Raw genomic sequence first — 42,501 nt, 5'->3', positions numbered from 1 at the left:
GGGCCCTGGCCTACGAATACGACGCCCAAAACCGCCTCACCGCCGAACACCAGGGCTGGGGCACCCTGCGCTACGGCTACGACGCCTGCGGCCATCTTCAAAACCTACGCCTGCCGGACAACAACCGCCTCACCTTCAATCACGACAAAGGCGGTCACCTCGCCACCGTCGAACTGAACGGCGCAGTACTCACCTCACACCTCTTCAACGCCGGCCGCGAACAGCAACGCCAACAAGGCCAACTGCTCAGCACTTACCAACACGACCACCAGGGACGCCTGTTCAACCAGAGCATCAACGACGCCGAAGGCCCGGTGTACCGCCGCCACTACGACTACGACAAATCCGGCAACCTCACCCGCCTGCTCGACACCCGCAAAGGCGACCACCGCTACCACTACGACCCACTCAACCGCCTCACCCGCGCCGACCACACCCAAGGCGAGCAGGAACGCTTCGGCCACGACCCCGCCGGCAACCTGCTCATGCAAGACCGTCCCGGCCCCGACATCGTCGCCGGCAACCGCCTGATGATCCAAGGCGACCACCATTACGACTACGACGCCTACGGCAACCTGATCCGCGAACGCCGCGGCAAAGGCCATCAACTCGTCACCGAATACCGCTACGACTGCCAGCACCGCCTGATCGGCATTAAAACGCCCAACGGCCAGACCGCCAGCTACCGCTATGACCCGTTTGGGCGGCGTATCAGCAAAACCGTTGATGGCATTACGACCGAGTTCTTCTGGCAAGGCGACACACTCATCGCCGAACACCACGAGAACCGCCACCGCAGCTACCTCTACGAACCCGACAGCTTCCGCCCGCTGGCCTTGCTGGAAGGCTTCGGCCCAAAGGAAACCAAGGCCTACCACTACCAACTCGACCACCTGGGCACGCCGCAGGAACTCACCGCTCTGGATGGCGAAATTGTCTGGTCCGCGCATTACCGCGCCTACGGCGAAATCAGCCGCCTCGACATCGGAAAAGTCGACAATCCGCTGCGCTTCCAGGGTCAGTATTTCGATCAGGAAAGCGGGCTACATTACAACCGCCATCGCTACTACAATCCGGATATTGGTCGCTACCTGACGCCGGATCCGGTGAAGCTGGCGGGTGGGATCAATGCGTACCAGTACGTGCCTAATCCTACGGGATGGGTTGATCCGTTAGGGTTAAGCTCATGTCCTGGCGAAGATGGTTGCAAGCCAAGCGCTACTGCTAAAAACTCTGCGCCAAGTGTTAATGATGGAGAGCCAGCTTTACCGCAACTGACGCGTGCTGAGCGTCAGGCAAGAATTGATGAACTTGCTGAAGCTAACGTCTATAGGCGTCTAGACGAGCTTGAGAAAGCAACTCCAGGAGCTCATTTCCTAGAGAAGCACGGCGCACAAACGACACTCGAATCTCAGCTCGAACGGTTGAATACCGCAAGGAATCCGACGACAGGAATTATTGAGCGTTACACATCAGGTCCAAACACAGGTGAACCTAAATATCCTCCCGCTGCAACTCATTATCTCAGCCACAGGGATCAGTTAAACTCGATATACCGAGCTCAGCTCATTTTTAGAAGAAACGGACTCGCAGCATCATTACGAACAATGGATATGGGCAAGATTATTGGCGAAGGATATTCAAATGATGGAATGGAGTACAGCCAACAACGTAAAGCAAGAGTAATACTAAACAATCAAGGCAAGCCAAAAACCGCATACACGGAGAAATGACCAACAATGAAAAACAAACCTGACATGTCAATAATCCGCGGACTCCTGTTCACTTATGACATTGAAAATACGGATGACTTAGAGCGAGAGAGACTTATCGCGTCAAAAAATATAAATAACGAAGAAGAACTTATAGAGCTTTTTGACGAATTAACTAAACCAGACTTTCTAGATTACACAAGGAATGAGCAGGAGTGGTTCATCACCTCGATCACACACTTCTTAGCCGCGAACGACAGTTTTGATGCAGTCTTTAAAAGCATGGCAACTTACTTCAGCGCACCTGTCATTGATCAGAAAAAATTCATGCGCGTTTTATTGACTTGTTTAATGCGTTACCACAACACACCAATGTCAAAAAGTTAAAACCAGCTTTTTATAAACAAGCACCTCCCAGCGCAGCCAGACCTATGCAAACCCATACATTAGAAACCCTGATTTTGGAATATCTGGGCCAAGTAAACAAAACAACGGAATTACTTGAGCAACCCTTCGGAACCAAAAAAATTCTGGGCTTATGGAATTCCAAGAAAATTCCGCAGCGAAGCGCTGTCACCGACATGACTTACGAATTGCACAGCATTGGTTGCCACGTTTATCTATCTGACCGATGCATCGATTTTGATTGCGACCCTGATGATAGGGTCGACGGATTTAACCTTTGGCGATTATATATTTACGCGTGTGAGCTAGCGCGCAAACACAAAAAATATACCGACAAAGAGTACCTGACGCATGAATTCAACGACTACCTAAAACTGGGAAAAGCCAAGAAAATCCCCGGCGCCATGTCCAACTTGTACTTCATTCAACGTTTAACAATGGCGGCCCATCCCGAAGAGCAATCAGCCCCTCACCCCCACGCCACCACCAACAACCCCACCCCCAACACCAAACACAACGGCGAATAGAAATACGTATCCAACCTCGCAAACCTCGACCCACCCACCTTCTTGAAAAACCCCACCAACTCCGAATCCCCAATCGCCCTGGCAAACATCAGCACGGCTATCGCACTGATGCCCCACTGCAACGCCCCGTGGGACACTGCCGAGAAGTACAGCCCGGCCCGCAGGCACACCAGCAGCGCAATGGCCACCAACCCCATCGCCACCAGGAAGGTCCCGAGCGCCGAGGGTTTGAACGCGGGCTTTGGGCCGCTGGCGAATTCGCCGGGCAGTTGGGGGATGGCGGCGAGGCTGCCGAGTTTGCCACCGGCGGCCCAATACAAGTGGACCATGCTGATGCAGGTAAAAACCCCGACAATCCATCGTGCGACAACGAAGCTCATGGCTGGCTCTCCCTGAAAGGTGCGAAACAGGATAGTCGCCCTGAGATTTTTTGCAGGCATTTCGTCGGCGGCTGATGGTAAAGTGCCGCCCCATGAAACTTGCCCGTGCCGACCGCTCGCTCATTGCCTGGATGCTCTACAGCTGCGTCCTGTTCAATGTGTTCGCCTGCAGTATTGGTCATGGGCAGATGGTCGGGATGCAGCTCAATGGCATCGGCGGTCAATTTTGTACAGTGGACCCGCGCACCCAGGCGCCCAAGCCGTCCAACTCCACTGAAGAGAACCTGCCCACGCTGTCAAAGGCGTTCGGTTGCCCGCTGTGTTCAACCGGTGGCATGGGCCCGGCGCTGAGTTCCAGCCTGAATGTGGCGATGTTGCCGCAGCCCCACGCCCCACCGCCAGCCATTGTTCTGGCTGCCGACATCCCTGCCCGCTTCACCTGGCCCACCGCGCACCCACGCGCGCCGCCTGCCTGCGCCTGATCCCTTCGCTTTCTGATCTGCACTGAGTACCGTTTCCGTAAGGAAGTACGGGCGGCGGTGCGTTGTTTTCAAGCCAAGTTTTTCAGGATTCATCCATGAAACATCTACCCCTGTTGGCGGGCCTGTTCGGCTGCCTGCCTGTCTGCGCCTGGGCCCTTGAGTTGGCCCCGACAACCATTGATGGCGAACAAGCTGCCGAGCCCGGCCTGGCCCTGGACCAATCCAGCGGCGTGGCATCGAGGTTGGGATTGAGCGTGCGGGAAACCCCGGCGTCGGTGGCCATCGCCAATCGCAATGACATCGAGCGCCATGGCGCCAAGACCTTCCGCGATGCGGCCAATACCCTGCCCGGCGTCAACGCCAGCGCCCCACCGGGGTTTGGCGGGTTTGTTTCCTACCGTGGCTTTACCAGCAGCCAGATCACCCAGATGTTCAACGGCATCAACGTCGCCACCGGCCTGGCCCGGCCCGTGGATGCGTGGATCTATGATCGGGTGGAACTGGTGGGCGGCCCTTCCTCGCTGATCAACGGCGCAGGCTCCGTGGGCGGTTCGCTCAACTACGTGACCAAGCTGGCTAGCCGCGAGGAACAGGCCGCCGAAGGCCAACTCACCTATGGCAGCTATGACACCGCCGGCATGGCATTTGGTGTCAATCATGCCCTGACCGAACCCGGCGCCGATGTGCAGCACTACGCACGCCTGGATGTGAGCCGCAACACCAACCACAGCTACATCGACCGCGACCAGCGCGAGGCGTGGAGCCTGGCGTTTTCCCTGCTCAGCGACCTCACCCCCAACCTGTCCCACACCTTGGCGCTGGAATACCAGGATGAGCATGAAGACAGCCCCTACTGGGGCACGCCGGTGCTCAACCCCAAGGTGGGCGAACTGAAGATCGACAAGCACAACCGCTTCAACAACTACAACGTCGCCGACGGTCGCTACGAGCAACGCACGATCTGGGCGCGTTCGATCATCGACTACCGCATCAACGACAGCACCACGCTGAAAAACACCCTCTATCACCTGGACAGCCAGCGCGATTACCGCAACCTGGAAACCTACCAGTACAACGCTGACAACAGCGCGGTGAACCGCTCGACGGCCTACCAGGTGCGTCATCAGGGCGAGCAGAACGGCAACCAGTTCGAGTTGCGCCACGACGACAGCATGTTTGGCCTGTCGACCACCTGGTCCGGCGGTTTCGAGTACAAGGTCAACAGCACCACCAACACCCCGTGGAACGTGTCGGGTAACAGCACGGTGGATCCGAACAACTTCGACCCCGGGCACTTCTACGACATCCCGCGCACCCGGGAAAGCTTCGGCAAGGACAAGACCAACGAAGTCACCACCAAGGCGCTGTTCGTGGAGAATCGCCTGGGCCTCACCGACAAACTGTCGCTGCTGACCGGCTTGCGTTATGACGCCATCGACCTGGACGTGACCAACCACCGCGAGGTCACGGCCACCAATCCACGGCACTTCAAGCGCAGTTGGGAACCGGTGACTGGCCGCGTGGGCCTGACCTATCAATTCATCCCGTCGGCCAATGTGTATGTGCAATACAGCACCGCCGCCGAGCAGCCGAGTACCACCACGCAAGTGTTTGACGTCTCGACAGGCAAACAGTGGGAAGTCGGCAGCAAGTTCGATTACCTGGACGGCCGTGGCTCGGCCACCGTTGCCGCGTACAAGATCGAGCGCAAGGACTTTGCCGTCACTGACCCGCAAGACCCGACCAACAGTATTCCGGTCGGTGCGCAGTCATCCAAGGGCATCGAGTTGGCCAGCTCGCTGCGCATCACACCCAGGCTGCTGGCGGAAGGCAACTTCGCCTGGGTCGATGCCGAGTACGATGACTTCAACGAGAAAATCGCCAGTGGCGCGGTGGTCTCGCGCAAGGGCAACACGCCGACCAACGTGCCCAAGCGCGTGGGCAACCTGTGGCTGACCTATGACTTTGCCGAGAACTGGCAAGGTGGCGTGGATGCGCGGTATGTGGCCCAGGTGTATGCGGATAACGCCAACACCCAGACGGTGCCGGCCTACACGCTGTTCGGGACGTTCCTGCGCTACAAGGTGGACTCGCACACCTCGGTGACGGGCCGGGTGCGCAACTTGACGAATGAGGTGTATGCCGAGTTTGCGCATGTGTCGCCGGCTTACTACGTGGGTGCGCCAAGGACATTCGAGCTGGCAGTACAAACCAAGTTCTGAACACCTGAACGCAGGAGCCCGGCTTGCCGGCGATGGCAGCCGAAAGAACGCCTTCGCCGGCAAGCCGGGCTCCTACCGTGCATGCGCACGTTTATTTCAGGCTGGCTTCGACCTTCTGCGCCACATCCTCGGTCAACCAGGCCTTCCACACTTCCGGATGCTCCTTCAGGAACGCCTGGGCCACATCCCTTGGCGCCGTGTGATTTTCACTCATGGTCGCCAGGGCTTTATTCAGCGGTTCGATCGGAAACTCGACCTTCTCGAAGAACTGGGCAATCTGCGGGTGTTCCTTCTGGAACGGTGTAGAGACGCCGATACTCAGCTTGGATGCCAACGACCGCGTGGGTTTTGGATCCGGATTATCCGCATCCGTCAGGGTTTTCCACGCTTCGGCATCGAACGGCGGTTCTTCCAGTTGGATCAGCTTGTAACGCCCCATCAGCGGCGTCGGCGACCAGTAGTAGAACAACACCGGCTTGCCCCGGCGGATCGACGAGGCGATTTCGGCATCCAGTGCCGCGCCCGAGCCGCTGCGGAAGTTCACATAGCTGTCATCCAGGCCGTAGGCCTTGAGCTTCTGCTTGTTGACCACTTCCGAGGTCCAGCCGATCGGGCTGTTGAGAAAGCGCCCCTTGCCTGGGGACTCGGGGTCCTTGAACACATCTTTGTAGCGCGCCAGGTCCTTTACGTTCTTGAGGTCCGGGGCCAGAGGCTTGATGCCTTTGGCGGGGTCCCCCTTGACCACGTATTCCGGCACCCACCAGCCTTCGGTTGCGCCCTTGACCGTATCGCCCAGCCCCACCACCTTGCCTTCGGCCTCGGCCTTGACCCACACCGGGCTGCGACCGGCCCATTCTTCACCGATGACCTGGATGTCGTTCTTCGCCAGGGCGGTTTCCAGGGTGATGGTGGTGCCCGGCAACGTATCGGTGGGCAGGTCGTAGCCCTTCTCGACAATTACCCGCAGCACTTCGGTGATCAGGCTGCCGCTTTCCCAGTTCAGGTCGGCAAAATGGACCGGCGCCTGCGCGGCGTCAACCGGCAGCGTCGCCACTGAAAGCCCCAGGGTCGTCAGGGACGCAGCCAACAGCGTTCTCAATCCTTTCATGCCTTCGCACCTCGCGATATCGCAGCCAATGGCGGACGGCTTTGCTGCCTATGCGCGAAGCCTCTGAATAGTTAAGTCAACTCAACTGTAGTAGAGGTTCCGGGAGATAACGGGTGTTCGAGGTTTTTTGCTGATTACTCGCTGGCCTTGAACGTCACCAGCTCACCCTTGCGCCATTTGGCGGCCTTGCCGGTCACGGCCTTGAGGGTTTTGGTCAGGCCTTCCTGCAGTTGTTCATTGGCGGCAAACACCAGCATCACGCTGTGGCCTTCCTTGAACACGATGCCCTGGCCTTCGGCAGAAGACACAAAGGCGTAGTCGCCCAGGCCATAGACGGTCAACTTGATGTCGCGGAATTTCAGTTCGAACTTGCCGCCTTCACGGCTGGGCAACACCGCCGCGCGGAAATGATCGCCGACCTTGAGTTCCAGGCGAGGTTTGTCATCCACCACCAGGGCTGCTTCGGTGTCGACTTCTGCGATGTAGATGCCTTCCGGCGTCTGCTCAGTGATGTAAACGAAACGGGATTGAAACTGTTTGACCAACTTTGCGCGCAAATCACCCAGCACGAACAACGCGTGCATATCCAGATTACTGACTGCCAAGGAAACGCCCCCACATCGAAAAGAGCGCCGTCCGCCAGAGCGGGCAGCACAAAAAAACGGCCATCACGGCACGATCGCACAACTCATTCTTTGAAAAAAACTGAAGCAGATCCGCTGTCTCGCCAACAGACTAGTACAGACGTACGCGATGGACCTTGTGCAAGGTCATCAGGTACCACAGGAGATCACAGGTTCAACGGCCCGAGAATACGGGCCGACCAACTTCAGACAATAACCTAATTAAAAATGCAGTTTTCCGACACGCAAACACAAATAGACACGCTGTCATGGAACCGGGCGCTGGCCGGCGACGACAATACTAAAACAGCAGCGCGGATCAAAACCACCCAAACGCTGCCACCACGTCATCCGGATCGATCGAAAGGAGCAGGCCATGCAACGACTACCCTACAGCGCGATGTCTTCGCACACCCGTTCATCCTGTCAGGGCGACGCTCAATACTACCGCTTGAACGGCTTTGATGGGTACTCGGATTCGGTTCTTTACCAAGTCGTACCTGCCGGCAGAAACTTCTTTCACATTCGCGAAGTGCTCAGCGGCCGAATCAAAGGCTTTCGCAGCGATCATGTCAAGGCCTGTGAACTGGCCAGGCAACTTGAAACCCTGTTGCACGCCCCCCACGGAGCAATCGTTTCGTCAGGCCGCTAACTTAACTGCGCAGCCAACCCGCAACAACTGCCATACTGGCCCGTCCACTGAAGTTTGTGCCCTGCGGGCCAGGTTTCTCCAGTGCAGTTATCTCCAAGGGAAGGCTCTACGTGACGGAATTTGATATCGGCGAATTTTTCATCCATGGCGACGCAAGGGAAGTAGACGGTGAATTCCAAGCAGTGATCATCATGCGGGCCAAGCCACCGCTGACCACTGTCACCACGCACCAAGTGGAAAAAGACCGCTGGTTCAAGACCGTCGACGCCGCCGCCACCGCCGCAAAGGACGCCGCCAGGGCGTTGAAGTCCGCCGTGGATGGCGGCGCCCTGAATTCCTGAGAATCCGATAGAACTCTGCTGCACCACAGCCCTCCCATGCATAACGACCACCCCGCATGGAGAACGAAATGGACGCGCCAATCCCTACCCTCGAAACCCTGTTTGAACAATTGGGCCTGGATTCAACCCCGGACGCCATCGATGACTTTATCGTCGCCCATCCCTTGCCTGACGACGTGAAGCTGGTCGACGCGCCTTTCTGGTCAGCGCAACAAGCGAGTTTTCTCAAGGAAGAACTGCGCGACGACGCCGAATGGGCGATTGCGGTGGATGAGCTGAATCAGCGCCTGCATCAAGCGAACTGAGCCAGCCTCAATGCGGGCTGTCGGACTGTTCCAGGCGCAACAGCGCCTCCCAGGCAGCCCTGCACTCCTGCGCCTCATCACGACTGGCGAACGCCGTGCCACGCTGCTCACCGTTGAGCAACACCACCCAGCAAGCCTTCTGACCCAGCGCACGCAGGGTTGGAGGTACGCCACTGCCAATCATCACGGCGACATCGACTTTGTTTTGCATGGAGCTTCTCCGCAGCATTAGTTAGCTGGCTAACAATGTTGGCCATGCTACGGTTTTCCTCCAGTTGGAAAAAGCTATCCCCGGAATAGCTCCATTGCATAAACGGCAATAATCCCTAACGCTCACCTTTAGCCGCCTCGGGTTTATAGCCCAGGCGCAGCCCGCCCCAGTGCCGGCCCTTGACCATGATCGGCACCGACAGGTCGTGCATCAGTTCCCCGGTGTCGCGGGTATAGGTTTGCAGCAGAACCGTCTGTTGGTGGCTGCCACAGCGGATCCCGGTACGGTCTTCGAACTTGCGTTTGGTGCGGTTCTGCACGGCATCCACCTGCGCATCGCCGGTCAATGCCTGGGAAAACGCCTTGTTATGCGTCGGCACGTAGCCCTGGGGCGTGCAGGCGATGGCGAACACCAACCCTTCATGCCGTGGCAACAGGGCCTCCTGGATGGCCGGCAACACCTGGTCGGTGTAGCCGTCAAACCGGGTGTGGTATTTGCTCGGGCTGGTGTTGGCAATCGGCGTGTAGCTGCGATCGAACAGGTCATCCTGGCTGATGCGGTTCTGCTGCACATCGGCTTCGAATTGCGCGGCAATGCGACTCGCGCCCTCACGGGCCAGGTCATAGATGCGCTGGTGATAGTCATCCAGACCGACTTCTGCCAGGCGCTCGCTGATGGTTTCGGCCTAGCCTTCCATCTGCACGGCGGCGTCGGCGAGCTGGCGGGTTTGCTGGTCGCTGACGGACAAGTCACTGCGCATCTGCTCCACGGCATGGAACAGGCTGTCGAGCTGGGTGCGATTGGTATCGGTGCCCTGGGCGATTTCATTGACCTGGCCTTCCACGTCCGCGGCCAGGGTGGCGATACTGTGCAGTTGCTCGCCAGCATGCTCCACCTGCTCGACGCCGGTGTGCAGGTCGGCCGAGAGCTGGCGAATCTGCTCCACGACCTGGGCGGTACGTTGCTGAATGTCCGCCACCATGACCCCGACTTCATCGGTGGCCGTGGCGGTACGGCCCGCCAACCCACGCACTTCATCCGCGACCACGGCAAATCCGCGCCCATGTTCACCGGCCCGCGCCGCTTCAATGGCCGCGTTGAGCGCCAACAGGTTGGTCTGGCTGGCGATGGACTGGATCACCAGGGTCACTCGCTGGATTTCCTCACTGCGCTGGCTCAAGGCTTCGATCAGTTCACGGCTGGCATTGGCGCGCTGGCTGAGCTGGTGCATGCGGGTGATGGATTGGGCCAGCACTTCGCGGCCTTCGATGCTGCGCCGATGGGCCTGGCTGGCGGCTTGCAGCGCCTCACGACTGAGTTGGGAGGTGATCTTTTCGGTGCCGATCATCACTTCGGCACTGCTGACAATCTGCTTGGCGGCGCTCAGCTGCGACTGCAGCCGAGCGGCCAGTTGCTTGACCGAATAGGCCACGCCGGCTGCGGACAAGGCGTTATGGCTGGTGGTATACGACAGGTCGCGAGTCAACTCGCCGATGGCATCGACGGCGTCGGAAGATGCAAGGACAGGTGTGCGACTTTTCAGCAACGGCAGCCAGATCACCAGCAAGGCCAGTGGCAGGCAGAGGTAGAGTGGCAGGCTGGCAAACGCCAGGCCCAGCAAGACCAACACCAGGGCGGCGCTCTGCAGAAGCTGCGTCAACCAGCCGGGCAACCCGCGCACCACCGATTGCGGTGGCACTGCTGTGCCCCTCAGAGATCCGTCTCCAGCCATCTTCGTTACCCCACTGCTTGTCGTTATTGTCACTGCATTAAACGCCACTATCGGGCCATTATCCATGGGCCTTTAGTGGGGTAGCTTGCAGCAGATCAATAGACGGGGTGTAACGGGGCTTTCCCTGGGGAACCGCATGGCAGTCCCCCAGCTTCATCGCATCAGGCTTGGCGCTGGTGCTTGTCGATCTGCTCGTGGCGCTCTTGCGCTTCGATGCAGTACTTGGTGGTGGGGCTGATCAGCAGGCGCTTGAGGCCGATAGGCTCGCCGCTGTCATCGCACCAGCCAAAGGAATCTTCCTTGATGCGCTCCAGGGCGCGCTCAAGCTGCGGCAGCATGCGCTGGTCGCGGTCGATGGCATTCACCAGCCAGGTGCGCTCTTCTTCCACCGAAGCGGCGTCAGCCGGGTCGGCCGGGGTGTCCAGGCTTTCAATGGCGATGCGGTTCTGTTCAATGCGCTCGTGGTGTTCCACTTTCATGTCTTGCAGCAACTGCTCGAAAAAAGCGTGCTGTTCGGCATTCATGTAGTCATCCGCCGGCATGGCCAGCAACTTTTCCTTTGTCATTGATTTCTCTATAAAAAATACGTGCATTAAGGCGAATAAGGGAGCGTTCCGGAAGGCCTGTGCAGGTCTCGGAAAGGCGCCGTCCATTTCAAGCGCCACCCGGCACTCAATTTACGAGGGGCGGCAGTCTAAGGCCGACTTGAGGGCTCAGCAACTGAAATGACAGGCATTTTTCCCAGATAACCCCCAAAAGCACCAGGACGGGCTCGGCGAATGGTCATCGGAGTGCGTTTATAGCAAGAAATTCAGTGTTGTGGAGCTATATAGGAGACAAACGGTTAAATATGCCCGCGCGGCTCGCGCACGCGCGCTGAGCTGAACAGTTTGCGCGGCGGGCGGGCAGCAACGGGATACCCCCTTGGGCAAGACCGGTACCGATATAGATAGAGGCTCTGATATTCGGCTTATGAAAAGGACGCCTCATGCCCCTCAATCCGTTCAACCCCCACGCGTTGCCCACGCAAGCGCTACATGCTCAGTTCGCCTCACGCCCGCGCCTGGATACCGTGGCCCGCCAATTGCTCACCGACCTGATCAAGAAACGTTACCCCACACTGGAAATCGACCTGTCCCGTACCCAACTGGCCACACCCGCCCCCACGCCAGGCTGGACACTGTCCCCCTTCATGCCGCGTGTGCTCGACTTCCTCGCCACAGGTACAGAGATCGACCTGAGCGACCAACACTCCCTGCCCTGCTTCCTCACGGACCAACCGCCCACCCGCCTCCGCCCGCCGGGCAACACTGCACCTGCCCTCGATATGAGCGTCATCGAGGAGGTCATCCACACGCTGGCATTGACCTTGCCGACGGCATTGCAAAATGCCCTGGCCACTTACTGGGGCGAAACGGGCGACGGCGGCGTCACACGCTGGCGCTGGTTCAGCAACTGGTTGGCGGACAACCTCCGCGTCACGGGCATCAGCCAACCCGACTTGGAGGCGCCCGAGCGCGACATGCTCGAACAGCTCATCCAGTGTCCCGACCGGGATGAGCGCATCCGTCGATACGCTGCCGACGCCGTGCATGGGTATTGCCCGCAGGCGACGCTCAAGACGCACCAACAGACACTGAACCTCTTGAGCCCAGTGCTGCTGTTGGCGCAAAAAAATCGTGTCCTGCTGTGCCAGCCTGGCGGCAACTGTGAACGTTTTTCTTCAGTCGACGCCTGCCTCCAGGCCTGGGGCCGGCGCATTGCGCAGCCCTACGTGGTGGAGCAGGTGACCCTGCGGCGATGGCAGCCGGACGGCAACCTGTTCGACGCCCAGGCCGCGCTGTTGCTCAATCAGCAAGTACAAGACCTGGGCGCGATCATCCTGCCCGCCCGCCAGACACTCGATTCGCTACGCGCCCTGTGCCTGGCGATCGGCGAACCGTTGCCCATCGCCCCTGAAGCTCCGGCGCCACAGGTGCTCGCCAACCTGCGCCGCCAAATACCTGCGTGGCTGCAGCGAGCCCCGGCGAGAGACCAGATGCGCTACGCCAGCTACAGCCTGGCGCTTGCCAGCGCGAAAAAAAGCAGCCATGGCAAAACCTTCCTCAGCGATATCCCCGACATACGTACCTTCGCCATCCAGGCCCTGCTGCAACAGCTCAAGCGTGACGAGATCACCTTCGACAAGATCCCCCCCGACCAGTCGAAAGCCGCGCACTTTCACCCCGACGACCTGCAACTGACCTTCAGCGTGGCCGTTGGATACCCCGGCGGCGCCGGCTTTGTGGAGCCCGTTCATATGAGCCTCACAGACCTTGCAATCAACAACTTGCTGGGGCAGCCGCGCGGGCAACTCAGCGTGCAACATCGCCGCTCGTTACCCCTGCCAACCTGGTTGACGCCGGACTACATCAAGGGTCGCAACGGCTTGATCGAACAGGTCGATATCGGCAAGCACTACCCCGAACTGCTCGACACCCAATTGCTCGGTGACAGCGACCAGGCACGCCAACGCATCGTGCGCTTTGCCCAGCAAACCGCCGTGCAACTGCCCTTGCAAGCCCTGGAGCTGAGCCTGAAAAACCAGAACGGAATGACCGCCCTCGGCGCCCGCTACGTGACCGCTCTGATGGGTGAACGGGCCGAGGACCGTGTAGTAGAAGGGCAAACCATCGTGATTCGCCATTTGTCCCTGCTGCGTAAACCCCAAGCGGCACCGGATGCCGTTACCAATATGTACATCATCGAATCAGAGGGTGTGCTGACCGGGCCACACATCCTGTACCGACCGTTGTATGCCGAGGCCCTTCACGCGTTCGCCAGCCGCGAGGACTTGCTGCAGGCGATTGCCACACCCGGCGAGCTACACGACAGCGTATTGACCTGGTTGTCTGACGGCGCAAGGCCGATCTATGACAACGGTGGATTCATGCAACCGCATTACCCGCGATTTGGCATGGGCGACGAGTTCAGCGTGCCTGAAGTGCCCAAGCCCGCCACCCTGGCGACGGATGGCAGTAATGAAGAGTTACGCCAATGCGTGTCCAACGGCCAATTGATGCAGTTTCTGTATGGCAGCAACGCCCGCGCGCTGGTCAACCAGGCGGATCGCGCCTCGGTTTCCAATCATGAAAGTCGCTGGGGCCAACTGCTGGAAGGCGCCGGCCTGCTGTTCAATACGTTGCTGCTGCCCCTGGCCAAAGGGCCGCTGATGCTCACGGGCTGGCTATTTAGCCTGATGGCTAGCGCAAGCCACGACATCCCGGCCCTCAACAGCGATGATCCGGTCACCCGGGAATTGGCCTTGGTCGACCTGCTGCTGAACGTCGGCATGCTGATACACCAACTGCCGGCCATGAAGACCACGCCCACGGTGCCGCTCGCCGATGAGGTGCGACAACACACCGTGCGCTCGTCGATGCCCGCACGCGTACCTGAACAATGGCCACAGCCACCCGAACCGGCGATGCATTCAGGGCCGGTATTGTTGCAGACCGACGCTCAATACAGTCAGGTCGACTTCCGCTTCTCCAGCGCTCGCCAGCAGCTGACCGCCGAGCAGCGCACCCAACTGGCGACGTTCAGGACGCACAAGCCAGACCCGATGCCCAGGCCCGAGATGGATGGGCCATGCAAAGGTCTGTATTCGCACTTGCGAGACTGGTACGCCCTGGTGGACGACCACTGGTACTCCGTGAACGTGACCCCCGACGCGAGCGTGGTGATTGTCGACCCTCTGAACCGCACCCGGCTGGGGCCATTGCTGAAAACCGATGGCTTGGGCAACTGGTCGCTGGATTTGCGTCTGCGCCTGCGTGGCGGCATGCCGAACAAGCGCATTGCCGCCAAAGAAAAACATGACGCCGATCGCAAAAAGCAGCTTGCCGATGAGTACGACCAATTTTTAAAAGCACAACAAGCCCACCAGAAAAAGGCCGACGATGCAGAAATGCTGATGCACCTTGCCGCCACTCATCCGAAGTACTCCGACGCAGCCAAGGCCAGCACCCGCCGGGCATTCGACAGCGCCCTGAACAGTCAGAGCGCAACCTATCGGAAAATCCTCGACAGTCGCCAGGAGCGTAGCCAACTGCGCATTCCATTGTCGGTCGAGATACAGGCCGCGCTACTGGAAAACACAGTCAACAACGCACGCAAGTCGGTGGTCATCGCCGATATGGATCGCCAGGCGCTGCATGCCCTGAACCGAAAGTTCATCGCCAACGCCTACGAGCGAATGCCCGTCATTCGGGCCGACTTGTCTGGATACATGCAGTTTCTCAAAGACTTGAGCGAGGTCAACCAGCGACAGATCAACGCCCTGGAGCTCAAGGACCAGGCCCTGCAGGAGCTGTTCGATCTTGGCCAGGCCGGCCTTGAACGTTATAACCGCCTGACCCAGAACCGCCCGGCCGAACTGGGTTCAATCGCGGTCAAATACTCGCAACTCAATAACCTCAAATACCTGAGCATCAAGACCTGGGGTCACAGCAGCACCGGGGAATTGGCCTCCCTGCTTGACCCGCTCTCCTCTCAGATACGTACCCACGGCGAACTGCACACCCTTGCGCTCGCCCCCGAGGACCGCCTGAATGTGCTGGACAGTCTCTTCCAGCATTACGGCCAGGCGGTGGATGCCCTGCAAGGCATGGCAATGGTGCACGCCGACAACCTGGACATGGTGTACTTTGCGCGGGTCCAACAACTGGTGGAGGAGCTTTACCGCGATGTCGTGCAACAGTTGGCCATTGAGGTCAAACCTGAAACCGCACCGGCCAGGCGTCCTCCCAAGCGGCCTCTGCAGGCCGAGGGCAAACCCCAGAAAAAAGTCATCAAGACCCGCAAGCATGGCGTGTTGATCGGTGACCTGAAGCCAGCCGGCACCACCTTGCCCATCGACGTGGTAGAGGTACGTGCCGAGCAGGATGATCAGTTGCTCGGCAGTTACTCGCTGCGCGACAACCAATGGGACGAAATCCGCGAAGTACGCCCCGCTGCGCCCGCGTTGCCACCTGGGACACGCGCACTGAACCTGGTCAAGGGCGATGCGCGCAAGTCTGTACGGGAACTTGCCTCGATCATCACGCGCGAGGAAGGCTACGCGCAGATGTCCAGGTTCCCCATCGAAATCCAGGAAAGCCTGCACAAGGCGGCCGATCGCTTTACGGAACTGGCCGACGAACTGGCTCGCGCCCTCCAGGCCCTGCCCGAGGGCTCAAGAGTGCCGGCAGACCAGACGCTGCTGCACGATATGCAAGCGGCAGCCACAACATTGAGGACCAAGGGACGGGAACTGCGCATTCAACGAACACTTGAGCTGCCACCGACCGACAGCCATCTTGTGTATTTGCTGGAACAGCAACGCGTGCAACTGGCCAGACTCGGCTCACGGGTGCCGATGCGTGGCGAACGGCGTGATTTCATCCAGGAATATGCAATCAACGACACGCGGGGGTTTCCACTGTGGTATGCCCACTTTCACTACCCCGCCGCCAATACGCCGAAGCACCATTTCAGCGTGGCACACCTGAAAACCAGGGCACAACGCACAGACAGCTACTACTCGCTGCTGGCTAAAACCCAGAGCCCGCAAAGCGTTGTGGATGTGCATCGCGGGGCAATCAGCCGGGAGTTGGCCGAGCGCCACTTCCTGCCACTGGCGCCCTGAATGCCAGAGGGGGACATGACGTCCCCCTCATCGAGTCGTTATCGCGCTTCAGCGTTTGAGTTTGCGCTTGTTGCGATACTGGTCGATGACGACCGCCACCACGATGATCAAGCCCTTGATGATGTCCTGGATGTACGCATCCACCCCGACAAAGGTAAACCCGCTGGCCATCACCCCGAGGATCAGCGCGCCGATCACCGTGCCGGTAATGCGCCCTACCCCGCCTGCCAGGCTGGTACCGCCGATCACCGCGGCGGCAATCGCATCCAGCTCATAGGACATGCCCATGCCGGCCTGGCCGGTGGCCGCGCGTGCCGAGGCGACCACGCCCGCCAGGCCCGCGAGCAAGCCGGCGATGCTGTAGACGATGATCAGGTGGCGCTTGACGTTGATGCCCGAGGTGCGCGCCGCCTGCATGTTGCCGCCGATGGCGTAGGTGTACTTGCCGTACTTGGTGTAGCGCAGGGCGATGTGGAAGATCACCGCCACCACCAGGAAGATGATCACCGGCATCGCGCCGTGGCCGATAGCCGTGTAGGAGTCCGAGAGCATGCTCACCGGCTGGCCTTCGGTGTAGTAACGCGCCAGGCCGCGGGCCGAGACCATCATGCCCAGCGTCGCAATGAACGGCGGGATGCCAGTGACGGCGATGATGCTGCCATTGATCGCGCCCGCCAACAGCCCCACGCCAAGCCCCATCGCCACCGGAATCCACACCGGCAAGTCGGTCAGGCTCGGGAACACTGCCCGGGAAAAGTCGGAGGTTTGCGCCAAACTGGCGGCGATCATCGCCGAAAGCGCCAGCACCGAGCCGGAAGAAAGGTCGATACCGGTGGTAATGATCACCTGGGTCACACCGATGGCCAGCAAACCAATGATCGACACCTGCAAGATCATCAGCACCAGGCGCTGGGAGTTCATCAGGAAGCTCTGGTCACGCACGATCCAGCCAAACAATTCAAACACCAGGCCGATACCGATCAGCACCAGGAAGATGCTCAGCTCGGTGGGCATGCGTCGACGACTCTTGGTTGGCACCGTCGCAGGTTTGTTATCCGTTATTGCGTTCATAGCCCATCACCTTTTTATTCTGTACGTCAGTGGACTGCGGTCATCCCGGAGGCCAACTGCATGACTTTTTCCTGGGTCGCATCGCTGCGGTCCAAGGTGCCCATCAATTCGCCTTCGTGCATCACCATGACCCGGTCGCTCATGCCCAGTACTTCGGGCAACTCGGAAGAAATCATGATCACCGCCATGCCTTCGCTGGCCAGGAACGAGATCAAGCGATAGATCTCGGCCTTGGCGCCCACGTCGATGCCCCGCGTGGGTTCATCGAGGATCAGCAGGCGCGGGTTGGTCATCAGCCAGCGTGCGAGCAAGGCCTTCTGCTGGTTGCCGCCGGACAAGGTGTCGATGCATTGCTCAAGGGACGGGGTTTTCACCCGCAGCTTCTTGCACATGTCTTCGCACAGCACACGCAGGGCCTTCTGCTGGATAAAGCCGTTGCCCGAGTAATGCGGCAGCACCGCCATTTCCATGTTTTCCAGGACCGACAGGCACGGGAACAGACCACTGAGCTTGCGGTCCTCGGTGAGCAGGGCAAACCCTTTCTCGATGGCCATGTGCGGGTCGCTGATGCGCACCGCTTTACCGTCCAGTTCAATCTGCCCGCCGTCGCTTGGGGTGATGCCGAAAAGGGTTTCCGCCACGTTGGTGCGGCCCGAGCCCATCAGCCCGGCGATGCCGAGGATCTCGCCGGCATGCAGGTCGAAAGAGACATCCTTGAACACACCGTCCAGGCGCAGGTCGCGGACCGACAGCAGCAGGTCACCGATGGGCGTCTCGCGCACCGGGAACAACTGGCTCAGTTCTCGGCCGACCATCATCGAGATCAGGCTGTCGCTGTTCATGCTGTCGGCGCGTTGCAGGCCGATATAGTGACCGTCGCGGAACACCGCCACTTCATCGGCGATGGCGAACACTTCGTTCATTTTATGCGTGATGTAGACGATGCCTTTGCCCTGGGACTTGAGGTCGGCAATGATCGAAAACAGGTGGGCCACTTCCTTCTCGGTAATGGCCGACGTCGGTTCATCCATGATCAGGATGTCGGAGTCATAGGACACGGCCTTGGCAATCTCGACCATCTGCCGCTCGGCGATGCTCAGGTTGCCCACGTGCTCCTCGGGGTCCAGGTTGATGCGCAGGCGCGCCAGCAATTCTGCCGTGCAGCGGTGCATTTCGCGGTGGTTGACCATGTGCAGGCTGTTGAGCTGCTCACGACCGATCCAGATGTTCTCGGCGATGCTCATATGGGGCATCAGGTTGAGTTCCTGGTGGATCATCGCGATCCCGGCCTTCTGGGCCGCCAGGGGCGTTTCAAACACGATCGGCTTGCCGCGCAGGCGAATTTCCCCGGCGTCAGGCTGGTAGATGCCGGCGATGATTTTCATCAGCGTCGATTTGCCCGCACCGTTCTCGCCCATCAGCGCCAGCACCGTGCCGGGGCGCACCCGCAGTTGCACGTCGGCCAGGGCCACGACGCCAGGAAAGCCTTTGCTGATGTTGACGATTTCCAGCAGGTACGGTTCGTCCAGCGGCAGCGGCTGGGTACCGGTGGGCTGCGAGACAGCGGCGTGAGCGAGCATAGGGAGGTACTCCATCGGCAGAGCGGGCACGACCGCCCTGCCGGCTTATTGTTGTTATGTAAGGGCTACTTGAAGTCTTTGACGTTGTCCGGGGTGATCAGTTGGAACGGGATCACCACGTTCTGCTCGATGGGCTCGTTCTTGGCCATCTTGCGCGCCGTTTCCACCGACTTGTCCGCCTGGCCCTTGGCATCCTGGAAGGCCGACACGGTCATGTCGCCCTTGGTGATCGCGTTCAGGCCGTCCGGCGTGCCGTCGACACCGGCGATCAATACGCCCTTCTTACCCGCCGACTTCAAGGCCATGGCGGCACCGATCGCCATCTCATCGTTATTCGACAGCACCGCCTGGAAGTCGCGGCCCTGGGTCAGCCAGTCGTTGACCAGGGTCATGCCCTTGTCACGCAGCCAGATCCCGGTCTGTTCCTGTTCGACCTTGATGCCCGGGTATTTGGCCAGGACTTCCTTCACGCCCTTGGTACGGTTGGTGGTGGAGTTGTTCGCCAGGTCACCCAGCAGGATCACAATGTTGCCCTTGCCGCCGAGCTTTTCGGCGATGTACTGCATCTGCAGCTTGCCGGCCTCGACATCGTCGGAGGTCACCGCCGCTACGCCTGAGGCCAATGTCGGGCTATCAGGGCGGCGGTTGACGAACACCAGCGGGATTTTCGCCGCCGTGGCGGCCTTGATGATGTTGCCGGTCGAAGCCGTGTCCACCGGGTTGACGATGATGGCGTCGACTTTCTGGCTGATAAAGTTCTCGACCTGGCTCAACTGCTTCACCACATCGGCGCGGGCGTCTTCGAACTGCAGCTGCACGCCATCGCCCTTGGGATAGGACTTGGCTTGCTTGTCCATGTCTTCGCGCAGGTAGGTGAGGAAGGTGTCATCGAAGGCGGACATGCTCACGCCTATCTTGAGATCGGCAGCCGCGGCAACACCGCTGGCGAGCAGCATGGACAAGGCCAGCGCGGTAAAACGGATCGGGGTCTTCATGAACGGTCTGTCTCCACTTTCTTGTTGGTTTTTTGGACGTTGCGTTTATCAGCGCTCAGCAGGCAGCCGGACCACCGGTGCGCCTGGAATGCAGCAGACCAGCGCGCCTTTGTTTTCGACGCACAGCACATTGAGGAAAGAGAAGTAGAACGGCCGGGCGCGGGGCAGACCGCGTGGCGTGTGGGCAGGGCGTAAAACTCGCAGTACAGCGTTGAAGATTTTCATCTGACGGTACCTGGTTGTTTTTGATCTTGTTTTTGTTGAGTCGTGCGGATCGGGTCCGAACGTACTTTATGCAACCTGGAAAAGACTTTATTGGAAAATAATTTCCATATCAACCTGTTTTAGAATTTTATTCTATTTTTGTTGAAACCACCTGCTGGCGCTCGGCGCTCAGGCGTGCGGCGTCCAATATACGGGTGGTTTCCAGCGCGTCATAGGCGTCCACCGGCAACGGCCCCTGCCCTTGCACCGCCGACTGCAACTGTCGATAGAACTGCGTCCAACAGCCCTTCTCCGACGGCACGCGCTCGCGCTCCGAGCCCTGTTCGAACCAGCCCCAGCGTCGGTGTTCCTCGGCGCCCCAATGCTCGCCTTCGGTCTTGGGCGACTTGCCAGCCATCAAGGCTTCTTCCTGGCCGTCCAGGCCTTCGACTGTGTAGCAGCCCGACGTACCACTGACGCGAAAACGCGGCGCCTGGCTGTTCTGCAAGGCATTGCCCCACAGATGAGAGATCACCCCGCTGGCATGGCTCAGGGAGACAAAGAAGCCGTGGTCCACCGTGGGGTGTTCGGCGGTGTAGTGCAGTTGGGCGAATACACGATCTACCGGGCCGAACAGTTGCAGGGCCTGATCGACCAAATGGCTGCCCAGGTCACGCAGCCAGCCGCCACCGCTGGCGTTGCCGACGGCTTGCGGGCTGTAGCGTTCCACGCGCGATTCGAAACGGGTGATGCGACCGAGGGCGCCAGCGTCGATGAGCTTGCGCAGGGTCAGGTAGTCCGAGTCCCAGCGCCGGTTCTGGTAGACGCTGAGCAGTGAGCCCTGGCGTTCAGCCGCGGTGATCAGCGCCTGGGCCTGTTCGGCGTTGGCGGCGAAGGGTTTGTCACTGACCACCGTGACGCCGTGTTCGATGGCTTCCAGCACCAGCGCCGGGCGGCCTTTGAGGGTGGTGGAGATGACCAGCGCGTCGACACCGGCTTCGACGATCTGGCCGATGGAGTCGAAGGCCTTGAGGCCGGGATGATCAGTCGCCAATTGCTGGCGGCGTTCCGGTGAGCGGGTGACCACGCCGACAAAGGTGGCGCCTGGCAGGGTTGCAATCAGCGGCGCATGAAAGAAGCGCCCTCCGTGGCCGTAGCCAACCAATCCGATTCGCATGAGTAGATACCTTCTTGAACTGGAAACCGGATCAACTGTGGGAGCTGGCTTGCCTGCGAAGGCGGTGTGTCAGGCGCTACATTTTTAACCGAAAGACCGCTATCGCAGGCAAGCCAGCTCCCACCTATTTGACCGAGTTTCCTCATTGGTTTAGCCGTAGAAGTGCGGGCGATCCGGCAGGCACACCTTCACAATCTGCTCACTGGTCTGCGCCTCGATACACGCATCCGCCGCCACCGCCGCGGCAAATCCATCCCACGCCGACGGCCCACCGACCTGGCCCGCAAGCACGCTGTCGATAAACGCCTGCAACTCCACGTCATAGGCACCGATAAACCGATCCTTCCAGTCCATAAGAATCGCATTGGACAGCTTCGCCCCGCTGCGCAGTTGTACCTGGGACGGCTCCGGCAGCTTGGCGATACCGGTCTCCCCCACCACTTCGCACTGGATGTCGTAGCCGTATTGGCAGTTCACAAACACTTCCACATCGATGCGCGTGCCCTTGGCGGTTTCCAGCAGCACGATCTGCGGGTCGCGCAGGTGAGCCAGGGCCTTGCTGGATTTGCGCGGGAACACCACTTGTACCGACACGTAGTCATCGTTGAGCAGCCAACGCAACACATCCAGCTCGTGGATCAAGGTGTCGGTGATCGCCATGTCGGTCTTGTAGTGCTCGCCCACCGTGGGGTTGCGGTGCGCGCAGTGCAGCATCAACGGCTCGCCGATCTGGCCGCTGTCGATCACGGCCTTGAGGGCGCGATAACCTTCGTCGTACGGGCGCATGAAGCCGACCTGCACCAGGCGCTTGCCGTAGGCCACTTCGGCGTCGACGATCTTGCGGCAACCCTCGGCCGTGACCGCCAGGGGCTTTTCGCAGAACACCGGTTTGCCGGCGGCGATGGCGGCGAGCACGAACGCTTCGTGACTCGGGCCCCAAGAGGTCACCAGGATCGCTTCCACCTGCGGTGAGTTGATCAACGCATGGCCGTCCGCATACACCTCGGCGTCCAGCTTCAAATCTGCGACAACCTTGGCAGCTTGTTCAAGGTTGATGTCGGTCACCGCCACCACCTGGCTGTTGAGCAACGTCTGGCTGCAACGACGGATATGGTCCCGGCCGATAGCGCCTGTACCGATCACACCTAGCTTCAAAGACATACAAAACTCCTCTTGTTATTAGTACTGCCGGGCCTTGGCCAGGTGTTCATTGAGTTTTTTCGCAGCGGCATTGGTGCGCTCGCTGGTGGACACCTGCGCCACGCCTACCCGCCACCACGACAGGTAGCCGTGGATCATGGTCTTGGGCAGCACCTTGATATCAATCAGCGTCGAAACCGTTTGGGTACGCGCATCCGCCAGCGCCGCCTCGAGTTGCTCCACGGTGCCGACCTTGTAGGTCTTGCAGCCATAGGCGGCCGCGCTCATGGCGAAATCCACCGGCACCAACCCGCCATCGAGCTTGCCGCTCTCGGGGTTGCGGAAGCGGAACTCGGTGCCGAAGCTGTCCATGCCATTGCCGATCTGCAGGTTGTTGATGCAGCCGAAGGCCATGTTGTCGAGCAGCACCACGTTGATCTTGCGCCGCTCCTGGATCGAGGTGGCCAGCTCCGAGTGCAGCATCATGTAGGAGCCGTCACCGACCAGGGCGTAGACCTCCTTGGTCGGTTCAGCGAGTTTCACGCCCAGGGCGGCGTTGATCTCGTAGCCCATGCAGGAATAGCCGTATTCGACGTGGTAGGTGTTGACGCCCTTGCTGCGCCAGGCACGCTGCAGGTCGCCGGGCAGGCTGCCGGCGGCGGCGACGATGATGGCATCGTCGGCCAGGGTCTGATTCAGCACGCCCAGCACCCGGCTCTGGGTCAGGCACGAGCCGGTCAACTCGATGAATTCACGCAGTACCGCACGGTCCAGGCGGTCGTCGACCTCGGGCACAAACCCGTCGCCGGCATATTCCACGTGGTGCACGCGGTCCACTTCGGCGTCCAACTGCGCCTTGGCCTCGGCGACCTGCCCGCCCCAGCCGGAGCGGTAATCGCCGAGGGCATCCGCCAATGCTTCGAGAGCGACCTGCGCATCGGCCAGCACTTGCACGCCGTCGAGCTTCAAGGCATCGCATGGGCTGATATTGAGGTTGAGGAACTTCACCTCAGGGTGCTTGAACAGCGACTTGGACGAGGTGGTGAAGTCGGTGTAGCGCGTGCCGACGCCAATGATCAGGTCGGCCTCGGGCGCCAGCAGGTTCGCTGCCAGGCAACCGGTTTCACCAATCCCACCGACGTTCAGCGGGTGGCTGGAGACCACGGCGCTCTTGCCCGCCTGGGTCTCGGCGAGGGGAATATCAAAGCGTTCGGCAAAGGCTTGCAGCGCGGCATTGGCGCCGGAGTACTTCACGCCGCCACCGCAGATGATCAGCGGCTTGCGCTTGCCCCGGAAGGCGGCCAACGCATCACCGATCATCGCGGTGGTCGCCGGGCGACGCTCGATACGGTGCACGCGCTTGTGCAGGAAATAATCCGGATAGTCCCAGGCCTCGGCCTGCACGTCCTGGGGCAATGCCAGGGTCACGGCGCCGGTCTCGGCCGGGTCGGTCAGCACGCGCATGGCGTGGATGGCGGCGGTCATCAACTGCTCGGGGCGGTTGATGCGGTCCCAGTACTTGCTGACCGAGCGGAAGGCATCGTTGGTGCTGATGCTCAAGTCATGGAACTGCTCGATCTGTTGCAGCACCGGGTCGGGTTGGCGACTGGCGTAGACATCGCCGGGCAACAGCAGCAACGGGATACGGTTGGCCGTGGCCGTCGCCGCAGCAGTCAGCATGTTGGCGGCGCCAGGGCCCACGGAGGCAGTGCACGCGTAGATCTTGCGGCGCAGGTGCTGCTTGGCGAAACCGATCGCCGCGTGGGCCATGCCCTGCTCGTTGCGACCCTGGTGCACCACCAGGTCACCGCTGTCCTGCTCAAGGGCCTGGCCCAGGCCCAGCACATTGCCGTGACCGAAAATCGTGAACACCCCGGCGACAAACTTGCTCTGCACGCCATCGACTTCGATGTATTGGTTATCCAGGAACTTCACCAGGGCCTGGGCCATGGTCAATCGTGTTGTGGTCATGTTCGCACCTTGAATGAATGCAAATCTGTCGATCAATAGCGATCACCTGTGGGAGCGGGCTTGCTCGCGAAGACGGTGTGTCAGTCACTTGATTCATTTACTGATCCACCGCCTTCGCGAGCAAGCCCGCTCCCACAGTTTGTCCGGTGTCAGGTCCGGGATTTCTGCAGGTGGGCAATGCTTGCGCCCAACGCCTGCTGGATGTCGGCCAGGCCGTGCACGCTCTCGGCAAACGGTTCGAACGACAGGTAGCCGCCGTAGCCGGTGCTAAGCAAGGTGTCGATCTGCGCCGCGTTGCCGAGGATGTCACCCTCGCCCACCAGCACGCGGTGGCCGTCGCGAATCGCGTTCAGCGGCGCCTCGGCATCTTCCACGCCGGAGATATGCACCAGGCCAGTCAGTTCCGGGAAGAACTCATGCTCGCTGGCCAGGTGATGGTGGAACGTGTCGTGCACCAGGCGGAACACATCCAGGCCGCCGATGGACTTGATCGCGTCCACCGCCACGCGCTTGCGGCGCAGGGCACATTCTTCAAAACCCAAGGGTTCGATGAAACCGAGAATCCCGTACTCGCGCAGGATCGGCGCCAATTCGCTCAAGGCCGTGCGCAACGCGGCCGCGCGCTGAGCTTCGCTGCGCGTGTCGCCCGGCTCATTGAACGGACACATCACCAGGCCCTGTGCACCGCATTCGCGGGCATAGGTCGCCAGTTTGATCGCCTGGGCCCGGCGCTCGTCGTTCCACATATCAAAGGGGTACAGCGCGTTGATCGACAACACGGTGATGCCCTGCACCGCGCACAGTTCGCGCACGCGGCTGGCCGGGGTACCGAATTCGATCTGCTTGTCGGCCAGGTCGTTGCGAATCTCGATCGCATCGCACTTGAGCGTTGCGGCCAACTGGATGAAATCCGGCAGGGAAAGATTGGGGGCAACCATGCGGTTAAGGGCGAAACGTAGAGGCGACTTCATTGTTGTTGTTCTCCGTCCAAACCGCTGATTAAAGGTCCAGCAGCCAGCTGTGCTGCGGGTCGTTGTGAAAATGCCAGGCGCGCTTGGGGCCGGCCATCACGTTGAGGTAGTAGGACTCGTAGCCATACGGCACGCTGACCGGGTGATACCCCTTGGGCACCACCACCAGGTCGCTGTTTTCCACGGCCATGGCCTGGTCGATGCTGCGGTCGTCGGTGTACACCCGCTGGAACACGAAGCCCTGGGGCGGGTTGATCTGGTGGTAGTAGGTCTCTTCAAGGAAGCTCTGGTGCGGCAGGTCGTCAGTGTCGTGCTTGTGCGGCGGGTAGCTCGACGAATGCCCGGACGGCGTGCGCACCTCCACCACCAGCAGCGAATGGGCGGGCTCGCTGTCGGGCAGGATGTCGCACACGTAGCGGGTGTTGGCGCCTTTGCCACGCACGCTGCGCTTGCAGTTTTCCGGGCGGATCAGGCGTGGCTCGTAGCCTTCTGCCCCAGGTGCAGCGCACACGGCGATCTGCACATCGCTCAAGGCGGTGACCTGGGCATCGGTGCCCGGTGGCAGGTAGGCGGCGAAGGGGGATTTTTCTTCAAACACCGATTGGCGATCCCCAAGGTTCTGCCAGTTGAAGCCTTCGCCCTCGATGTTCACCCGACCGCTGAGCAGCACCAGGCACAGCTCCTGATCACCGGCACTGACCGGCAGGGTCTCGCCCAGGCTCAGGCGATAGGCGGCAAAGCCCACGTACTCCAGGCGCCCGGCTTCCAGGGCAACCATGGTTTTTCCGCGTTTGCTGCTTTTGACCAACAAGCTCATTGTCCGGTCCTCTCATTCAGAAGCGCACGTAAGGTGTCGTAGCCTTTTTTCGCATAGATATAGCTGGGGGCCACGGCCGGGTCCTGCTCGGCCTCCACCACCAGCCAGCCTTTGTACTGGGCAGCCAACAGCACATCGAGCAATTCGGCGAAGTCGATATCACCGTCGCCGGGCACGGTGAAAGTGCCGTTGACGATGCAGTCGGGGAAGCTCCACATCTGGTTACGCGCCAGTTGCACCACCGGTTTGCGCACGTCCTTGAAATGCACGTGGCAGATACGCCCGATATGCTTGCGCAACACGTCGATCGGCTCGCCGCCGCCCATGTAGCAATGGCCGGAGTCGAACAGCAGGCCGACTTCAGGCCCAGTGCGTTGCATCAGTTGGTCGATGTCTTCCGGTGACTCGACGTAGGCGCCCATGTGGTGGTGATACGCCAGGCGCACGCCCTGGGACAGGGTGAAGCGCGCCAGTTCAGTAAGCTTGTCGGCGTAGTCCTGCCAGGCGTGTTCGCTGTGGAAACGCGGACGTTCGATCAGGCGAATGCGCGAGCCCTGGATCGAATCGGCCACTTCGCCGTAGACCAGCACCGTCGCGCCGTTCTGTTTGAGCAACGCGACATGGCCGGCGATGGCCTCGACTTCTTCGGCCACCGAGCGCCGGGCCAGGCGGCTGGAGTACCAGCCGGAGACCAGCGCCAGGTCGTAGGGGCGCAACACATCACCGACGCCCTTGGCGTCCTTGGGGAATTTGCCGTTGAGTTCGAAGCCTTCGTAGCCGATCTCCTTGCCTTCGCTCAGGGCGGTGCTCAGGGGCGTTTCACCGCCCAGGGCCGGCAGGTCGTCGTTGCTCCAGGAGATCGGGTTGATGCCAATTCGGATTGCGGGCATGGCTGCACCTTTTTGTTGTTGTCTGGTTTCATCTTCTGGCTGACACCACCCCCTGTAGGAGCCCGGCTTGCCGGCGATAGCGGTCTTGAAGGCCCCATCGCCGGCAAGCCGGGCTCCTACAGGGGGTGGTGTCAGTCTCTGGCGTGGCGCCAGGCGTTAATGAGCTGTTCGAAGGTGGCCTGGACTTGCTGGATCAGGGTCTCGTCATCGATCTCCCCCGCCATCCACGCGCGGCTTGGTTCCTGGAAGATCGTGCGGCCCACGGCAAAGCCCCGGCAGGTGGTGCTCAGGCGGGCTTGCTGGAAACCGTCGGCGAGAAATTCCGCCGAGGCATTCAGGCCCAACAACACCACGCCACGGCAGTACGGGTCGCGCTCCTGGATCAGTTCGTCGAGCTTCTTCCAGTCCTCGGCCGACTGCGCCTCGATCTTCCACCACGCCGGATAGATGCCCAGGTTGTAAAGGCGCTTGAGACTGCGATACAGCACGTCGGGATAAGTGGACGGGTGATCCTTGGGCGGGATGACTTCCAGCAGCAGTTCATGGCCGCTCACGATGGACGCCTCGTACACCGCCTTGAGCTGCGCCTCCTGCTCCAGGCGCAACAGCGGCTCGTCGTCAGGATGGAATTGCACCAGGCACTTGATGATTTGCTCCTGGGGCCAGGCAATCAGGTTGCTGCCCACCGAACGACCGTGTTCGAACGCCAGCGGTCGCGAGTTCTGCACCTCGACCGGGCGCGCGATCCACCAGCCGCGACCACTGGCGGCGTTGAGCGCGTCCTGGCCAAAACGCTGGTCGGCCAGCAGGCCGACATCGGCTTCTACGCCTTGCTCGGCGAGCTTTTTCTCGACGCGTTCGATGGCCTGGATAAACAGTTGCTTGGCATCGCTGATACGCGCCGGGTCCTGGCCGCCCTTCTGCGCCAGGTCCACCAGTTGCCAGCGGTGGTCGAAGGCAAATACGAACAGCTGCTTCCAGGCTTTGCGCGGCACCGTCACGCGGTGCAGGCGTTGCAGGGTCACGTCCTGGTCCGGGCGGGTAATCGGCACCGGGCTGTTGAACAGGTATTCCAGCTCCGCGGGCGTCGGCATGGCCGGTGCGCAGGCGTGGCGCGAAACGACCAGGCCGCCGCAGGCATTGGCCAACTGGCTGCAGCGTTCATCGCTGGCGTCATTGATCCAACCGCTGAGGAACCCCGACATGAATGCATCGCCGGCGCCCAGCACATTGAGCACTTCCACGCGCACACCAGGGTAGATCGCGCCGTCTTCCAGGTGTGCGGGGATGGCGCCGTGGATCACCGTGCAGCCCTGCGGGCCGAGCTTGACCACCAGGGTCGCCGGGGTCAGCTCACGCACGTTACGCAGCGCGGTGAGCAAATCTTCACTGCCACCGGCGATCAGGAATTCCTCTTCGGTACCGACGATCAGGTCGAAACGCGGCAGGATTTTCTGCACGTGCTGGCTGACATTCTGGTCGGCGACAAACCGGGTTTCGCCATCTGCCTTGCCTGCCAGGCCCCACAGCACCGGGCGGTAGTCGATATCCAGCACGCGCTTGACGTTGTGCTTGGCCGCGTAATCCAGCGCCTGGAGGCTGGCCTTGTACACGCCATCGGTGGAGAAATGCGTGCCGGTGATCAGCAGGGCCTTGCTGGAGGCGATAAAGGCCTCGTTGATGTCTTCGGCGCGCAGGGCCATGTCGGCGCAGTTTTCGCGGTAGAACACCAGCGGGAAGGTTTCGCGGTCCTTGAGACCGAGCAACACCAGGGCGGTGAGGCGTTCCGGGTCGACCTTGATGCCGCTGACGTCGCAGCCTTCACGGGCCAGGGATTCCATTAGGAAACGCCCCATGTGGTCGTCGCCCACCCGGCTCAACATCGCCGACCTGAGCCCGAGCCTCGCGGTGCCGAAGGCGATGTTGGCGGAGGATCCGCCCAGGTACTTGGCAAAGCTGGAAACGTCCTCAAGCCGTGCACCCACTTGCTGTGCATAGAGGTCGACGCCCAGGCGCCCGAGGCAAATCAGATCCAATTGACGCCCATTGGCAAAACGAGTCTGGCCCATGCTGGCTCCTGTTATTTTTATCAGCCTGCGTTGTGCCGCCGTGACGACGGCAAACGCTCTTGGTGGGAGCAGACTAGAACGTCCAGCGACACCAATCAATATTTATTCCAGATATTTTTTCATTGGAATATTTTTTCCATTAAGCTCGTACAGGGGCGCTCCCACCACAGTGCATCGTTTCAGCAGGCCACGCCGGCCGTGATGCCGAGGTATTTTTTTGCGCCTACCCTGTAGACTTGCGCCACCCATCAGCGCAACAGACAAAAAACGCCAGAAGGATTGCCCATGTCCCGCACCGATCCCGAGACCACCCTGGAAGACTCTATCGCCAGCCCTCCGATCAATGCCGAGCGCCTGTTGCAGCTGATCACCGACGAATACGAGAGCCTGCCGCGCCAGCTCAAGCGCATCGCCAGCTACATGAGCCAGCAGAGCGACCGGATCATGGTCGACCGCATCAGTGACATCGCCCGCGAGTGCGAAGTGCACCCGTCGGCCATCGTGCGCTTCTCCCAGCGCTTCGGTTTCAGTGGCTTCAGTGAAATGCAGGCGCTGTTTCGCGAGGCCTACACCCACAAGACCACACCGGTGCAGAACTACCAGCAGCGCATCCGCAGCATGATCGCCAACAAGTCGCAGAAGGCCAGTGGCGGTGACCTAGCGCGCGAGTGCGTGAATGCCACGCTGTCGGGTATCGAGCGCCTGGGGCTGGAGCTGGATGACACGGCCTTCGAAAAAGCCGTGGACCTGGTGGTCAACGCCGACAATATCTACGTAGTCGGCGTACGCCGCTCCTTTGCGGTGGCCGATTACCTGGTCTACAACCTGCAGCACACCAACAAGCGCATCCACTTGGTCTCGGGCCTGGGCGGCAGCTACCGCGAGCAGATGCGCAGCGTGCGCGCCAATGACCTGGTGATTGCGATCAGCTTTACGCCCTACGGCAAAGAGACCCAGCACTGCCTGCGCATTGCCCAGCATCATCAGGCCAAGACCCTGATCATCACCGACAGCAACCTGTCGCCCCTGGCCAAGCGGGCGAACGCGGTGCTGCTGGTAAATGAGGGGTCGTCGTTTGCCTTTCGTTCGTTGAGCGCCACGTTGTGTTTGTGCCAGGCGTTGTTTATTGCGGTGGCGTATCGGTTGGAGTTGAAGGTGGATGAGATTCACGAGCAGGTTGGGTTCGACGACTGAACCTGCTGTGGCACGCACCCTGTAGCTGGCTTACTGTAGTGAGCAGGCTTGCTGTGGTGAGCAAGCTTGCTGTGGTGAGCAGGCTTGCTGTGGTGAGCAGGCTTGCCCTGCGCTGGGCTGCGAAGCAGCCCCTTGGGTCAGCGGCGACCCCGTCGGAGGACAAACCCCACTCACCCCAGCAAGCCCGCTCACACATTTGTTCGTCAGCGTTTGGCTTTGAGGCCGCGCATCAGGTAGTACGCTGCCGGGAGCACGAAAAGGGACAGTAACGGCGCGGTGAGCATGCCGCCGATCATCGGGGCGGCGATGCGGCTCATGACTTCGCTGCCGGTGCCGCCGTCCAGCAGGATCGGCAGCAGGCCGGCGAGGATGACGGCCACCGTCATGGCCTTGGGGCGCACGCGCATGACTGCGCCTTCGGTGATCGCGGCCAGCAAGTTGCCGTCGTTGCGCTCGGCCCAGGCGTTTTTCAGGTACAGCAGCATGATCACGCCGAACTCCGCCGACACACCGGCCAACGCGATAAACCCTACGCCCGTGGCCACCGACAAGTTGAAGCCCATCCCGTAAAGCAGCCACACACCGCCCGTCAACGCGAACGGCAAGGTCGCCAGGATCAGCAGCGCCTCATCCACCCGGCGAAACGTCAGGTACAACAGCACGAAGATGATCAGCAAGGTCGCCGGCACGACCAGTTTGAGGCGTTGATTGGCCCGTTCGAGGAACTCGAACTGCCCCGAATAACTGAGGCTCATGCCCGGTTGCAGCGGTACCTGCTGGTTGATCGCTGCACGCAGGTCGTTCACCACCGAGGCCAGGTCGCGGTCGCGCACGTCGATGTAGACCCAGCCGGAAGGCCGTGCGTTTTCGCTCTTGAGCATCGGCGGGCCGTCGCTCACCTTGACCCTGGCCAGCGTGCCCAGGGTGATCTGGCTGCCTGACGGCGTGTAGATGGGCAAGTTCGCCAAGGCCGTCACCGAGTCGCGCCATTCCTTCGGGTAACGCAGGCTGATCGGGAAGCGCGCCAGGCCTTCCACGGTTTCGCCGATGGTTTCCCCGCCGATGGCACCGGACACGATCGCCTGTACGTCGGTGATGTTCAATCCGTATTGCGCGGCCGCTGCCCGGTCGATATCCACGTCGATGTACCGCCCACCGGTCAAGCGCTCAGCCAAGGCTGAACTGACACCCGGCACGCCCTTGGCGACCTTTTCCACCGCCTGGGTCACCGCGTCGATCTGCATCAGGCTGGTGCCGGCGACCTTTACGCCGACCGGGCTTTTGACACCCGTGGCGAGCATGTCGATGCGGTTGCGGATCGGAGGAATCCAAATATTGGTCAGGCCCGGCACCTGCACCACGCGGTCAAGTTCCTTGACCAGCTTGTCCGGGGTCATGCCGGGGCGCCATTGCTCGCGGGGCTTGAATTGAATCGTGGTCTCGAACATCTCCAGCGGTGCCGGGTCGGTGGCCGTTTCGGCGCGACCGGCCTTGCCGAACACATGGGCGACTTCGGGCACCGTCTTGATCAGGCGGTCGGTGCGTTGCAGCAACTCCCCCGCCGTTTGCGTCGACAAGCCCGGCAGCGCCGACGGCATGTACAGCAGGTCGCCTTCGTCCAGCGGCGGCAGGAATTCCCCGCCCAGTTTCGAGATCGGCCACACCGCGCTCGCGACCACCACCAGCGCTACCAGCAACGTCATGCGCGGCCAACGCAACACGGCCTCCAGTGCCGGTTGGTAGAGCCTGATCAGGCCTCGATTGAGCGGGTTACGCTGCTCGTCGGGTATGCGCCCGCGAATCCAGTAGCCCATCAGCACCGGGATCAAGGTCACCGACAAGCCGGCGGCGGCCGCCATGGCGTAGGTCTTGGTGTAGGCCAGCGGGCCGAACAGTCGGCCTTCCTGGGCCTGCAGGGTAAACACCGGGATGAACGACAAGGTGATAATCAACAGGCAGAAAAACAGCGCCGGCCCGACCTCCACCGCCGCGTCGGTCATGACCTGCCAGTGGTCTTCACCCTTGAGCTCGCGGCCTGGATGAGCGTGATGCCAGGCTTCGATTTTCTTGTGGGCGTTTTCGATCATCACCACTGCTGCATCGACCATTGCGCCGATGGCAATCGCGATGCCGCCCAGGGACATGATATTGGCGTTGACGCCCTGAAAGCGCATGACGGTAAACGCGATCAACACCCCCACCGGCAGCGAGATGATCGCCACCAGCGATGAACGCAAGTGCCAGAGGAAAATCCCGCACACCAGCGCCACCATCAGGAACTCTTCCAGCAATTTATGGCTGAGGTTGTCCACGGCGCGGTCAATGAGTTTGCTGCGGTCGTAGGTGGTGACAATCTCCACGCCGGGCGGCAGGCTGCTTTTCAATTGCTCAAGCCGGGTCTTGACCGCGGCGATGGCTTCCCTTGCGTTCTTGCCACTGCGCAGGATCACCACGCCGCCGACCGCCTCGCCCTCACCGTCGAGTTCACTGGTGCCTCGGCGCAAGTCCGGACCCAGTTGAATGGTTGCCACATCGCCCAGCGTGACCGGCACATTGTTGGCGTCCAGCCGCAGGGGAATGCCACGAAAATCCTGCAACGACTTGAGGTAGCCGGAAGCCCGCACCATGTACTCGGATTCGCCCATGTTCAGCACCGAGCCGCCGGTTTCCTGGTTGGCCTTGCCGATGGCGTCCATCACTTGCGCCTGAGTAATGCCGCGATTGGCCAGGGCCAACGGGTCCAACTGCACCTGATACTGCTTGACCTGGCCGCCGATGGTCGCGACTTCCGCCACGTTGGGCAGGGTCTTGAGTTCGAACTTGAGGAACCAGTCCTGCAAGGCGCGCAACTGCGCCAGGTCGTGCTGGCCGCTGCGGTCCACCAACGCGTACTGGTAGATCCAGCCGACGCCGGTGGCGTCCGGGCCCAACGCCGGCTTGGCCGATGCCGGCAGCCGCGCCTGCAACTGGCTGAGGTATTCCAGCACCCGCGAGCGCGCCCAGTACAGGTCCGTGCCTTCGTCGAACAGCACATACACGTAGCTGTCGCCGAAGAACGAAAACCCACGCACCGTCTTGGCGCCCGGCACCGAGAGCATGGTCGTGGTCATCGGGTAGGTCACCTGGTTCTCCACAATCTGCGGCGCCTGGCCCGGATACGGCGTGCGGATGATCACCTGCACATCCGAGAGGTCCGGCAGTGCATCGACCGGCGTGTTCTGCACCGCCCACACCCCCCAGGCGGTGACAAACAGCGTGGCGAGCAAGACCAGGAAGCGGTTGGCCACCGACCAGCGAATCAACAGGGCGATCATGGCTGGGCTCCCGGTTGCATGCTCATTTCAGAAGGGCCGGAGGATGGCGCGGAAATGCCGCGCAGACTTGCTTCGGAATCCAGCAGGAATTGACCGGAGGCGACCACCTGCTGGCCTTCCTGCAGACCACTGCGGATGACAGTCTGGTCCTGGCTTTCGGCGCCGGCCTCCACTTCCACCGGACGGAAATGCCCGCCCTCCTCGGCCAGCATCACCACCACACGCTTGCCGGTGCGGATCAACGCTTCGCTGGGCACCTGCAATACAGATTGCGGACTGGTTTGCGCCAGACGCACCTGGGCGGTCATGCCTGCACGCAACATGCCGTCAGGGTTGGGCAGTTCAACGCGGACCTGAACGGTACGGCTGTCGGCGGCAATGGCCGGCAGGATCGCACTGAGCGTGCCCTTGAACGTCTGGCCCGGCATCCCCGCAAAGCGGCTTTCCACGGCCTGTCCCACCGCCAGTGTCCCGCTCTGGGCCTGCGGCACGGCGACCTGCAGCCACAGCCGGTCCAGGCCGTTGATCCGCGCCAGGGTCTGCCCCGCCGCAACCGTCATGCCTTCGCGTACCTCCAGGGACTGCACCACACCGCTCATTGGACTGGTGACGGTCACCACCGATTGCACACGCCCGCTTCGCTCCATTTGGGCGATCAACCCAGCAGGCATTCCGCTGAGGCGCAGGCGCTGACGAGCAGCCGCCAACAAGCTGGCATCGGCGCTACCGCGCAGGGCCAGGAACTCCTCCTGAGTCGCCGCCCATTCCGGTATCAACAGGTCGACCAAGGGCGCACCGGCCTTGAGCACATCGCCGGGTGCCCGGTCATAAACGCGCTCGACGAAACCATCCGCACGCGCCTGCACCACGGCAACATCACGGTCGTTGAAGGCAAGCATGCCGGACACCTCCAGCGTGGAGGCCAACACGCCACGGGTGACCGTCGCCAGGCGCACGCCGAGGTTCTGGGACACACGCGGGTCGATCTGCACGGCGGCATTGTCCGCAGCGCTGTCGGCATAGCGCGGCACCAACTGCATGTCCATGAAGGGCGACTTGCCGGGCTTGTCGAACTTCTGCTGCGGGTACATCGGGTCGTACCAGTACAGCGCCGGCTTTTCGGCCGTGGCCGCAACGTTCACCGGCGTGTGCGCCAGCCAATAACCGGCGCCAGCACCCGCGCCCAACAGCACCACCGCGAGTAGTCGATTAATCATGGCCGGGCTCTCCGTAGGCGAAATACAGCTGCGCGCCGACCAGGGCACGCTGCTCGATGGCATCGATCTGTTTGAAGCGGGCTTCGACCAGCTCACGCCGGGCGCTGACCACGTTGAGCAGGTCACTTTTGCCCGCCCGATAACCGGCCAGGCTCAGCGCGACTTTTTCTTCCGCCAGCGGCACCAGGCTGTCCTGGCTGCGCTGTACGGCGCGGTCCAGGCGCTGGTATTGCGCCAGGTCGTCATCCAGTTGCTGGGTATGCTCACGGACGGTCGCTTCGCGCTCGGCCTCCAGTTGATCCAGCTCGGCCTGCTTGGCGGCGATGCCGGGGTTTTGTCGGCGGCCGGGGAAGATCGGCAGGTCGAAACTCAACTGCAGACTGACCATGTCGCCGTACTCACGACCACGGTGCTGGTAGTCCACCTCCCAGCTCCAGTCCGAGGTCTTTTGCGCACGGGCTTCACGCAACCGCGCCTCGGCCTCGCGGGTGCGCGGCGCGAAGGCTTGCAGCTCGGGGTGTTGATGCAGGTTGTAATGGCCTTCAACAGGCCAGTTGGGTAACTGGCCGCTGGGCGCTTCACTCGCGGCCGGGCCGATCCAGCGCTTGAGCGCCGCGCGGGCCTGGGCGCGCTGCTGGGTCAGTTCGTCTTCGCGCCCGGCCAGGTCTGCCGCTTCCTGTTTGGGAATGACCGCATCCGAGGGCTGGCCGCGACCACCGGCCAACTGTGCGCGCACACTGTCCTGCAGCAGGCGGTTCTGCTGGTAGAAGTCCTTGAACAAGGCTTCCTTGCGCTCCACCGCATACGCACGAATCCAGGCCTGGGCAGTGGCCTGGCGCACGTTCAGGCGTTCGATGCGTCCCTCGGCCGCGGTACGTTCTACCGTCGCGTCCGCCAACTCGACACGGGCCTTGCGCTTGTCGCGGCTGGGCACCTGCTGCTGGATGCCGACCATTTGCTCGGTCATGTCATCGCCATACAACGTGCCGCGATTGGGCCCGCCAATGGGAAAATTCTGCAGGCCCACCACCAGCTTGGGGTCGGGCAATTCACCCGCCGGGATCGCCGCCTGGGTCGCGGCCTGCAGCCTGGCCGACTCAGCCGCGAGCGACGGTGCGTTGTTTTGCGCCAGGCGCAGGGCGTCGTCCAGGGTCAGCGCACTCGCCAACGCCGGCCACGCCAGCACGCCCACCACCAGGGTGCGCATGTAAAGGGCATTCATGTTGAAGGTTCCTGTTCCGTTGCGCTGTGCCGCGCTTTAGGCGGCCCACAGCAAAGCCATCCCGCACAGGGGATGTGTCTTCAGGTGCAACAGGTATCAGGAACGGGGTGGGCGCCAGACGCCGGACGGCGTGCGGTCGGGGATGAAATCCGAAGAGCTGCCAACGAGCAGCGGATGAGCGAGGGTCGACGGCGCCTTGAGCACCGGCAGGGAGAGCTGCAGCAGGCTACCGGTCTTGCACTCCTGGCCGGGCTTGCAGGCCTTGCCATGCTCGACGCTGTCCTGGCAGCAGTCGGGGGACATGTCAGTCATCATCTGCATGTCCGACATCTTCATCGGGCACGGCTCGGTGCTCGACGGCACGCCCGCCATCCCGGCCAGGGGAAGCGTGAGGCTCAGCAGCATGACGAGGATGACACGTAGAAGGCGGCTCATGGGGCGCGAGTCTAGCCAAGCGCGGGTTAAGCCGCCATTAACAATTGCGCCAGCGTGCGGCCGTGATAACGGATCTGTGCCAGAGTCAACGCGGTGTAACCGATGATCACTGCCGGTGGCAGCGTCACGTCGTGACAGAACTTGCCCAGCGGCTGCAGGGTCAAGCCGGCTTCAGCCGCGCGGGCACAGAAGTCGCCCTCTTCCACACCTGCCGGCAGCCACAGCACAAAATGCAGCCCGGCCTGCTGGCCGCTGACCGCGCAGTGTCCACCCAGGCACTCCAGTAACGTATCGCGCCGGGCCTGGTACGCCTGGCGCGAGGCGCGCAAGTGACGCACAAAGGCGCCACTGCGCAAGAACTCCACCAGCCCCAATTGATCACTGGCGCCCACCGAATGCCCAGTGAGTTGCAAGGTACGCAGCAACGACCGTCGCAACACCTTGGGCACCACCATGAAGCCCACGCGCAAACCGGGAAACAGGTTCTTGTTGAAGCTGCCGCAATAGATCACGCGGTCGCCCGAATCCAGGGATTTGAGCGCGGCCAGCGGCGCAGTGTTGTAGTTGTATTCGCTGTCGTAATCGTCTTCGACCACCCAGGCATCGGCGCGGGCCGCCCAATCCAGCAGCGCCAGGCGCCGGGACACCGACAGGGTCATGCCCAGCGGTGCCTGGTGGGCCGGCGTGACATAGGCCAGGCGTGCGATCTCGGGGAGTTGGGCGGTGTCCAGTCCTTCGGACGTGACGGGAATGCCTTGGACCTGCGCGCCTGCCAACGCGAACAAACGACGCGCCGGCAGATAGCCGGGATCTTCGACACACGCCGTGTCGCCCGGTTGCAGCACACTGCGCGCAATCAGGTCGAGGGCATGGCGAATACCGATGGTGACGATCACTTCATCGGCCTCGCACTGCATGCCGCGATAGCTGCGCAGGTAGTCGGCGATCTGCACGCGCAACGCCGGCAGGCCAGCCGGGTGTGCCGCTTCCAGTACGCCCGGCGCTACGCTCGATAACCCACGGGAAATACAGCGGGCCCAGGTCTTGAGATCAAACAGGCCGGCATCCGGGCGGCGTGCGACGAAGGGCACATGGCTCTGCACACCGGCATCCAGTTGATCGGGTTCCACTGGGCGCCGTGGCGTCTCCCTGGCCAACGGTACCGCAATGAACTGTTCGGGGATCACCGCGCATACCCGCGTGCCGGAGCCAGCCACGCGTTGCACATAGCCTTCGCTCTGCAGCCGGTCGAACACCGCTTCCAGCGTGCCACGGGACACCCACCAGCGCTCGGCCAGGCTGCGCGTGGACGGCAAGCGGCTGCCTGCCATGGCCGACTACTTCCAGACCCGCGACAGCCAACTGCAACTGACGCTGACGCTGTACGCCCTTGGCTCGGAGATTTCGCTGTTGGTCAGCGGCCCGCTCACCGACCGTTTCGGCCGTCGCCCGCCTGTTCCAGGCATTGGGCGGTTGCTGCACCACCGTGATCGGCCGCGTGATCGTGCGCGACTACTTCGACCGCGACGCACAGGCACGCTTGCTGGGCCTGATCTCCATGGCCATGGCCGTGTCGCCCATGGCCGCGCCGGTACTGGGCAGCCTGATGCTGCCCTTCATCAACTGGCGCGGGCTGTTCGTGCTGCTGGGGGTGATCGGGGCTGTGCTGTGCCTGGTGGTGTATCGCCGCCTGCCCGAAACCCGCCCGGCGGACGTCGCCGCCGCCCCGCCACGGGGACTGCTGCGCCTCTACGGCCAGTTGCTGCGCGATCGTTACTTCCTGCGCTACTCCCTGGCGATCGGTTGCGTGTACAGCACCTACTTTCCGTTTATCAGTGAGTCATCGGCATTGCTGCAACGGGGGTTTGGCCTGTCTGCGACAGCTTACGCACTGATATTTGCCGCGACGATCAGTGGCTACATGATGGGGGCGAATCTGTTTCGGCGGCGGGTGCGGCATGTTGAGCCAGACCGTTTGATCGTCGCCGGCATAGGCCTGAATGTGCTGGGCAGTGGAATTCTCGCGTCGGCGACCGTTGCGCTGCCGGGAGAATGGCTGGCGATCGTGCTGCCGATGGTGCTGATCATGGTGTCGGTGGGGATGGTGATTCCGGCCTGTCAGCTGTCGGTGCTGCAGCCCTATGGTGCAATCGCGGGAACAGCATCGGGGCTGTTCTTCTTCACCCAGATGTTCCTGACGGCGGTGAGCAGTTGGGCGACCGGATTGTTGTCCGATGGCACGTCTGCTCCGTTGGTGATCATGACATAGGTCGCGAGTGTGTTACTGGTGACAAGCTGGCTGGCCTTGCAGCAAAAAGCCGCGCCTGTTGCTCAGGCGCGGCTCGGATGAAACGGCAATCAGTGCATGAAGATCGCGATCAGGATGATCACCGGAATAGGCACACCGAGGAACCAGAGCAGTAATGAGCGCATGATGTTCTCCTAATAGTTAACGTACGAAGTGTTCGGTTTCGACATACACCACGGCATCGCGACGGCGACCGCCAAAGGTGGCTGCGAAGCTGGCGAAGAATGCGCCGATCAACAGGGCAACGAAGGTCCACAGCGAGGTATACGCAGCGACTTTGGCAGCAGTATCGGCGGCTTGTTTGGCTTTGAGCTTGGCGTCTTCCACTGCCTTGCGGGCATCGCCATAGACCTTGCCGATGCGCGCTTCGGCATCCGCCTGGCTGAGGTTGGTGCGTTGGCTGATCAACTGGGCCAGGTAGGCACGGTCTTCAGGGGCCAACTGGCCGTCATTGCTCAGGGTGCGGGTGAAGATGCGGGCAACCACGCCATGGGCGGCGTCATCGCTGACGGCTACCGGGCGGTCGTCGCGGAACAGGCTATCGACGTAGTAGTCGAAGTCGCCGCCGTTGACACCTTTGGCTGCACTACCGGCGGCTTGCGTGATACCGCTGGCCGCGCCGGCTGCCACACTGGCGCCGGCTTTGACGCCACCGCTCACGACACTGCTGACCGAACCCACCACCAGCACCGCAGTGATCAACGTAGCCACGGCCCAGGCCAGGAAACCATGGGCAGTGTCGCGGAAGTACACCTCATCACCGTGCATATTGGCCCACTTCACGCGCAACCGGCCGGCGATATAACCGCCCAACCCGGAGGCGACGATCTGCGTGAACGCCAGCCAGACAATCGTGGAAATGCCAAGCCCCTTGGCACTGATGCCACTGTCAGCCCACGGCGACACCGCCGAAAAGCCCAGGCCGAAACCCAGCAGCACCAGGATCAGCGACAACGCAGCCGCGGCGGCAGCCCCGGCAAAAATCGCCCCCCAGGAAACTCCGGAGAGCGTGCTCGACTCTTGCAGCGTGGATGAGGATGTAATCATTGTTGTTTTGCTCCAGGCAGAAAAATGGTGTTACAAGTCTCAAAACAGACAGTGCAGGCACCATGCCAGTCGGCGCAAAATTTAAAATTATTATATTTCAACAACTTAAGTAGATTGAACTAACCCAAACCATGCAACTTGCAAGAAGTCACCGCAAAAGGCGGGCGTAATGCAATCTCACACCAGCCAACAACCTGCAGGAACCGGCTTGCCGGCGATAGCGCCATTCCAACCGACCAGACAGTTGACCGATACACCGCGATCGCCGGCAAGCCGTCTCCTACGGTGACCTGTGCCAATGAATGAAATCTGTGTCAGTTTTGCCAACATGAAGTTTTATTTAGGAAGCGTTCAGCCATTTCTTGGCAAAATGCCCGTACTTCTGTAGGAGCCGGCTTGCCGGCACTTACGGTCTTCCAGTGTGAAAGGTAATCCCATGACCCGTATTTTGACCATCGAGGATGACGCCGTAACGGCTCGCGAGATCGTCGCCGAGCTGAGTAGCCATGGACTGGATGTAGATTGGGTAGACAACGGCCGCGAAGGCCTGGTCCGCGCCGTGAGCGGAGACTACGACCTGATCACCCTCGACCGCATGCTGCCGGAACTCGATGGCCTGGCCATCGTCACGACGCTGCGCACCATCGGCGTATCGACGCCGATCCTGATGATCAGCGCCCTCTCCGACGTCGACGAACGCGTGCGCGGCCTGCGCGCCGGGGGGGATGACTACCTCACCAAACCGTTCGCCTCGGATGAAATGGCCGCCCGCGTCGAAGTCCTGTTGCGGCGCAAAAGCACGGTCAAGGAATTTGAAACCGCCCTGCGCGTCGCCGACCTGGAACTGAACCTGATCAGCCGCGAAGCCAGCCGCGCCGAACAGCCGCTGAGCCTGTTGCCCACCGAATACAAATTGCTCGAGTTCCTGATGCGCAACACCGGGCAGATCCTGTCGCGGATGATGATCTTCGAGGAAGTCTGGGGTTATCACTTCGACCCGGGCACCAACCTGATCGACGTGCACATCGGCCGTCTGCGCAAGAAGATCGACCCACCGGGCCTCACGCCGCTGATCCGCACGGTACGAGGTTCCGGTTATGTCATTGCTGAACCCCTCTAAGGGCTGGCGCTCCTCCAGCAGCCGCTTGCTGGCGCTGTACAGTTCGTTGTTCGTGGCCTGGAGCTGCATCCTCATGGGGGTGCTGTATTACGAGGTGTCCGGTTACCTGGGCGATCTGTCGCGCCATTCCCTGATGCAGCGCCAGCACCTGTTCCAGCGCTTCGACGGTGAAGAACTGGTGGAAGCCTTGACCACCAGCATGACCTTCGACATGAAGGGCGTGGACGCCTACGGCCTGTTCGATGAGCAGTTCCGTCCTCTCAGTGGACCGATCCGCGCGATCCCGCCCGACCTGCCCTTGGACGGCAAGATCCACGCCCTGGCCAACTGTGTCGAATCCAACGACCCCAAACTGCCCAAGGACAGCTGCGACGCCGTGGCCACCCACACCGACGACGGCCGCTGGCTGGTGCTGGTGCGCGCCAACGGTTCGTTGTTCGGCGTGACCCGCATCATCTGGCACGCGCTGCTCTGGGCGCTGTCCCTGACGATTATCCCCGGCGTCGCCGGCTGGCACTTGCTGCGCCGCCGTCCGCTGCGGCGCATCCGTGGGATCCAGGCCAGCGCCGAAGCCATCGTCGCCGGCGACCTCACCCACCGCCTGCCGCTGTCCAATCGGCGTGACGAACTGGACATGCTCGCCGCCATCGTCAACGCCATGCTCGACCGCATCGAGAAGCTGATGAACGAGGTCAAGGGCGTGTGCGACAACATCGCCCACGACCTGCGCACCCCGCTCACTCGCCTGCGTGCGCAGTTGTACCGCATCAAGCAGGAAGCCGAGGCAGAGTCGGACTACGCGGTCAAGCTGGACGACGCAATTGCCGAAACCGACACCCTGATGGCGCGCTTTCGCGGGCTGTTGCGTATCTCGGAACTGGAAGACCACCAGCGTCGCTCCGGCTTCCTGGTGATGGACCCGCTGCCGCTGTTGCGCGAACTGCACGACTTCTACCTGCCCCTGGCGGAAGAAGGCGAACTGCAACTGCGGCTCGAAACCCCGGAGTCCCTGCCGTGGATCACCGGCGACCGCGCCCTGCTGTTCGAAGCCCTGGCCAACCTGCTGAGCAACTCGATCAAGTTCTCCCCACCAGGCGGCGAAGTGATTCTGCGCGGGGTCAACGACGCCGGCAGCACGCGCATCGAAGTGCACGATTCCGGGCCGGGCATACCGGCGGAGGAACGTGACGCGGTGTTCCAACGCTTCTACCGCGTGGATGAGAGCGACCAGCAAGGCGGGTTTGGATTGGGTTTGTCGATTGTGGCGGCGATCATCAACTTGCACGGGTTCAAGCTGGAAGTGGGTACCAGTGAACAAGGCGGCGCCAGATTAGTCCTGGAATGCCGCCAGCAGCTCATGCCCGAATAACACAAGCGCCTCAAAACCCTGT

The 42,501-nt window shown here is 61.3% G+C and carries 37 protein-coding genes; 13 read left to right on the top strand and 24 right to left on the bottom strand.

Going from position 1 to position 42,501, the window contains the following annotated elements; all coding sequences use genetic code 11:
- The 3 genes from BM70_RS32695 to BM70_RS32690 all read left to right on the top strand — a co-directional run.
- Window positions 1-1,733: RHS repeat domain-containing protein (locus BM70_RS32695; RefSeq protein ID WP_177326588.1), on the top strand; the 1,733-nt coding region annotated here is incomplete at its 5' end.
- A gap of 6 nt (window positions 1,734-1,739) precedes the next feature.
- Entirely contained in the window at window positions 1,740-2,099 is a 360-nt protein-coding gene (locus tag BM70_RS0126140; RefSeq protein WP_025858766.1) for a hypothetical protein, read from the top strand.
- A 44-nt stretch (window positions 2,100-2,143) separates the two neighbouring features.
- On the top strand, window positions 2,144-2,644 hold the full coding sequence (locus tag BM70_RS32690; RefSeq protein ID WP_256220946.1) for a hypothetical protein: 501 nt from the start codon (window positions 2,144-2,146) through the stop codon (window positions 2,642-2,644).
- Here BM70_RS32690 and BM70_RS0126135 read toward each other — a convergent pair.
- Window positions 2,587-3,024, bottom strand: a complete 438-nt coding sequence (locus BM70_RS0126135) for a DUF3995 domain-containing protein (RefSeq protein ID WP_025858765.1) — start codon at window positions 3,022-3,024, stop codon at window positions 2,587-2,589. The two genes, BM70_RS32690 and BM70_RS0126135, sit on opposite strands and share 58 nt — an antisense overlap.
- A 92-nt stretch (window positions 3,025-3,116) precedes the next feature.
- Between BM70_RS0126135 and BM70_RS0126130 the strand changes: the two genes are divergently transcribed.
- On the top strand, window positions 3,117-3,506 hold the full coding sequence (locus BM70_RS0126130; RefSeq protein ID WP_025858764.1) for a DUF2946 domain-containing protein: 390 nt from the start codon (window positions 3,117-3,119) through the stop codon (window positions 3,504-3,506).
- Between the two features lie 95 nt (window positions 3,507-3,601).
- A complete protein-coding gene (locus tag BM70_RS0126125; RefSeq protein WP_025858763.1) occupies window positions 3,602-5,728 on the top strand; it encodes a TonB-dependent siderophore receptor in 2,127 nt (708 codons plus the stop codon).
- A 91-nt stretch (window positions 5,729-5,819) separates the two neighbouring features.
- Here BM70_RS0126125 and BM70_RS0126120 read toward each other — a convergent pair whose 3' ends face one another.
- Both BM70_RS0126120 and BM70_RS0126115 read right to left on the bottom strand, forming a co-directional pair.
- Complete coding sequence (locus tag BM70_RS0126120; RefSeq protein ID WP_025858762.1) at window positions 5,820-6,836, bottom strand: ABC transporter substrate-binding protein; 1,017 nt, start codon at window positions 6,834-6,836, stop codon at window positions 5,820-5,822.
- Window positions 6,837-6,970: 134 nt separating this feature from the next.
- A complete protein-coding gene (locus BM70_RS0126115; protein ID WP_177326589.1) occupies window positions 6,971-7,420 on the bottom strand; it encodes a hypothetical protein in 450 nt (149 codons plus the stop codon).
- 415 nt (window positions 7,421-7,835) lie between these two features.
- Between BM70_RS0126115 and BM70_RS32685 the strand changes: the two genes are divergently transcribed.
- The 3 genes from BM70_RS32685 to BM70_RS0126100 all read left to right on the top strand — a co-directional run bounded on the left by BM70_RS32685 (window position 7,836) and on the right by BM70_RS0126100 (window position 8,757).
- Window positions 7,836-8,111 (top strand): hypothetical protein, encoded by a 276-nt coding sequence (locus BM70_RS32685; RefSeq protein ID WP_081782123.1) that lies wholly within the window; start codon window positions 7,836-7,838, stop codon window positions 8,109-8,111.
- Between the two features lie 110 nt (window positions 8,112-8,221).
- Entirely contained in the window at window positions 8,222-8,452 is a 231-nt protein-coding gene (locus BM70_RS0126105; RefSeq protein WP_025858759.1) for a hypothetical protein, read from the top strand.
- Window positions 8,453-8,520: 68 nt separating this feature from the next.
- On the top strand, window positions 8,521-8,757 hold the full coding sequence (locus BM70_RS0126100; RefSeq protein ID WP_025858758.1) for a DUF2789 domain-containing protein: 237 nt from the start codon (window positions 8,521-8,523) through the stop codon (window positions 8,755-8,757).
- A gap of 7 nt (window positions 8,758-8,764) precedes the next feature.
- Here the strand turns inward: BM70_RS0126100 and BM70_RS0126095 are convergent, their stop codons facing one another.
- From BM70_RS0126095 to BM70_RS0126085, 4 genes are all read right to left on the bottom strand, one after another.
- Window positions 8,765-8,968: a hypothetical protein gene (locus BM70_RS0126095; protein WP_025858757.1), complete on the bottom strand. Its 204-nt coding sequence runs from the start codon at window positions 8,966-8,968 to the stop codon at window positions 8,765-8,767.
- Window positions 8,969-9,083: 115 nt separating this feature from the next.
- The gene (locus BM70_RS34045; RefSeq protein ID WP_371262185.1) at window positions 9,084-9,539 is read right to left on the bottom strand and encodes a hypothetical protein; all 456 of its coding nucleotides are present in this window, start codon (window positions 9,537-9,539) and stop codon (window positions 9,084-9,086) included.
- A 114-nt stretch (window positions 9,540-9,653) separates the two neighbouring features.
- Window positions 9,654-10,316 carry a methyl-accepting chemotaxis protein gene (locus BM70_RS34040; protein WP_371262186.1) on the bottom strand — a complete coding sequence of 221 codons (663 nt, stop codon included), beginning with the start codon at window positions 10,314-10,316 and terminating at the stop codon, window positions 9,654-9,656.
- A 545-nt stretch (window positions 10,317-10,861) separates the two neighbouring features.
- Window positions 10,862-11,266: a TraR/DksA C4-type zinc finger protein gene (locus tag BM70_RS0126085; RefSeq protein ID WP_010564800.1), complete on the bottom strand. Its 405-nt coding sequence runs from the start codon at window positions 11,264-11,266 to the stop codon at window positions 10,862-10,864.
- Between the two features lie 422 nt (window positions 11,267-11,688).
- On the opposite strand from BM70_RS0126085, the gene BM70_RS0126080 reads away from it, so the two are divergent.
- A complete protein-coding gene (locus tag BM70_RS0126080; protein WP_025858756.1) occupies window positions 11,689-16,368 on the top strand; it encodes a hypothetical protein in 4,680 nt (1,559 codons plus the stop codon).
- Window positions 16,369-16,416: 48 nt separating this feature from the next.
- Here the strand turns inward: BM70_RS0126080 and BM70_RS0126075 are convergent, their stop codons facing one another.
- The 11 genes from BM70_RS0126075 to iolC all read right to left on the bottom strand — a co-directional run bounded on the left by BM70_RS0126075 (window position 16,417) and on the right by iolC (window position 29,253).
- Window positions 16,417-17,439 (bottom strand): ABC transporter permease, encoded by a 1,023-nt coding sequence (locus BM70_RS0126075; RefSeq protein WP_016975559.1) that lies wholly within the window; start codon window positions 17,437-17,439, stop codon window positions 16,417-16,419.
- A gap of 26 nt (window positions 17,440-17,465) precedes the next feature.
- Entirely contained in the window at window positions 17,466-19,019 is a 1,554-nt protein-coding gene (locus tag BM70_RS0126070; RefSeq protein WP_025858755.1) for a sugar ABC transporter ATP-binding protein, read from the bottom strand.
- A 65-nt stretch (window positions 19,020-19,084) separates the two neighbouring features.
- Complete coding sequence (locus tag BM70_RS0126065) at window positions 19,085-20,014, bottom strand: sugar ABC transporter substrate-binding protein (protein WP_025858754.1); 930 nt, start codon at window positions 20,012-20,014, stop codon at window positions 19,085-19,087.
- 48 nt (window positions 20,015-20,062) lie between these two features.
- Window positions 20,063-20,239: a hypothetical protein gene (locus BM70_RS33410; protein WP_177326587.1), complete on the bottom strand. Its 177-nt coding sequence runs from the start codon at window positions 20,237-20,239 to the stop codon at window positions 20,063-20,065.
- Window positions 20,240-20,366: 127 nt separating this feature from the next.
- Entirely contained in the window at window positions 20,367-21,395 is a 1,029-nt protein-coding gene (locus BM70_RS0126060; protein WP_025858753.1) for a Gfo/Idh/MocA family oxidoreductase, read from the bottom strand.
- Between the two features lie 150 nt (window positions 21,396-21,545).
- On the bottom strand, window positions 21,546-22,556 hold the full coding sequence (locus tag BM70_RS0126055; protein WP_025858752.1) for a Gfo/Idh/MocA family protein: 1,011 nt from the start codon (window positions 22,554-22,556) through the stop codon (window positions 21,546-21,548).
- 18 nt (window positions 22,557-22,574) lie between these two features.
- The gene (gene iolD / locus BM70_RS0126050; protein WP_025858751.1) at window positions 22,575-24,506 is read right to left on the bottom strand and encodes a 3D-(3,5/4)-trihydroxycyclohexane-1,2-dione acylhydrolase (decyclizing); all 1,932 of its coding nucleotides are present in this window, start codon (window positions 24,504-24,506) and stop codon (window positions 22,575-22,577) included.
- A 149-nt stretch (window positions 24,507-24,655) separates the two neighbouring features.
- On the bottom strand, window positions 24,656-25,477 hold the full coding sequence (locus BM70_RS0126045) for a TIM barrel protein (RefSeq protein ID WP_025858750.1): 822 nt from the start codon (window positions 25,475-25,477) through the stop codon (window positions 24,656-24,658).
- 28 nt (window positions 25,478-25,505) lie between these two features.
- Window positions 25,506-26,294 (bottom strand): 5-deoxy-glucuronate isomerase, encoded by a 789-nt coding sequence (gene iolB / locus BM70_RS0126040; RefSeq protein WP_025858749.1) that lies wholly within the window; start codon window positions 26,292-26,294, stop codon window positions 25,506-25,508.
- Complete coding sequence (gene iolE, locus BM70_RS0126035; protein WP_025858748.1) at window positions 26,291-27,184, bottom strand: myo-inosose-2 dehydratase; 894 nt, start codon at window positions 27,182-27,184, stop codon at window positions 26,291-26,293. The genes iolB and iolE overlap by 4 nt, the downstream gene beginning before the upstream one ends.
- Before the next feature lie 131 nt (window positions 27,185-27,315).
- Window positions 27,316-29,253, bottom strand: a complete 1,938-nt coding sequence (gene iolC / locus BM70_RS0126030) for a 5-dehydro-2-deoxygluconokinase (protein ID WP_025858747.1) — start codon at window positions 29,251-29,253, stop codon at window positions 27,316-27,318.
- 285 nt (window positions 29,254-29,538) lie between these two features.
- Between iolC and BM70_RS0126025 the strand changes: the two genes are divergently transcribed.
- Window positions 29,539-30,447: a MurR/RpiR family transcriptional regulator gene (locus tag BM70_RS0126025; protein ID WP_025858746.1), complete on the top strand. Its 909-nt coding sequence runs from the start codon at window positions 29,539-29,541 to the stop codon at window positions 30,445-30,447.
- A gap of 203 nt (window positions 30,448-30,650) precedes the next feature.
- Here BM70_RS0126025 and BM70_RS0126020 read toward each other — a convergent pair whose 3' ends face one another.
- The 5 genes from BM70_RS0126020 to BM70_RS31550 form a co-directional block, all read right to left on the bottom strand.
- The gene (locus tag BM70_RS0126020) at window positions 30,651-33,761 is read right to left on the bottom strand and encodes an efflux RND transporter permease subunit (RefSeq protein ID WP_025858745.1); all 3,111 of its coding nucleotides are present in this window, start codon (window positions 33,759-33,761) and stop codon (window positions 30,651-30,653) included.
- Complete coding sequence (locus BM70_RS0126015) at window positions 33,758-34,978, bottom strand: efflux RND transporter periplasmic adaptor subunit (RefSeq protein ID WP_025858744.1); 1,221 nt, start codon at window positions 34,976-34,978, stop codon at window positions 33,758-33,760. The genes BM70_RS0126020 and BM70_RS0126015 overlap by 4 nt, the downstream gene beginning before the upstream one ends.
- Entirely contained in the window at window positions 34,971-36,200 is a 1,230-nt protein-coding gene (locus tag BM70_RS0126010) for a TolC family protein (RefSeq protein ID WP_025858743.1), read from the bottom strand. The genes BM70_RS0126015 and BM70_RS0126010 overlap by 8 nt, the downstream gene beginning before the upstream one ends.
- 96 nt (window positions 36,201-36,296) lie before the next feature.
- A complete protein-coding gene (locus BM70_RS0126005; RefSeq protein ID WP_025858742.1) occupies window positions 36,297-36,635 on the bottom strand; it encodes a hypothetical protein in 339 nt (112 codons plus the stop codon).
- A 26-nt stretch (window positions 36,636-36,661) separates the two neighbouring features.
- Window positions 36,662-37,966, bottom strand: coding sequence for a PLP-dependent aminotransferase family protein (locus BM70_RS31550; RefSeq protein ID WP_051556790.1), 1,305 nt, complete (start codon window positions 37,964-37,966; stop codon window positions 36,662-36,664).
- Between the two features lie 59 nt (window positions 37,967-38,025).
- Here BM70_RS31550 and BM70_RS31545 point away from each other — a divergent pair, with 59 nt between their 5' ends.
- Window positions 38,026-38,904, top strand: a complete 879-nt coding sequence (locus tag BM70_RS31545) for an MFS transporter (RefSeq protein WP_256220945.1) — start codon at window positions 38,026-38,028, stop codon at window positions 38,902-38,904.
- 180 nt (window positions 38,905-39,084) lie between these two features.
- Here BM70_RS31545 and BM70_RS0125990 read toward each other — a convergent pair whose 3' ends face one another.
- Window positions 39,085-39,990: a hypothetical protein gene (locus BM70_RS0125990; protein WP_025858740.1), complete on the bottom strand. Its 906-nt coding sequence runs from the start codon at window positions 39,988-39,990 to the stop codon at window positions 39,085-39,087.
- A gap of 436 nt (window positions 39,991-40,426) precedes the next feature.
- Here BM70_RS0125990 and BM70_RS0125985 point away from each other — a divergent pair, with 436 nt between their 5' ends.
- Window positions 40,427-41,110 (top strand): response regulator transcription factor, encoded by a 684-nt coding sequence (locus tag BM70_RS0125985; RefSeq protein WP_003219726.1) that lies wholly within the window; start codon window positions 40,427-40,429, stop codon window positions 41,108-41,110.
- Window positions 41,088-42,479, top strand: coding sequence for a HAMP domain-containing sensor histidine kinase (locus BM70_RS0125980; RefSeq protein WP_025858739.1), 1,392 nt, complete (start codon window positions 41,088-41,090; stop codon window positions 42,477-42,479). Before BM70_RS0125985 ends, BM70_RS0125980 begins: the two co-directional genes overlap by 23 nt.
- The last annotated feature ends 22 nt before the right edge of the window (window positions 42,480-42,501 follow it).

It is taken from the genome of Pseudomonas sp. CHM02, assembly GCF_000612585.1.
In the GTDB taxonomy this organism is placed as follows: Bacteria; Pseudomonadota; Gammaproteobacteria; order Pseudomonadales; family Pseudomonadaceae; genus Aquipseudomonas.
The sequence above is the reverse complement of the archived record's forward strand: the minus strand, read 5'-3'. Positions and strand labels throughout refer to the sequence as shown.

Excerpts from the sequence above, each read along its gene's own strand:
- iolC (WP_025858747.1), bottom strand. The coding sequence starts at position 29,253 with ATGGGCCAGACTCGTTTTGCCAATGGGCGTCAATTGGATCTGATTTGC.
- BM70_RS0126140 (WP_025858766.1), top strand. The coding sequence starts at position 1,740 with ATGAAAAACAAACCTGACATGTCAATAATCCGCGGACTCCTGTTCACT.
- BM70_RS31550 (WP_051556790.1), bottom strand. The coding sequence starts at position 37,966 with ATGGCAGGCAGCCGCTTGCCGTCCACGCGCAGCCTGGCCGAGCGCTGG.
- iolB (WP_025858749.1), bottom strand. The coding sequence starts at position 26,294 with ATGAGCTTGTTGGTCAAAAGCAGCAAACGCGGAAAAACCATGGTTGCC.
- BM70_RS0126060 (WP_025858753.1), bottom strand. The coding sequence starts at position 21,395 with ATGCGAATCGGATTGGTTGGCTACGGCCACGGAGGGCGCTTCTTTCAT.
- BM70_RS32690 (WP_256220946.1), top strand. The coding sequence starts at position 2,144 with ATGCAAACCCATACATTAGAAACCCTGATTTTGGAATATCTGGGCCAA.
- BM70_RS0126070 (WP_025858755.1), bottom strand. The coding sequence starts at position 19,019 with ATGCTCGCTCACGCCGCTGTCTCGCAGCCCACCGGTACCCAGCCGCTG.
- BM70_RS0126125 (WP_025858763.1), top strand. The coding sequence starts at position 3,602 with ATGAAACATCTACCCCTGTTGGCGGGCCTGTTCGGCTGCCTGCCTGTC.
- BM70_RS0126085 (WP_010564800.1), bottom strand. The coding sequence starts at position 11,266 with ATGACAAAGGAAAAGTTGCTGGCCATGCCGGCGGATGACTACATGAAT.
- BM70_RS0126095 (WP_025858757.1), bottom strand. The coding sequence starts at position 8,968 with ATGCAAAACAAAGTCGATGTCGCCGTGATGATTGGCAGTGGCGTACCT.
- BM70_RS0125980 (WP_025858739.1), top strand. The coding sequence starts at position 41,088 with ATGTCATTGCTGAACCCCTCTAAGGGCTGGCGCTCCTCCAGCAGCCGC.
- BM70_RS33410 (WP_177326587.1), bottom strand. The coding sequence starts at position 20,239 with ATGAAAATCTTCAACGCTGTACTGCGAGTTTTACGCCCTGCCCACACG.
- BM70_RS32685 (WP_081782123.1), top strand. The coding sequence starts at position 7,836 with ATGCAACGACTACCCTACAGCGCGATGTCTTCGCACACCCGTTCATCC.
- iolD (WP_025858751.1), bottom strand. The coding sequence starts at position 24,506 with ATGACCACAACACGATTGACCATGGCCCAGGCCCTGGTGAAGTTCCTG.
- BM70_RS0126135 (WP_025858765.1), bottom strand. The coding sequence starts at position 3,024 with ATGAGCTTCGTTGTCGCACGATGGATTGTCGGGGTTTTTACCTGCATC.
- BM70_RS0126065 (WP_025858754.1), bottom strand. The coding sequence starts at position 20,014 with ATGAAGACCCCGATCCGTTTTACCGCGCTGGCCTTGTCCATGCTGCTC.
- BM70_RS0126025 (WP_025858746.1), top strand. The coding sequence starts at position 29,539 with ATGTCCCGCACCGATCCCGAGACCACCCTGGAAGACTCTATCGCCAGC.
- BM70_RS0126120 (WP_025858762.1), bottom strand. The coding sequence starts at position 6,836 with ATGAAAGGATTGAGAACGCTGTTGGCTGCGTCCCTGACGACCCTGGGG.
- BM70_RS0126015 (WP_025858744.1), bottom strand. The coding sequence starts at position 34,978 with ATGATTAATCGACTACTCGCGGTGGTGCTGTTGGGCGCGGGTGCTGGC.
- BM70_RS0126100 (WP_025858758.1), top strand. The coding sequence starts at position 8,521 with ATGGACGCGCCAATCCCTACCCTCGAAACCCTGTTTGAACAATTGGGC.
- BM70_RS0126045 (WP_025858750.1), bottom strand. The coding sequence starts at position 25,477 with ATGAAGTCGCCTCTACGTTTCGCCCTTAACCGCATGGTTGCCCCCAAT.
- BM70_RS0126055 (WP_025858752.1), bottom strand. The coding sequence starts at position 22,556 with ATGTCTTTGAAGCTAGGTGTGATCGGTACAGGCGCTATCGGCCGGGAC.
- BM70_RS0125990 (WP_025858740.1), bottom strand. The coding sequence starts at position 39,990 with ATGATTACATCCTCATCCACGCTGCAAGAGTCGAGCACGCTCTCCGGA.
- BM70_RS34040 (WP_371262186.1), bottom strand. The coding sequence starts at position 10,316 with ATGATCGGCACCGAAAAGATCACCTCCCAACTCAGTCGTGAGGCGCTG.
- BM70_RS0126115 (WP_177326589.1), bottom strand. The coding sequence starts at position 7,420 with ATGCACGCGTTGTTCGTGCTGGGTGATTTGCGCGCAAAGTTGGTCAAA.
- BM70_RS0126075 (WP_016975559.1), bottom strand. The coding sequence starts at position 17,439 with ATGAACGCAATAACGGATAACAAACCTGCGACGGTGCCAACCAAGAGT.
- BM70_RS0126010 (WP_025858743.1), bottom strand. The coding sequence starts at position 36,200 with ATGAATGCCCTTTACATGCGCACCCTGGTGGTGGGCGTGCTGGCGTGG.
- BM70_RS0126130 (WP_025858764.1), top strand. The coding sequence starts at position 3,117 with ATGAAACTTGCCCGTGCCGACCGCTCGCTCATTGCCTGGATGCTCTAC.
- iolE (WP_025858748.1), bottom strand. The coding sequence starts at position 27,184 with ATGCCCGCAATCCGAATTGGCATCAACCCGATCTCCTGGAGCAACGAC.
- BM70_RS0126020 (WP_025858745.1), bottom strand. The coding sequence starts at position 33,761 with ATGATCGCCCTGTTGATTCGCTGGTCGGTGGCCAACCGCTTCCTGGTC.
- BM70_RS0126080 (WP_025858756.1), top strand. The coding sequence starts at position 11,689 with ATGCCCCTCAATCCGTTCAACCCCCACGCGTTGCCCACGCAAGCGCTA.
- BM70_RS0125985 (WP_003219726.1), top strand. The coding sequence starts at position 40,427 with ATGACCCGTATTTTGACCATCGAGGATGACGCCGTAACGGCTCGCGAG.
- BM70_RS0126005 (WP_025858742.1), bottom strand. The coding sequence starts at position 36,635 with ATGAGCCGCCTTCTACGTGTCATCCTCGTCATGCTGCTGAGCCTCACG.